Consider the following 55328-nt stretch of genomic DNA (forward strand, 5'->3'; position numbering starts at 1 on the left):
GAACCGACCCGGGTGGCCCGCGTACTCCCCGACGCGCTCGATGTCCACGTCGACGACGGCGGGGACCGACTCGACGGTCCGACGGAGCGCCGTCGACTCACCGACCACGGTCAGCGAGGCGGTCGCGTCCGCGTTGAACACGACCGGCGGGACGACGAGGACGCCGGCCCGCGACATCGCTCCTAGCAGGCCCTCGTCGACCGGTCGGTGAGCCTGCCGGACGAAGACGTAGTGGCGCTCGTCGCCCGCCGCCGTCAACTCGTGCTCCTCGACGAGCGGCGTCGCCTGCAGCGCTTCCTCGTACGCCGCGACGTCACCGTCGACGGAGTAGAGGAAGACGTCGCCCTCCTCGCTCCGGTTCCACTGCCAGAGCAGGTCCCGCGAGGGGGTGTCGTCCTCGCCGAGCGCAGCGTGCACGGGGTGGATAGCGTCCTCCGAGAACCGCAGTCGACAACGAAGATACCGCATCACTGGAGGCTGTCGCGGCGAGCACTTAAAGAGCCTAGTCGATGCGGCAGAACGCTCCCGGTACAGAGAGTGAGACGTTCGGGTACGGATGCGACTCGACCACGCCGACACGCCCCGCACGGCCGACCCGGCCGACGGTGCCTCGACCCCCGCCGACGCCCTCGACGACCTCGCGGTCGCCACCGACGACCACCTGAACGCCGACGCGTTCGTCGTCCGCCCCGACGACCTCTTGGCCGCCCTCCGGACGCTCCGCGACGACCTGGGCTACGACCACCTCTCGTGTGTCACCGCCCAGGATTACGACGACCGCTTCGAGAGCATCTACCACCTCAAACGGTACGCGGACCCGACCGACGAGGTGAGTCTCGTCGTCCCCGTCCCCCGCGACGACCCGGTGTCGGTCTCCGCCGAACCGGTGTTCCGCACCGCCGACTGGCACGAACGCGAGGCGTACGACCTGTTCGGCATCGAGTACGAGGGCCATCCCGACCCCCGTCGCATCCTCCTCCCCGAGACGTGGGTCGGGCACCCGATGCGGAAGGACTACGACCAGGAGCAGTCCCAGGTCGTCACTTTCCGCGAACACGCCAACCCCCTGGCCGACGACGAGCGCCGGACCGACACGATGCTGCTCAACATCGGCCCCCACCACCCCTCGACCCACGGCGTCCTCCACCTGAAGGTCGTCCTCGACGGGGAGTGCGTCGCGGACGTCGACCCCGACATCGGCTACATCCACCGCTGCGAGGAACAGATGTGCCAGCAGGGCACCTACCGCCACCAGATAATGCCGTACCCCGACCGCTGGGACTGGGGTGGGGCCGGCCTCTGCAACGAGTGGGCGTACGCCCGCGTCGCCGAGGACCTCGCGGACATCGAGGTGCCCGAGTACGCACAGGTCGTCCGCACGCTGAGCGCGGAGTTGAGTCGGATGCTCTCGCACTTCCTCGCGGTCGGCGCGTTCGCGCTCGACGTCATCGGCGAGTTCACCGCGACGTTCATGTACGCCATCCAGGAGCGCGAGCGCCTCCAGAACCTCCTGGAAGACCTCACCGGCCAACGGCTGATGTTCAACTACTTCCGTCTCGGCGGGGTCGCCTGGGACCTCCCCGAACCGCGCGAGGAGTTCTTCGAACAGGTCCGCTCGTTCACCGACGGACTCCCCGAACGCCTCTCGGAGTACCACGACCTGCTGACGGCCAACGAGGTGATGCAGATTCGCACCCTCGACACCGGCCGCCTCGACCCCGACGTCGCGAAGTCCTACGGCTGTACCGGCCCGGTCGCCCGCGGGTCGGGTGTCGACTACGACCTCCGGCGCGACGACCCCTACGGCTACTACCCCGAACTCGACTGGGACGTCGTCGTCGAGGACGGCTGTGACAACTACTCGCGACTGCTCGTCCGGATGCGCGAGTTGGAGGAGTCGGCGAAGATAATCGAGCAGTGTGTCGACCTACTCGAGGACTGGCCCGAGGCCGACCGCGAGATTCAGGCGAACGTCCCCCGGACGCTCAAACCCGACAGCGATACCGAGACCTACCGTGCGGTCGAGGCCGCCAAGGGTGAACTCGGTATCTACATCCGCGCCGACGGGACGGACAAGCCGGCCCGCTTCAAGATTCGCGGGCCGTCGTTCTCGAACCTCCAGGCGATTCCGGAGATGGCCGAGGGGGAGTACGTGCCCGACCTCGTCGCCACACTGGGAAGTCTCGACACCATCATGGGCGAGGTCGACCGCTGAAGTCGGGGGTCGGTTCCGGCCGTTCGCCGCTCGTTCAACGGGTCGGCGTCTCGCTCGCGCGGTCGGTCAGGAACTGTTCGAGCGCACCGAGCACCCGGTCGTCGTTCGGCAGTTCGTCCTCGCCGAGGTCACCCCACGAGAACCCCGCCGTCGCGACGATACCGCTCCCGTCGTCGTTCCGTACCACGTGTCCGATCTGGAAGTGGGGCGGTGGACTCGGGACGCCGTAGCCTCCCTGCCCGAGCGCCTCGTCCGCGGCGTCGCTCGTCTGGACGCGCAGCAGGAACTCGTGGGCGGGGCGACCGAGGACGCCGACGGCCGTCCCGTCGAGAAGCCACTCGACCGCCCGTTCGGGATCGATGTCGGGGTCGACGGGGAGTAGCGCGATGTCGGCGTCGGCCGCGTCTCCTGCGTGCTCGACCGCCGAGGGGAGGTCGAGTCGCACCCGCGGGTCGAGGTACAGCGTCGTCTGCTCGAGCAGTGGGTAGCGCTCGGGCGTCGTCGTTCCGTCGTCGCCACTCGGGAGCGAACAGCCGGCCAACAGCGGGAGCGCGAGCGCACTCCCGCGGAGGAGCGCTCTACGCGTGCGAGGACCAGTCACGAGTCGAACGTGTCCGGACGGACGTATGAGTCTTCGGGACCGTTCAGCGGTCGCGGTCGACCGACTCGCCGGGCGTCGTGAACGCGCCCGCCGAGAGGACGAGGCCGGGCGAGAGCGAGGAGTTGATACCCGTCTTCGCGCCGTCGCCCGCGACGACGCCGTACTTCCGACGACCCGTCGAAACGCGCTCGCCCTTGACGGTCTGTTTCACTGCCTCGCCGTCGTGGCGGAGGTTCGCCACCTGCGTCCCCGCGCCGAGGTTAACGTTCGGCCCCAGCAGGCTGTCCCCGACGTACGAGAGGTGGGGGACGTTCGTGTCGTGCATCAGGACGCTGTTCTTCAGTTCGACGCCGTGACCGACGTGGCAGTTCTCGCCGACGAGCGTCGCTCCGCGGATGTAGGCGTTCGGTCCGACGTCCGCGCCGGAGCGAATCAGCGCCGGCCCCTCGACGGTGACGCCGGGTTCGACGACCGCGCCCTCCTCGACGACGACGGGACCGCGCAGGTCGGCGTCGCCGCGGACCTCGCCGTCGATGCGCCCCTCCAACTCGCTCAGTTTCCACTCGTTGGCTTCGAGCAGTTCCCACGGCCGGCCGACGCCGAGCCAGCGACTCACCTCGACGGCGCTCACGTCGTGTTCGTCGACGACTCGTGCGAGGACGTCCGTGATCTCGTGTTCGCCGCGCTCGGACATCGGGACGTCCAACCACTCGCGTGCCTCGGCGGGGAAGTGGTACGCCCCGGCGTTGACGAGGTCGCTGTCGGGGTGTTCTGGCTTCTCGACGATGTCGACGACGTTCCCCGTCCCGTCGAGCGTGAGCACGCCGTAGTTCGACGGTTCGTCGGCGCGGTAGGCGGCGACGCCCGGCCCACCCTCGAACAGGTCGGCGATGGCCGCGCGGTCGTAGAGGTCGTCGCCGTTGAGGACGACGAACTCACCGTCGAGGTGCTCTCGCGCCTGGAGGACGGCGTGAGCGGTGCCCAACTGCTCCTCCTGGCTCGCGTACGACACCGGGACGCCGGCGAGCTCCTCGCCGAAGTACTCTCGGACCGCTTCGCCCTCGTAGCCGACGACGAACACCAGTTCGTCGGCTCCCGCCTCGACCGCGTCCGTAGCGGTGTGGGCGACCAGCGGCCGGTCGGCCACCGGGAGCATCGGCTTCGGTGTCGAGTGCGTCAACGGTCGCATCCGGGTGCCCTCGCCGGCGGCGAGGATGACGGCTTGCATACTGGCTCAGTCCACGGCGACTCGGATATGTGTACCGCCACCCTCCACGAGGCTGCAGCCGTTCGATTTCTGACACGACGTGCTCGCGAGCGTCGGGCGTCGCTCGATAGAACTGCTGGGAGACGTCGAGCCGCACCCGGACTCAGAATCGTGTTGGAGGAAGGGGCGGGTATCGAACCACGCGAAGCCCTAGAGACGCGTGCCGGCCCTCGTGGCAGCCGGCGTTCGATTCTACCACGAGCACCCTTCCTCGTCGCTCCGCTACATCGGGTGTGTTGAAATATCCACTGCCCGTCCGCAACTCCTGCAACGGCCCGCGGCGCTCGGGAGTCGAGGTCGAAGAGCGCCGAGGCTGCCGTCGGCGAGCGTTGTGGTCGGAGTCCGCTAAAATCGCGTCGAAGGGGCCGGTACTCAGTAGCTCCGGACCTTCGGTTCGTACTCCTTGTCCTCGCCTTCGAGGATGACGTCGGTGTAGTACAGCTCCGGGCGACCGTCGTTCCAGGCGACCATCGTGTGCTTGAGCCACTCCTCGTCGCGGCGTTCCTGGAACTCCGCGCGCCAGTGGGCACCACGGAACTCCTCGCGGGCGAGCGCGCCGAGCGTCAGCGCCTCCGCGATGTCGATGAGGTTGCGCGTCTCGATGGTGTGGATGAGGTCGGTGTTGAACGTGTGGGAGGGGTCGCTGACGGCGACGTCCTGGTAGCGCTCGCGGCACTCGCGGATGTCACGAAGTGCCTGTTTCAGCCCCTCCTCCTCGCGGAAGACGTTGACGTTCGCCGTCATCGTCTCCTGGAGGTCTGCGCGAATCTCGGCGTGGTTCGTCCCGTCGCGCTCCATCAGGTGCTCGACGCGCGCCCGCTCCTGTTCGACGGCACGGTTCACGACCTCGCCGGCGGGGGCGTCGACGAGCGCTCCACCGTCGGCGGCGACGTCGTCGCCGGGCGACCCGACCTCGCCGGGCGTGACCGGCGTGTCGACGACGCCGTCCTCGGTCTTCGCCGAGGGACCGGTCTTGATCTGGGACTCACCCTTCTCACGGTGGGCGGCGTGGCGACCGGCACGAGCGCCGAAGACGATGAGTTCGGGCAGCGCGTTCCCGCCGAGGCGGTTCGCGCCGTGGACGCTCACGCAGGCGCACTCGCCGGCGGCGTACAGCCCGGAGATGCAGGTCTCGCCGTTCTCGTCGGTCTCGACGCCACCCATCGCGTAGTGCTGGCCGGGCTTGACCGGCATCGGCTCCTCGAGCGGGTTGACGCCTTCGAAGTCCTCCGAGAGGTGGATGATGTTCTCCAGTCGGTCGGTGATGCGCTCCTCGCCGAGGTGGCGCATGTCGAGCAGGACGTAGTCGTCTTCGAACCCGCGGCCCGCGTTGATCTCGGTCAACTCGGCGCGGGCGACGACGTCACGGCTAGCGAGTTCGCCGACGTTGTTCGCGTAGCCGTGTTCGAACATGAACCGCTCGCCGTCCTTGTTGTAGAGGATACCACCCTCTCCGCGGACCCCCTCGGTGATAAGGACGCCCGTCGAGGGCAGCGTCGTCGGGTGGAACTGGATGAACTCCATGTCCTCCAGCGGGACGCCCGCGCGGTAGGCCATCGCCGGCCCGTCGCCGGTGTTGGCGACGGCGTTGGTGGTGTGGTCGAACACCTGCCCCGGTCCGCCCGTCGCGAGGATGACGCCGTTGTTCGCGACGAAGCCGTTGATGTCGCCGGTCTTGATGTCGTAGGCGACAGCCCCGCGACAGCGCCGTTCCTCGGGGTCCTCGTGGTCCGTCACAGCGAGGCGCATCACGTAGTGCTCGTCGTAGACGCGGATACCGCGCTTGACGACCTGCTCGTACATCGTGTGGAGCAGGTGGTGGCCCGTCTCCGCACCCGCGTACGTCGTCCGGGGGAACGAGAGGCCACCGAACGGTCGCTGAGAGACCCGCCCGTCGTCGTCGCGGGAGAAGGCCATGCCCCAGTGTTCGAGCTGCATCGTCTCCTGGGGGGAGTCCTGGCAGAGCGTCTCGATGGCCGGGGCGTCGCCGAGGTAGTCCGACCCCTTCATCGTGTCGTACGCGTGGTCCTCCCACGAGTCGCCGTCGCGGAGGGCCGCGTTGATGCCACCCTCGGCCGCGCCCGTGTGGCTGCGGACCGGGTGGAGCTTCGAGACGAGCGCGACGTCCGCGCCCTCCTCCTGTGCTGCAATCGCCGCTCGGAGGCCGGCACCGCCCGCGCCGACCACGATGACGTCGTGTTCGTGAATCGCCATGTTGTGTAGTGTGTTGAGATTGGTGTCGCCGCGAGGGCGACCGGTCGTTCGCTCGTCGTTCGCTAGTGAATCGCTAGGGTTACCAGAACTTGAGGTTGTTCTTCACCGCCTCGCGCTTCAACTCCTGGATGTGGTCGGTCAGCGGGATGTCCTTCGGGCAGACCTCCGTGCACGAGAACTGGGTCTGACAGCGCCAGACGCCGTTCTCCTGTTCGAGAATCTCGAGACGCTCCTGTTTCATCGCCTCGCCCTCGCGGTCGTCCATCGCGAACCGGTAGGCCTTGTTGATGGCCGCCGGGCCGAGGTACTCGTTGTCGCCCGCAGCGATGTTACACGAGGACATGCACGCGCCACACCAGATACAGCGCGTGGACATCTTGATCTTCTCGCGGTTCTCGCGGGTCTGACGCTGCTCTTCGAGACCGTCCGGGACGTCGTCGTCGTTGAAGTACGGCTGGACGGCGTCCATCTGGTCGTAGAAGTGCTGCATGTCCACGACGAGGTCCTTGACGACCTCCTGGTGGGGCAGCGGCTCGATGCGGACGGGGTTCTGCAGGTCCGCTAGCTGGGTCTTGCAACCGAGTCGCTGCGACCCGTTGACGAACAGCGCGTCGGAGCCACAGATGGCCTGGCGACACGAGTGACGGAACGTCAGCGAGGAGTCGTAGTGGTCGCGCGCCCACATCAGCGCGTCGAGCACCGTCATCCCCTTCCGGAACGGGACGACGAACTCGTCGAAGCGGGGGTCTTTCTTCCCCTCGACCTCGGGGTCGTAGCGGAACACCTTCAGCGTCCGCGTGTCCTCGTCGTCGAGCGACGACTCGACCCGCTCGCGCTGGCGCTCCTCGTCGGCGGCGCGCTCGCGCTTCTGGTCCATGCGACGCTGTTGCTGGGCGGGGACGGACTCGCCCTGTTGCTGTTCTTCCTGCTCGCTCTCTTGTTCTTGGATCTGTGTGCTCATGTTCAGAGGATGGGACTGCCGGTCATCGCGAACGCGACGCGGATTCCCTGGAGGACGAGTGCGACGCTCGCCGCGACGAGACTCCACTTGACGACGGTTCGCTGCGTGCCAGCGAGCCCCTGGTTGACCAGTGCGTTGTAGACGCCGTTGACGCCGTGGAACGTGGCGGTGACGAGGAACGCGATCATCGTCACGAAGTAGCCGAGCTGTTGCATCCGCATCTGGGTTCCCATGAACGTCACGTCGGCCGCGTGGTTCACGAAGTGCAACAGCATGAAGTGGAACGCCAGCACGCCGATGAGGAACACCGCGGTCAGGCGCTGGAGGAGCCACCCCGTGCCGTGACGGCTGAACGAGGAGTAGTGTTCTGCCATCAGAGCTGCCCCACGAGGAACGTCGGGATCGACGCGACGACGATGGCACCCGTCAGCACCAACGACGCGTAGAAGCTCTTGTCCTGTGCGGTCAGCCCGACGCCGAGGTCCACGAACAGCAAGCGGATGCCGTTGAGGATGTGGAAGACGGCGACGGCCAGCAGGCCGACTTCGAGGAACCGGACGACGAGCAGGTCCTCGAGCCCCTGCAGCGTGTTCGTGTAGATACTTGGGTCGCCGCCAGCGGCCGGAATCGCGGTGCTGAGAACGGCGATGTGTGTGAACAGGTAGCCGATGAGGACCCACCCGGTGAACTTGTGGAACACCCACGCCCACATGCCGGCGGAGAAGTCCCGCCACCGGCCGAAGTCCTCGACGAGCCCCCTGTCGTACGACTGGCTCATATGAATGGAGCCTCGCGGGCGGCGAGTATAGTAGTTACTAACTCACGGTGTGGGGTGGCCGTTTTCCGCCGTTTCGTGTCGTCAGAAGGGCACGTGTGCGAGCGATTCTCGTCCGTCGGTAGCCTACGAGCGGTCCTGGCCGACCCGTCCCTGCTCGTGTTCGAGCGCGAGTAGAGTCCGGTCGCCGAGTTTCACGAGGTGACACAGCGGGTTGCCGGGGTAGACCAGCGGGTTCTCCAGCACGCCCACCAGCAGACCGGTGAACGGCGCTTCGACCGCGACGCTGTCGGCCCGGAACGGGTCGGCGATGGTACAGATGGCGTCTCCCTCGTAGACGAGCGACCCTCTGTCGTAGTGCATGTCGACGAGGCCGCCGACGTCCGCTCGGAGCCAGGTCTTCTCGCCCGAGTCGTCGATGACGGTCCGCCACCCCGGCCAGCGGACGCTCTCCTCCTCGCGCATGCCGAACTCCGCGAGGACGCTCCTGACGCCGTCGAGCGCCCGGTCGATGAGGCCGCGCTGGAAGCGGTGGGCCTCGCCCATCTCGATGGTGATGGCGGGCGTGTCGGCCTTCGTCGCCTCGCGACGGAGGGTGCCGTCCGGTCCCTCGCTAGAGAGGATGACGTTCGAGGCGAACGCGTTGGCGAGACGTTCGACGTTGGCCTCCTCCATGTCCGCCCGGACGTGGAGCATGTTCGTCCGCCCCCGCGTCGAGGTGTGGAAGTCCAACCCGAGGTCACACGGTTCGATGAAGTTCCGAAAGATGCGGTAGGCCATCCGTTTCGCGCCCGTCGAGTGTTCCCGGCCGGGAAACGAGCGGTTCAGGTCGCGGTCGTAGATAGGGAGGTAGCGCTGCTGGGCGATGAACGCCGGGACGTTGAGGACGGGGAGACAGACGAGCGTCCCGCGGAGTTCGGAGTGGTCCCAGGAGTGGGCCACCTCTCTGACCACCTCGACGCCGTTGAGTTCGTCGCCGTGGGCGGCCGCGCTGAGGAACATCGTCGGCCCGGGACGTTCGCCGTTGATGATGGTGACGGGGATACGGACCGGGTCGCCGAGGTACGTCTCGCTGACGCTGTAGCGGAGGTCCTGGACCTCCCCGGGGGCCACCGTTCCACCGTTGTAGGTGAACGGCTGTGGCTCTGTCATACCACGTCACTGCTCCGGCGGCGTATAAACTCCCCCGTCACGCCGCTGAAACGTCCTCTCGCGCGTTCTCGACCGGCACGCATTTTACGCCCGCGATGATTCACCCGGTATGACCGACAACGACGAGCGAGTTTCCGTCGGTGTTCTCTCGCTACACAACAGTAAGGAGACCAAGGCCATCCTCAACGCCGTCGAGGACCTCGGACACGACCCCGAGTGGCTCCGTCAGGAGAACACCGCGGTGAACATCGAGAACGGTGAGGTCGTCATCGAACCCGAAGTCGACATCATCGCGAATCGTCTGCTGCTCTCGAACACCGAGGAACCCGCCGAGGGTCTCGGCCTCGCCACGACGTTCAACCGCCTGCGCCCGATGCTCAACCAGCCGGGGGCGGTGCTCACTGCGATTCACAAGTTCGCCACCGCCGTCACGCTCGCCGACTGGAACATCCAGGTGCCAGACGCCCTGCTCGCACTGTCGAACGACCGCCTCAACGCCGGCCGCGAGCGCTTCGGCGACGAGGGCGTCTACAAGACCGCCATCGGCACCCACGGCGGTGGGACGTGGAAGGTCGACCTCACCGAACCCGTCAACCCGAAGGTCGGCAACCGCCAGGCGTTCCTCCAGGACTTCATCGAGCGCGACGCCGAGGTCCACCGCGACCTGCGCGTCTACACCGTCGGCGAGCGGGTCATCGGCGCGATGCACCGCTTCGCACCCGAGGGTGACTGGCGGACCAACGTCGCCCTCGGCGGCGACGTCCAGGACATGACCGACGAACTGCCCGAGGAGGCCAAGGAGACGGCGCTGTACGCCGCCGAGGTCATCGGTCTCGACTACGCCGGCGTCGACCTCATCGAAGGCGAGGACGGCTGGTACGTCCTCGAAGTGAACCCGACGGCCGGTTTCAAGGGCCTCTACAGCGCGACGGGCCGTTCCCCCGCGCCCTACATCGCCCAGATGGCCATCGAGCGCGCGGGCGGTGAGGTCGACGAGGAGCGCGTCCACGACCTCGCGGCGACGCTCGACGACTCCACACCGTCGTGCAAGCCGCGGACGCCGGCGATGATGCGCGAGGACACCCCCCTCATCGGCTACATCGAGGAGGTCGTCGTCTCGGGGACCAGCGGGTCGGTCACCGCGCTCGCGAAGTCCGACACGGGTGCGACCCGGACGAGCATCGACACCTCGCTGGCCGCCGAAATCGGCGCCGGTCCCATCAAGAGCATGACCCGCGTAAAGTCCGGGAGCGTCAAAGGTGGGAAGGCTCGCCCCGTCGTCGACCTCGTCATCGGTATCGGCGGGCGACAGCACACCGTCACCGCCAGCGTCGAGGACCGCTCGCACATGGACTACCCGCTCCTCCTCGGTCGGGACATCCTCCAGCACTACCAGGTCGACGTCCGCAAGCGCGCCGACAGCGACGCCGGCCCGTCGAAAGACGACGACGAGATGCTCGAAGAAGAGGAGTAGCGAGGGCGTCCAGCCGGGAGCCCTCGAAAGTACGAGCGAGGAGTGAAACGACTCGCGAGAAGCGCGGTTCGGAGCGAGCGCCGCCGAGCAGTTCCGGACGCTGATGCGATTTCTACGGGCAGTTCACGACAGTGGGGCGCGGTCGTCGTCCTCGTACCAGCGCCAGAGCAGCACCGTCGCGTACGAGCGGTACGGTGCCCACGCGGCCCCGATATCGCGCATCTCGGCGCGCGACTCCGCGCCGTAGAGGTCCTCGATGGCCCGCCGGACGGCGAGGTCACCGAGCGGGAGGACGTCCTCGCGGCCGAGCGCGAACAGGAGGTACATCCGAGCGGTCCACTCGCCGACGCCCCGAATCTCGGTCAACAGGTCGACGACGGCGTCGTCGTCGTGGTCCGACAGTCCGTCACGGGAGTAGTCACGGTCGTCGAACGCGTCGGCGATGTGGTGGAGGTACTCGACCTTCCCCGCCGACAGGCCGGCGTCTCGGAGCGCCTCGTCGTCGGCCCCACGAATCGAGTCGGGCGTCACCTCGTCGTCGAGGACGGCCCAGAGCCGTTCGCGGACGGCGTTCGCGGACTCGGTCGACACCGACTGGTTGACGACGCTGACGACGATGCGCTCGAACTCGTCGTCGTACACCGCCGCTTCGAGGTCCACTGGGCCGTACTCGTCCCACAACTGCGCCATCACGGGGTCGTCGGTGAGCACCGCGCGGGGGGTGGTCTCGGTCCCGGTCGTCGCTCCCGACTCGGACTGGTCGCTCATCACTCCTCGTTGGCGGTCGACCCACGTGGATGCTGGGATACCGGCGGTTCCTCGTCGCGCTCACCGAGCGGTCTCGCGGGGTTGCCAGCGACGGTCGTCGCGGGTGGCACGTCGCGGACGACGACCGACCCGGCCCCGACGGTCGCCCCCTCGCCGACGGTTATCGCGCCGATGAGCGTCGCGTTCGCCCCCACCGTCACGCCGTCTTCGAGCGTCGGATGCCGTTTTACGGGTTCCGGTGAGTTCCCGCCCAGTGTGACGCCGTGGTACAGCTTGACGTCGTCGCCGACCTCGGCGGTCTCCCCGACGACGACGCCCATCCCGTGGTCGATGAACACCCGCCGTCCCAGCGTCGCGCCGGGATGTATCTCGACACCGGTCGCGACGCGGGCGAGGTGCGAGACGACGCGGGCGGCGAGCGGGTGGCCGCCGTCGAGCAGTCGACTGGCGGCGCGGTGTGCCCAGACGGCGTGGAGACCCGGGTAGGTGAGCGCGACTTCGAGGGCGCTCTTCGCGGCGGGGTCGGTCGAGAGTGCGGTGCGGACGTCTTCGCGGAGTCGGTCGAACATAGCTGGTGGAAACTGGTCGTGTGGTCGGCGGTCGAGACGGGGCGAGCGAGGAGCGAGGGCGTCAACAGCGACAGCACCGGCTCACGGGTCGGCGGTGAGCGAACGGGCGACTGGGGTCGGTGCCGGCGCACATACGACTAGAGACAGTTGGCGACGACAAAAGCGTGGCGAGGCGGGGACCGGTGGCAAGACCGGTCGGTGGACCCGCGGTCCGGGTCACGAGTCGCGGTTGGACCGCGGTGTGGGCGGCCGGTCAGTAGAGGTACGCGTGGAGGTCCGACGCGTTGATGACGTCGACCTTCCCGGCCTGTTCGAGGTCGTGGACGTGGTCGACGAGGCGCTGGAACTCCTCGGGGTCCTCCTGGTGGAAGAACGGGACGGCCAGCGAGCGGAACTCGGCGGCCTGGTCGACGAGTTCGATGGCCCCGTCGACGTCCCCGTCGCTGCCGAGGCTGTTGACGGCCATCGGGTTGGTGAGGTTGTAGTTCCCCAGCCCACCGCCGCCGAACACGAGGTCGAAGTTGTCGGCCATGACGTCCATCGAGGCACCGTCGTACGCGCCGAACGTGTAGATGGCGTAGTCCTTCCCCTCGGGCGCGCCGAGGTCGTCGAAGAACTCGTTCATCTCGGCGATGTCGGCTCGAAGCGTCTTCTCGGATATCTCGGCGATGTTGTCGTGGTAGCGCGTGTGGTGACAGAGGTCCCAGCCCGCGTCGCGCATCTCCAGCAGGTGCGAGGGGGTGAGCCGGTCGGCGTTGCCCACGGCCTGCTTGACGACGGCCTCGATACCGGGGTAGCCGTAGTCGTCGAGGATGGGGTAGAAGTCCGAGTAGTGCTGGCGGTGGGTGTCGTCGAAGCGGAAGATGACCTTCCCCTTCTCGGGTTTGTCGTGGACCCGGAGGTCGCCGAGGTGGAACTTGAAGTCGTGGTCACCGCCGTACGCCGCGAAGCGGAGTTCGGTGACGTTCGAGAGGTCGGGCGAGCCCTCGATGGCCGTCGTCGAGGGGTCGTAGCGCTGCCAGCCCGCCTTCTTGTTCGCGGTGTAGGACATCTCCATCCGCACGCGGTTGTGGCGGTCGGGTGCCTTCGCGAACACCGTGAACGTCGGCTGGGCGTCCTTCGGCTCGTCGAACCAGGCCGAGAACGAGAGCGACTTGTCGGAGAGGTCGAGCGGGTCCGCGTAGCCGAACCGGCGGGTGAGCGACACCGAGCCCGTGTTCTCGTAGTACAGCGACTGGTCGCCGTGGAACCGTGCTTCCTCGTCCGCGCGGACGGTGCCCTCGCCGGACCACTCGGAGAGGTCGCTCATGTCGTCGACGACCTCGCCGCTGTCAATGTACGATCCGAGGTACTCGGGGGACACCTGCGGGGCCGCGGGCGTGGGCGTCTGCGTCTCGGTCTGCGTGGTGGTTGAACCGGGGGTACCGACGGGGGTGGTCGTGGAGGAGTTCGTCGGCGTGGAGGTCGGCGTGCTCGCGCTGTCGTTGGTGCTCGTACACCCTGCCGCGAACGCGAGTGCGCCGGTCGCCAGGAAGGCTCTGCGGGTCGTGCCCGAACGGTCTTTCGCCATGACTTCTCCAAATGCATGACAATCCTTGGTAAATGACTCTCTATACTCCGCACCGACATCGTCCCACGACCGGTAGGGACTCTATACCGGCCGTCTCACGGGCTGTACCGGATTCGGGGGGTACGGGGCCGGAGACCCCACCAGGTGCCCCGTAACGACTGCCTATCACGTACTGAAACGTGGCAGACGAGCAGTCGGGACCGTTCGTGGGTGGGTGTCGACAGGGGTGAGGCCGCCGCTCCAGGCGCGCCGACGAGTCCGGGGTAACGCGCGCGGTAACCACCACCGGCAGACACGGAGCCGTCGCTCGTCGTCGTGGACAGACAGTGACGCGGAGACGCGACCAGCGACGAGAAGACGCGACGACGTGGTCCGGGCGCGCCGGTGTGACGCGCCGGTGCCCCGTCGATCCGGGTGCCGGTCGTGAGGGTTAGAAACCCTTGCCGAGCAGTTCGCGGGCGATGATGTTCTTCTGAATCTCCGTCGTGCCCTCGTAGATCTGGGTGATCTTCGCGTCGCGGTAGAGTCGCTCGGCGTCGAAGTCGTTGACGAAGCCCGACCCGCCGTGGATCTGGACGCACTCGTTGGCGGCGTCGACGGCGACGCGGGAGGCGTACTCCTTGGCCATCGAGGCGAGCGTCGTAAGCTGGTCGTCGGAGTTGTCGACCGACCACGCGCTCTTGTAGGTGAGCTGACGGGCGGCCTCGGTGCGGGTGTGGATGTCCGCGAGCTTGTGCTGGATGGCCTGGAAGTCGCCGATGGGCTTGCCGAACTGCTCGCGCTCCTTGGCGTAGTCCAGCGCGCGGTCACACGCGCCTTTCGCGATGCCGACGCCCTGGGCGGCGACCATCGTCCGGGTGACGTCGAAGAACTGCATGAGCTGGAGGAAGCCCATCCCACGGGTACCGACGAGGTTCTCCTCGGGGACGCGCAGGTCGTCGAAGATGAGTTCGGCCGTGTCGCTGGCGCGGATGCCGAGTTTGCCCGTGATCTTCTCGCTCTTGAAGCCGTCGCGGTCGGACTCGACGACGATCTGGGAGAAGCCGTTGTAGCGCCCCTCGGCGTCGGGGTCGGTCTTGCACATGACGACGAAGAAGTCGCCGACCGAGCCGTTCGTGATCCACATCTTGTTGCCGTTGAGGACCCACTCGTCGCCGTCCTTCTCGGCGGTCGTGGAGACCGAGGAGACGTCGGAGCCGGTGTCGGGTTCGGAGATGGCCGCACCCATGATGGCCTCGCCCATCGCGACGGGTTCGAGGTACCGCTCTTTCTGCTCCTCGGTCCCGAACTCCATGATGGCGTCCGACCCGAACGTCGTCGCCGTGATGGAGAGGGCGATGCCGGGGTCGACGGCGAACATCTCCTCGACGATGAGGGCGGTCTCGAGGGCGTTGTAGCCCGCGCCGCCGTACTCCATCGGGATGTTCGCGCCGGTCAGGCCCATCTCGGCGGCCGTCTCCAGCACTTCGTGGGGGAACTTCTCCTCCACGTCGTACTCCTGGGCGACGGGCGCGATCTCGTTCTCCGCGAAGCGGCGGACCTCCTCTTTGATCTGTTTCTGCTCGTCGCTGAGTTGATAGTCCATGACAGTTCACCTCACGTACCTCGACGTATAATCGTTTCCCGACGGTTTTCAACGGGCTAGAAGTTTCTCCGGGGCGGATGGGAAACGTTGAACAGTCCCCCGGAAGAGTCACGACTGTCTATGGACTCCGACGACATCGAAACCATCGCCGTCCTCGGCGCTGGCAACATGGGCCACGGTATCGCCGAGGTGGCGGCCATGGCCGGCTACGACGTCAACCTGCGCGACATCAACGAGGAGTTCGTCCAGAACGGCTACGACCAGATCGAGTGGTCGCTGGGCAAACTCGCCGAGAACGACCAGTTGACCGAGGAGGAGGCCGACGCCGCCCTCGACCGAATCACGCCGGTCGTCGAGATGAGCGAGGCCGTCTCCGACGTGGACGTCGTCGTCGAGGTCGTCCCCGAGAAGATGGACATCAAGAAGGACGTGTTCGACGAGGTCGAGGCCCACGCGCCCGACCGCGCCATCATCGCCTCGAACACCTCCTCGCTGTCCATCACGGACCTCTCCGAGGCCACCGAGCGCCCCGAGCAGTTCTGCGGGATGCACTTCTTCAACCCGCCCGTCCGCATGCAGCTCGTCGAGGTCATCTCGGGGGCACACAGTGCCGACGAGACGCTCGACGCCATCGAGGGTCTCGCCGAGTCGTTCGGCAAGACCCCCGTCCGTGTGCGCAAGGACACGCCCGGGTTCATCGTGAACCGCATCCTCGTCCCACTGATGAACGAGGCGTGCTGGGTCGTCTCCGAGGAGGACGCGACGATGGCCGAGGTCGACTCGACCGTCAAGTACGACATCGGACTCCCGATGGGCGCGTTCGAACTGGGCGACCAGGTCGGCAACGACGTCACCTACCACGTCCTCGAGTACATGCACGAGGTGCTCGGTGACGCCTACGCTCCCGCCCCGCTGCTCGAAGAGACCGTCGAGGAGGAGCGCTTCGGGAAGAAGACCGGCCAGGGCTTCTACGACTACGAGAACGGCGACGGCGCACAGGTCCCGACCGACGAGACCCGCGAAGACGTCAAACACCGTCTGCTCGCTATCATGGCCAACGAGGTCGGCAACCTCGTCGGACAGGACGTCGCCCCGCCCCGCGACATCGACCAGGCCGTGATGCTCGGCGCTGGCTACCCCGACGGCCCCGCGAAGATGGCCGACGACGCTGGCCTCGACACGCTGGTCGAGACGCTGGAGGACCTCCACGAGGAGAAGGGCGCGGAGCGCTACGCGGTCTCCGACGGCCTCCGCGAGGCCGCCGAGGAGGGTGGCTTCTACGGTGGCGACGACGAGGAGTCCGTCGAGTTCTCCACCGTCTCGCTCGAGTACCCCGGCGACATGGTCGGCCAGATCGTCCTCGACCGCGAGGCCCGGATGAACACCATCAGCACCGACATGCTCGACGAGATCGGCGAGGCCGTCGACGTGCTGGAAGAGGACGACGACGTGCGCGCCATCCTCATCACGGGGAAGGGTGACCGCGCGTTCTCCGCCGGTGCGGACGTGAGCGCGTTCGCCTCCTCCGCGCAGCCGCTGACGGGTATCGAACTCTCTCGGAAGGGCCAGCAGACGTTCGGCAAGCTCGAGGAGTCGCCGATGCCCGTCGTCGCCGGTATCGACGGCTTCGCGCTCGGTGGCGGGCTCGAACTCGCTGCCTGCGCGGACCTTCGAATCGCCTCGGACCGCTCGGAGCTCGGGCTGCCGGAGCACAACCTCGGCCTGATTCCGGGCTGGGGTGGCACCCAGCGGCTCCAGCGTATCGTCGGCTTCGGCCGCGCGAAGGAGATCGTGTTCACCGCCGAGCGCTACGACGCCGAGACGATGTACGACTACGGCTTCGTCAACGAGGTCGTCCCGTTCGGCGAGTTCGAGGAGAAGGCGCACGAACTGGCCGCGAACCTCGCCGGCGGTCCGCCGGTCTCCCAGAAGCTCACGAAGCGCGCGATGCTGCGCGGGTGGGAGGACTCGGACGCCGGTCTCGAACTGGAAGCGCAGTCGTTCGGCCACCTGCTCGGTACCGACGACCTCATGACGGGCATCACCGCGTTCATGGGCGACCACGACCCCGAGTTCGAAGGGAAGTGAACCGAACGGGGCTGTGACTGACTGACAGCCGCGTCCCGAACAACAGCCTTTATCAAGAGGTGGGACGCAGTTCAGAGTGTAGCTCGGTTGGTGTAGTCCGGCCAATCATTTCGGCCTTTCGAGCCGATGACACGGGTTCAAATCCCGTACCGAGCATGTTTCTGAGGACCGTAGTGAGGGCGAAGAGCGCACAGTGTCGAGATGTGAATCAGAGAGCGAACGCCAGTGAGCGACCGTTTGGCTCCGTTCGGACCCGGAGCCGCGCTGCGTTTCGACTTCGAGATGGACCATGAGCGACGCGGACTTCGGGTGCACCAGCGAGTCACTGCCTCCTCTGACCGCGGACGACCCCTCGAAACCGGGGCGTTCGCGGGCGCTGTTGTTGAAATTAAATGTTTGTCTGACGAACATTCATTATTACGTGGTAACTCTTCCCGACAGAGGCCCCAGAAGATGAGCACCATCCCATCCCCGAACGACGCCGCCGAGTTGGCCAGTTCCGCGACGTACGACCACCGAGCGATCCACGAGACGGACGCCGACCGGTCGCTCAGCGTCACCGTCGTCACCGCCGTCGGCGAAGCGCTCGACGCCGACCCGACCGCCGTCGCACCGTTGTACCACAGCATCGACCCGGACGCGCTCGACACGCTGTTCGCCCCGGCCGACGACGCTTCGATGGCACGACTCATGTTCGAACACGAGGGCTGTTCGGTCGACGTCCGCGGCGACGGCGAGGTACTCGTCTCCGTGCTCTCCGACTGAACCCGATTCTAGCTCTGTGGTGGCTGAGAAGCGTGATATCAGCAGTCTCGCAACCGTTAATATCAACCACGTCCTGAGGATATCTCGATCGACGATGAGTATTCGACGAACTCCCTTCGACGAGATGGACCGAATGTTCGACCAGATGCGCCGCTCGATGCGCGCGCCGTGGTTCGCCCAGGAGGGCGAGTGGGATCTGCCCGCGGTGGACGACGCCACCCACCGGATGGACAACAACCTGACCGTCGACCGTGACGACGAGGGCTTCGTCGTGCTGGCCGACCTCCCCGGCTTCGAGAAGGAGGAACTCGACCTCCGGTTCGACGAGGGGATGCTCTCCATCCGCGGCCGTCACGAGGTCAGCGACGAGTCCGACACCGGCACGTCGATGCGCTCGCGCTCGGTGTTCGAGCAGGTTCGCATCCCCGGCGACGTCGTCGAAGACGACATCTCCGCGACGTACCGCAACGGCGTCCTCGAGGTCCGCGTCCCGGTCGAGACGGACACGCCCGAGGAAGACGACTCCCACCGCATCGACATCGACTGAGACACCCCCTCCGGTGTCGTCGCTTCGGCCCGCTTCGCCCTCCCTGCACTCTTCACCGTTCTATCGACAGTTCTGGCGTCCGTCCCACCGCCCGTCCACGCCGTCGAGCAGTGGGTCTCGTCGCCGCCCGACGGCCGCTGGCGTCGTCCGTCGGCCGCACGTCGACGTGTCTGACGACCGTCGTCGGTGCTAGCGTACAACAACATTGATATGCGACACTTACAATCTACGCTCAACGATGGCTCCAAAGCGACCTTCTGGGGGCGAACCGGCGTGGCTCGACCACGAACGCGAGTACACCGACGACGTCGTCGGCGACGACACGCTCGGGAAGATGTTCGAGGCGAGCGCCGACCGCAACCAGGCCCGCCTCGCACAACGGTACAAGGGAGGCGTCTACGACCGCTCGCTGGTCGCGGAGGGCGTCGTCGACGCCGCCCCGCGCGGCGACTACGCCGCGCTCAGCTACAGCGAGATGCGCGACGTCGTCCACAACCTCGCGGCGGGGTTCCGTGACCTGGGCCTGACCGCGGGCGACCGCGTCGGCATCTTCGGGGACACCCGCATGGAGTGGGCGCAGGCGGACTTCGGCATCCTGCAGGCTGGCGGCGTCGTCACGACCGTCTACGCCGAGTCCTCGCCGAACCAGGTCCAGTACCTCCTCGACGACCCCGGCGCGACCGGCGTCGTCGTCGAGAACGCCGACCTGCTCGACCGGGTGCTCGAAGTCGAGGACGACCTCGACCTCGAGTTCGTCGTCGTGATGGACGAGACGTCGCTGTACGACGCTCGCGACGACGTCCTCACGCTCGGCGAACTCCACGAACGCGGGGCCGAGGTGTTCGACGCCGACGACCACGCCGCCTGGCTCGACGACCGCTCGCCCGAGGACCTCGCGAGCCTCATCTACACCTCCGGGACGACCGGAAAGCCGAAAGGCGTCGAACTCACCCACCGCAACCTCCGCGCGAACGTCAACCAGTGTCGCAAGCGGATGGGACCGCGGCCGGACAAGCCCGCGGACATGCCCGCGCTGACCGCCGGTAGCGAGACCCTGTCGTTCCTGCCGCTGGCACACGTCTTCGAGCGTACGGCCGGGCATTTCCTCGCGTTCGCCTCCGGGGCGACGGTCGGCTACGCCGAGTCGCCCGACACCGTCGCCGACGACATCCAGACGCTCTCGCCGACGACGGTCACCTCCGTCCCCCGCATCTACGAACGCATCTACGACTCGATGCGCGAGCAGGCCGGCGACGGGACGAAGCGACGGATCTTCGAGTGGTCGGTCGACGTCGCCCGAGAGTACGCTCGGACGGACTCCCCCGGCCCCGTCCTCCGGGCGAAACGGAAGACCGCCGACAGACTCGTCTTCTCGAACGTCCGCGAGAAGATGGGCGGCAACATCGAGTTCTTCGTCTCCGGCGGCGGCAGCCTCTCGAAGGACCTCGCCGAACTGTTCAACGGGATGGGCCTCGACATCATGGAGGGGTACGGCCTGACCGAGACCGCCCCCGTCGTCAGCGTCAACCCGCTGGAGGACCCGCGTCCGGGGACGCTCGGCATCCCGCTGGTCGACGTCGAGACGCGCGTCGACGACAGCGAACTCAGCGACGACCAGAAGCGTCGCGCTCGCGGCGACATCGGTGAACTGCAGGTGAAGGGGCCGAACGTCACCCGCGGCTACTGGGAGCGCCCGGACGCCACCGAGCGGGCGTTCACCGACGACGGGTTCCTCAAGACCGGTGACATCGTCGAGGTGACCGACGACGGCTACCTCGTCTTCCACGAACGGCTCAAGCAGATTCTCGTCCTCTCGACGGGCAAGAACGTCGCTCCCGGCCCCATCGAGGACGCCTTCGCCACCAGCGACCGGGTCGACCAGGTGATGGTCATCGGCGACAGCCGGAAGTTCGTCAGTGCGCTCGTCGTCCCCAGTTTCGAGGCCATCGAGAAGTGGGCCGACCGCTACGACGTCGACCTGCCCGACGACGAGGCTGCCATCTGCGAACACCAGCGCGTCCGGGCGTTCGTCCAGACCGTCGTCGACGAGGTCAACGAGGACCTGGAGAAAGAAGAGCAGATCAAGAAGTTCCGTCTCGTCCCCGAGGAGTGGACCGCGGAGAACGACATGATGACGCCGTCGCTGAAGAAGAAACGGCGCAACATCCTCGAACGCTACCAGGGCGAGGTCGACCAGATCTACGCCGACGCCGAGAAGGAGAAGGCACAGGCCCAGAGCGACGACTGAGCGCCGTCGCCCCAACCCTCGCTTCCACTCTCTGCCTCTCCTCTCGTCCCCACCCCCTCCCGCGCGTTCTCGGCGGTGCTGTCGTGACCCACCCACACCGTCGCTCTTCTCTCCGCTCCTCTCGTCTCCGCACTCGACCTCGTCAGAGCAGGACGTACCGCGAGAGCAGTTGTACGAGCACCCACACCACGACGCCGGCCGTGAACACGACGAACGCCACGACGAACCCCCGCGAGGCGGTCCCTCCCGCCCCGACTCTCAGGTAGCCGTAGTACGCCAGCGACCCGAGACTCGCCAGCAGCGCGAGCAGTCCGTAGCCGACGAGCGCCGCGTCGAGGACCACGAGAAACTCGACGAACAGGACGACGCCGAGGACGAGATAACACCACTCCAGCACGCGGCCGCGGTCCATCGCGAGCGATAGGTCGTCCGTGGTCAAACCCGTACCGGCCTACAGCCGTTCGTCTCGTAACTCGGAGTGGCGCTGTCCGACGTCGACGACCGGTCGCGGGTAGTCGAGTCCGAGTTCGACGCCGCACTCGGTCAGTCGCTCGTCGCTCAGCGTCCAGGGTTCGTGGACGTCGCCGCCGGGAATCCCGTCGAGTTCCGGCAGCCAGCGACGGACGTACTCGCCGTCGGCGTCGTAGTCGTCGGCCTGCTTGAGCACGTTGAAGTACATGTTCCGGGAGTCGTTGCCGACGCCGGCCTGGTACGCCCAGTTGCCCCAGTTCGAGCAGACGTCGTAGTCGACCAGTCGCGCCTCGAAGTACGCCGCCCCGCGTCGCCAGTCGACTTCCAGCCAGTCGACGAGGAAGGAGGCGACGTTCTGTCGACCGCGGTTGCTCAGGTACCCCGTCTCGTTCAACTCGCGCATGTTGGCGTCGACGAACGGCACGCCCGTCTCGCCCGCCGCCCAGCGCTCGAAGCGGTCGTCACCGCCGGGCCACTCGCGCTCGACGGCGCGGATGCCCGTCGCCGAGAAGAACCCCGCGCCGTGTTTGACGAACTGGAACTGGAAGAAGTCGCGCCACATCAGTTCGAACAGCAGCCAGTACGTCGACTCGTTCGAGACACGCCGGTCCTCGTAGCGCCGGACCTCGTCGTGGAGAAATCGCGGGGAGAGCGCCCCGACCGCCAGCCACGGCGAGAACTTCGAGGAGTAGTCCGCGCCGAGCAGACCGTTGCGCGTCTCCTTGTACTCCCGGAGGTGGTCGCCCTCCCAGACGTAGTCGTGGACACGCTCTCTGCCCGCGCTCTCCCCGCCCTCGAACGGAAGGACCGAGCGGTCGTCGGGGTCGGCGTCACCCTCGTCCCAGGGGCCGAACTCGTCGACGGTCGGGAGGTCGCCCGAATCGAGGGTCGCGGCGGCGTCGGCCAGCGAGAGCGTCTCGGGCGTGGGGGCCTGATTGCGGACCTGCCGGGACTCGGTGACCTTCCGCCAGGTGGTGAACGTGTCCGCGACCTCCTCGACGTCGCTGGCGAGGTCCTCGACGTGATACAGTGTGTGAGTCCAGAATCGCTCGGTCTCGACGCCCGCACCCCGGAGCGCCTCACGGGTCGCGTTCTCGACTCCGAACTCTTCGGTGGCTGGCATCGTCTGGAGGTGGACGGTGTCCGCACCGACCGTCTCGACGAGTTCCGGGACCACCTCCTCCGGAGCGCCGCGCCTGACCAGCAGGTCCGCGCCCTTCGACCGCAGGGTCTGGCGGTAGTCCGAGAGGCTCTCGTGGAGGAACCGGGCACGGTACGGGCCGACGCGCTGGGGACCGTACCGGCCCTCGCCGACGGTCCGCGGGTCGTGGACGTACACCGGAACGACGTCGTCGTTCGCGGCGCTCGCGAGCGTGGGGTTGTCGTGGACCCGGAGGTCGCGTCGGACCCAGACGAGCGTGGTCATGCACGGTGTAGGGTCGGTGGCGAAAAGACGGCTCAGGTCGCGGAGAGCGGTGCCGGTGGCGTGTCGAACTGGTCGGTCGCTCGCCCTCAGAACAGGTCGTCGGTCTCGTCGTGGGGGTCCTCCATGAACGGGAGGCGGCCGTGCTGGGTGGTGGTCTGGACGACGGCCGAGAGACCGAGCAGGACGAAGAAGGCGACGGCCCACACGGTCGGCGAGAACGTGCGGACGACCGGCGCGGACAGGTCCGCGGCGACGGTCGCACACGCGCCGAGCGCCGCGAGCGAGACGTAGTACGCCCCCCAGTTGAGGTCGCGGTTGGGGACGCCCATGTACGCCTCGATGTCCCGGATGCGCTCTTCGAGGCGCACGAGTTTGTTCTCGGCGTCGTACGCGACGATGCCCAACTGGTCGAGTTTCGGCAGGTGCGTCTGGTGGAGCGAGACGTACGCGCTCTGGCGTTTCTGGCGCGGCGGCGGTGTCTCCCCCGTCTCGCGTGCCGCCACCTGCTCGGCGAGTTCGCCGACGCTCAGCGACCCCTCCGCGCCCCGAAGACTGTCCAGCGCGAACCGGCGCCGGTCGTTCCGCAGGACGTCGTATATCTCCCCCTCCTCCAGTGGTTCGTGTGTCTGTATTGCCATTCTCCCACGAGACCTGACAGGTCGTCGGCGAAAACTATTGCTGGGCGTTCAAAAGCCTATGGGATATCGTCGGCGTGCCCCGCGATGAGATATTGACTCTTGGTAGAAAGTATTTCACGATAGTGTGAAGAAAACAGGAGCTCCCGGCCGAGAGCGGCTTACGCGAGCCACTCGTCTGGTTTCGTGTCGTAGTCGACGTCCGTCGCCGCGAGGTGTTCGACCGCCTCCCACGGCAACTCCTCGCTGGAGATGCTGTCGCCGTCGTAGCGCACGAGCACGCCGACCTCCTCGGGAACCGGTTCGCGGTCCCGACGGCGCGCGACCTCGACGTCGTGGTCGTCGAGCTGTTTCACGATGGTCTTGAGGTTCACCGGCCGGCCCCACAGTTCGAAGACGCGTTCGAGCACCTGTCGGGCCTGTCGCTGGTCGAGCATCACGCCGTTGTACTGGTGGGACAACAGCAGTTCGTTACGGTTGTTGTAGTTCGCGTCCTCGACCACGACGGTCGGTTTCCCGAAGTTCGTGAACTGCAACATCAGCTTCTTCTTCACGTCCTCGACGGCCGTGCTCGTCGCGCGGTAGTCCCGCGTCGTGTGGGTGAACTCGTAGGTGAAGTAGTGGTTCTGCTCGACGAACTCCTGGCTGAGGAACTCGTCCAAGAACGTCACGTCGTTGTGGCTCTCGCGAATCTCGCGCATCCGATTCCAGCCCGCACAGCGGTCGACGTTCGCCAGCGCCTCCTCAACGCTGGCGTAGCGGGCGTCGTCGAACATGTACCGCGCGATGCGTTCGAGGTCCGACTGGGTGAGTCGCTTGAGGAACCCGCGGTGCTGGGGTTTGACTAGCGAGTAGTGACGTTCACACAGGCCCTCGTAGCTGAGCACCTTCCAGGGGTAGCGGTCGACGTCCACGTCACCCGCACGCGCCGATTCGAGCGCTTCGGCGTCGACTCGGGGGTCGTCGGGGTCCAACTCGTCGAGCGTCGCCGCGCCGAGCCGGTCGAGCATCGCGTCGGGTTCGAGCGCCGCACGCACCTCGTCCAGGTCGACGCGATCGTGGAAGTTCCGCCACGTCACGCCCTCGACGCGCAGCAGGGTCTCGGCGACCTCCCGACGGTTGGTGGCGTTCTCGATGTACTCCCACAGCTCCTTGCCGAGTTTGTAGGGGTTGAACCCCGGCGAGTTGAGGACCTGCGCCTGGTGGTCGGCGTAGTGGATGAACTCGTCGGCCTCGGCGAACCCCTCCTCACCCATCATCATCGACTCCCAGTAGGCGGCCCACCCCTCGTTCATCACCTTCGTCATCTTCTGGGGGGCGAAGTAGTACGCCTCCCGTCGCAGCAGTTCGAGCGTCTCGCGCTGCCAGTCCTCGTACTCGACGGCTCGGCCCGACTCCTCGTCGTAGGCCATCCCGTGTCGCCGGAGGAACGACAGCACGTCCGGGTCCGGTTCGGCCGGGAACGACCCGCTCTCCTCCTCGGGGCGCTGGGACTCCAGCCACTCCTCGTCGAACACCTGCCGACGCACCTCCTCGCTCAGCCCGAGACTGTCGAGTCGGTCGGCGATGTCCTCCAGTTCGCGGTGGGGCTGGTCGCCGTCGATGGTCGAGAACGGGCGGTGTTGGTCGATGCAGTCCTCCAGGCACAGCACGTGGTCGATCCACTCCTCGACGGCCTCGCGGTCGACCTCCGGGTCGTCCATGTACGACTCGATGGTGTCGGCGTGGTTCGCGAGCATCGCGGCGGCGTTCGGGTCGTCGGCGAACAGGCCGAACCACTGGTTGTTCTTGAAGAAGTCGGCGTGGGCCTCGACGTGGGTGATGACCGCCTTCTGGTCGGCGAGCGCGTTCGACTCCTGGAGGAACGCGTGTGAGGGGTTGTCGTTGTTGACGATTTCGAACGCCTTCCCGCCGAGGAACTGGTTCTGTTTCTGCTGGCGGTCGTAGCTCATCCCCCAGCGCCAGTGAGGGTACCGTTCCTGAAAGCCCCCGTAGGCGATGAGTTCGTTCATCTCGTCGTAGTCGATGATCCAGTACGTCACCGGGAACGGGTCGAGACCCAGCTTTCGCGCGAGGGCGTTGGCCTCGCGAACCGGCTCTTCGAGTCCCTCGGCGATGCGCTGTTTCCGTCGTCGTTCGGTGTCCGTATCACTCATCGTTGGCCTCCGTGCTGAGGATGGTGTAGATGGCGTCGACCACGTCCTCCGGTCCGGTGACGTAGGCGACGGCCGTGTCGTTGGTGCCGTCGAAGTGGCGTTCGACCTCCTCGGCGTGGGTCGCGTTGATGGCGTTCCCGCTCGGTTGGGTCTCCACGTACGCGTGGAGGTTCGCGGGAATCTGCTCCATCAGCGGGATGACCCGCTCTTCGGTGTCGTTCGAGGAGTTCTCGGAGTCTCCCGCCGCGAACACGTAGCGGTTCCACTCGCTCCAGGGGTACTCCTCGAGCAGTTCGGCGGCGAGTTCGTACGCACTGGAGATGCGCGTCCCACCGCCCGAGCGGATGCCGAAGAACTCGTCGCGTTCGACCTGCCAGGCGTCGGCGTCGTGGGCGATGTAGACGAACTCCGCGTTGTCGTACTTACCCGTCAGATACCAGTCGAGCGGCGTGAACACCCGCTCGACGAGTTCTCGCTTCTTCTCGCGCATGCTACCCGAGACGTCGCGGATGTTGACCACGACGACGTTCTTCTCCTTCTCCTCGACGATTTCGGGGTATCGGTAGCGCTCGTCCTCCCGGCGGAACGGCACCTGCTTGAGTCCCTTCCGACGGATGCGCTGGACGGTCGACTCGCGCTCGACCTTCTCGGTCATCTCCTCGACGCTCGACCAGCGCTCACGCTCCTCGTCGGGCAGGTTCGAGTCGGCGTCCACTATCCAGGCGTGCGAGACCGGGATGTTCTGCTCTCTGGCCCACGCGTACACCTCGTCGGGTCCCCAGCCCTCGACGCGCAGCGCCTCCTCGATGTAGTTCTCGTCGAACTCCATCGCGAGCTTTCGCTTCAGCCCCTGCTTGAACAGGCGCTCGAAGTCGAGCGTGCTCGCTGGCCCCGTCCGGGTGATGTCCGTGTAGTCGCCCTCGGTCTCCTCGACGACCTTCTTCCCTTTCGGTTCGAGGTCCAGACCGAGTTCCTCGTCGAGTTCCTGGGCGAACTCCTCGGGGTCCATCTCGTAGTACTCGTGTTCCCCGCCTTCCTCGCCGGGGTCGCCGTCCTCGTCGCCGTCGCCGGGTTGTGGCTGGGGCTGGCCGACGGGGTCGCCGGGTTGGGGAGTGCCGCCGTCGCCCTGACCGACCCCGCCCTTGTCGAGTTGGTCGTACTCGAAGGCCGGCAGGTCGACGATCTTGATGGGTATCTTCACCTCGTCGGGGAGGCTCTGACCCAGGTCGCCGTACTGGATGAACTCCGAGAGGTCCTGGCGGCGCTGTTCGCCGACCTCGCGGTAGCGTTCGAGGTCGTCTCTCAGTCCCATCGGTAGCTCACCTGGCTCATCACGTGTCTGCTTGTCAGCTCGGCCGACGCCTCGCTGTAGTCGAACAGCGCTTGCATGTTCTCGATAGTCCGTCGTTTGACGCTCGCAGTCTCCGTCCCGCTCGGTGGGTCGTCCCACTGGCGGGGGTCGAAGTCCTCGAACGTGCGGCGCACGTCGTCCCAGTCGTGGCTCCCGAGGATGGTCGAAATGATGGGGATGTCCTTCAACTCGACGTCGCTGACGCGGAACTCCTCGTCACGGTTTCGCCACGCGTGGCGGTTGAGCGCCGTGATGACCTTCTCGGTCCGGAAGTCCGTGACCGCCGGACCGGCCTCGACGCCGTCGTAGTACGTCTCGTCGAACCGGCCGAGGTGCTCTATCTCGAACACCTTCATCTTCAGCGGGTCGGGTTCGACGGACTCGCCGCGTTCGTTCTCTATCTGTTCGTTCTCGACCCACGCGTAGACGTGCTCGACGTACTCCTCGACGGTCGACTCGTCGACCCGTTTCTCGCGCATGATGCCCGCGAGCACGTCCTCCTCCTGCCGGGCGAAGATGCGGTTTTTCACCTGCACGACCCGGTTCTCGAACTCCGTGCGTTCGGAGTCGGAGAAGACGGGCGCGTCGATGAACCCGCGGGCCATCGAGTTCAACACGTCGCGGGGCATGATGACGTGCTCGACGGGCAGGTCGGGGTGGTGGCGGTCTCCCTCCTCGTTGAGCAACTCGGCGACGACGTCTCGCGTGTAGGTGACGGGGATGCCGTGGTCGCCGTCCCGAGCGTCCGGCCCGAAGTCGAAGTCCTCCTTCTCGCGGCGCTCGTCGCCGTCCTGGATGAACCCAGCGTCGAACAACAGCGCCTTGTCGACGAGGTCCAACCCGGTCGGCAGGTCCTCGGTGTCGAGGCGGCTCACTACGTCGTACAGCGCCGCGGCCTCGACGGCGTGGGGTGCGAGCTCTTTCGTGTGAACCCGCCGTTCGCTGTCGCGGACGTCGATGTGGACGGGTTCGCGGATGTTCGCCTCCAGTTCGTCGTAGCTCTCGGCGGTCCACACCGTCGTCTCGTTCGTGAGTTCTCGCCGGAGCAGTTCGGCCTCCAGCGAGAGGTTCGTCAGGTAGTGGAACTCGTGTTTGTCCAGTCGGCGCTTCAGCGCCTTCAGCGGGTCCTGTCCGGACCGCTCGGCGTGTTGGTTGAGCTGCGCTTCGAGGTCCGGGTTCGAGATGATTATCATCTGGGTGTCGATGTCCATCCCGATTCCCTTGTCCAGTTTCACGTGGGCCTCGTCGGGCACGTTCAGGAGCTTCTGGAGCAGGTCGGCGTGCTGGGCGGCGTCCTCTACGAGTGTCAACAGCCCGTTGCCCTGCGAGAGCACGCCGTCGTAGCTGAACGCCTGGGGGTTCTTCCGCCCTCTGGAGTTGAGCACCTGCAGCATGCCGTGCATCCACGACCCGACGAGGCGCTCCTTGGGCGAGCCGTCGTCCTCGGAGTGGAGGACGCCGATACCCTGTCCGACGTCCATCACGACGTTCTTCACCCGGAGGTGCTGGGGGTCCGTAACCGCCGAGAACAGGTCCTCGCGACCCTTCCGGCGGTACTGCTCTTCGAGGTAGTCGTACGCCTCCCGGCAGAACGGGTCGAGGTCGGTCTCGACGGTGACCGGGATGTGGTCGTCGACGCTGTCGTTCAGTTCCCGGAGGAGTTCCTGGCGCACCTCGCGGGGGAACACGCTGAGCGGGTGGGACTGGACGGGGCTCTCGTACCACGCGTCCTCGTCGGTCCGCGGGGTGTCCTCGTAGGTCAACCCACCGCCGGTGTCCGCCCCCGAGACGTTCCACTCGACGGTGTAGCGCCGCCCGTCGTCGGTCTTCGAGTACTCTCGAAGCCCGTTGATGAGACAGCGTTTCAGTTCGGACTTCCCGGTCGCCGTCGGGCCTTCGAGCCAGACGATCTTCTCCTCTTTCCCGCGGCGGGCCGCAATCGAGCGCAGGTCGTCGACGAACTCGTTGAGCACCTCGGTGTTGCCGAGGATGGCGTGCTCGCCGTCGTTGTGCGGGTCGTCGAAGAACCGGTAGCGTTCGTTCTCCTCGCCCTCCTCGACCACGGTGCGCGTGCCCGACGCCTCGATGGCTTCGAGCAGGTACTTCGAGGCGTGGGCGGCGAGTTGCGGGCGCTCGAACACGCGGTCGACGTACTCCGAGAGGCTCATCGGCTCCTCGTAGGTGTCGGTCAGCGCGCGGTCGGCGTCGGCGATGTAGTCGTGGGTCATGGTCGGTCGGTCTCGGTCATGGTGGTCTGCTCACGGTGTCAGTCCTCCATCTCCGTCTTTGCCACCTCCGCACCGGCGAACTCGAGCACCTCGCGGGCACCCTCGGGAGAGTAGCCCTGCTCGACGAGCGCCTGAATCCAGGCGTTGCGCTCGTCGTCTTCCATCTCGCCCGACGACACCAGCGCCGAGAAGTTGATGTTGTGTTTCTTGTCCTCCCAGAGCTTTCGCTCCAGTGCGCGGCGCAGGCGGTCGTTGTCCTGTGGGTTGAACGACGTGCCCTCGCGGGCACGGCGACTGACCCAGTTCGAGACCTCTTGGCGGAAGTCGTTCTTGCGGTCTTCCGGGATGTTGAGCCGTTCTTCGACCGAGCGGAGGAACTGCTCGTCGGGTTCGGCCTCGCGGCCCGTGATCTCGTCTTCGATGGTGTCGTCGTCGATGTACGCCATGACGTGGTCCATGTACTTCTCGCCCTGGCGCTGGATCTCGTCGACGTCGTACGCAAGCGCGTGCCGGACGTCCTCGATGGCGCGCTCCTTGTACTCCTCGCGGACCATCTCCAGGTAGCGGTAGTAGCGGTCGAACCGGTCCTCGGGGATGGAGCCGTGGTTCTCCAGGTTGCCTTCGAGGTGGTTGAACGTCGTCAGCGGCGAGAGGAACCCGCGACCGCGGTGCATCGAGTCCATGATGGCCTCGGCGATCTCGTCGCCGATGAACCGGGGGCTGACGCCCTCCATCCCTTCGCCGATCTCGGCGAGTTCGCTGGCCTCGTCGCGCAGTTTCTTCACGTCGACGTCGTCGGCGTCGTCGATCTCGCCGTTGTACGCCTTCGCCTTCTGGACGATGTCGACGGTGCCACCCGACGGCTCCTCGATACGCGTGAGGACGCCGAACAGCCCCGCCATCTCCAGGGTGTGGGGCTCGACGTTGATCTCCGGGACGTCGGCGTTGTTGAGCATCTTCTGGTAGATGCGCGACTCCTCCTCGTACTGGAGGACGTAGGGGAAGTCGATGCGCTTGGTCCGGTCGTTGAACGCCTCCATCTTCTCGTCGCCCTTCTTGTCTTTGTACTCGGGCATGTTGGTGCGTCCGACGATGACCTGGTCGATGTCGATTCGAGGGTTGTTCTTCGGCTTGATGGTCTGTTCCTGCGTCGCGTGCAGGAAGTCGTAGAGGAACTCCCGCTGGAGTTTCAGCAGTTCCTCGCCGGAGAAGATACCGCGGTTGGCGTTACAGAACGCGCCCGAGTAGTCGAACGCCCGCGGGTCGCTCTCGCCGTAGATAGCGATCTTCGAGTAGTTGACGTCGCCGGTCAACTCGGTCTCGTCCTGGTTCTTCTTGTCCTTCGGTTCGAACGTCTCGACGCACTGCCGTTTGTTCTCGTCCGCGACGAGTCGGACGATCTCGATGTGGTTCTCCAGCACCTGCTGGAGGTCGTCGTCGTAGTGGTCGAGCAGGCGGTCCATGTAGAACTCGCTGGCCGGGTCGAGCGCCTGTTCGTTGCGGATGGTGTAGGGCGCGTTGAGGTGGTCGTTCAGGTCGTCGATGACCCGGTCGCGCTGGGCCAGGGGCAACAGGATGAGCGGGTCCTGGTTCATCGGACTGCGCACCACGTCGTCGGCCGGGTCCTGGTCTCTGATGACGTCACAGAGGTTCGTCCAGCGGAAGGTGTACATCCGGCCGTCGTCGCGGGCGGTGTAGTCCTCGAAGTACGTCCTGACCTGTCGGTCGAAGTCGGACTTCCCCGACCCCACGGGACCGAGCAGCAGTTTGATGCGCTTCTCGGGACCCAACCCACGTGCGCCCGACTTCACCTTGTTGACGAACTCGTGGATGGACTCGTGGATGTTGCGACCGTAGAAGGTGTTCTCGCCGTCGTTGAGGGGGTCCTCACTGGCGAGTCTGTACTCGACGACGCCGAGGTCCTCGTCGTACTCGGTGCCGTAGTAATCGAACATATCCGCGACGCGCTGGTGTGCGTTCCGCGCGATGTGCGGGTCTTCGTAGACCTCTTCGAGGTACCAGTCGAACGAGTGTGTCTGACGGAGGTCCGACGGTATCGAATCACGGTACTCCTCGCTGAGGTCTGCGAGCGTTTCCATGTCGCCTTTCATGGTATCACGGAGACTGATGTCTCGTTTCCCCGGTGGGGACCGGGCAGCCACGCTGTCCGGTAGCGTCGACGACCCACCACCACGACCGACATCGGCCGCGAGACCACCTCCCGCCCTGCATCTCCCACGAACCGGTGGCGGCCGTGGGGGCGAGCAGAGAAAGAGGCGAACGGGTGGGACCACCGATACTGTGAATAGTGTGTTATCGCTTGTCATTGATAAGCATTGCCACAGTGCCACGAAATCCGATACGTATCGGCTGAGTTATCACCCGGAGAATCGCTACGCGTGACCACTTCCGGCCAACAGTGTCCGGAACCGACGGGTCGGTCGTTTAAGTCAACCTCCCGAAAACCGGACCACACGACTCTTGCCCGCGCCGGCGGTACCCTCCGGTATGACCCGGGAGTCGAGTCCGAACGGGGGCGACGGGGAGGGCGACGCGCTCGACCCCGGAGCGCTCGCGGACGGCTGGCGCGTCTGGAGCGACGCCGACAACCGACTGGTGCTCGCGTACCGCCCCGACGTGTTCGACGGGAGCGAGTACCCGCCACCGTGTATGCCGACCATCTACGTCACCCACGGCCGGCGGAGCAGACGCCCCGGCACTCCCCGGAACCCCGCGCCGGGCGACCCGTGGGTCGTCACGCTGTTCCTCGAACCCGACGTGAAACGCGACCCCGAGTTCTTCGACGGGCGAAGCGAAGCGATCGCGGGCGCGTACGACCTCGCCGCACGCTTCGCCCGGGGCGACGTCGACCACCGAGGGCTGTACCAGGTCCCCCGCGACGCCTACCTCGACGCGCTCGACGAGTTGACCGGAAGCGAGACGTGACGTCGTCTCGGAAGCGAGACATGACGTCGTCTCGGAAGCGAGACATGACGTCGTCTCGGAAGCGAGACATGACGTCGTCTCGGAAGCGAGACGTGACGCTATCTCGAAGCCGGGGCTCCCCACCGCTCTCGCTGCGGGACGCTTAACACCGACGACGGTCGACCATCTAGCATGGCTAAAGTCACGCTCATCGGGCCGCGTCTCGCCGAGACGGGCACCGAGTTCGTCTTCGAGGGTGAGTCCTCGCTGTGTGAGGGCTGTCCGTACCGCGGGCAGTGTCTCAACCTGACCGAGGGAGTCCGCTATCGCGTGACGGGCATCCGCGACTCGGGCCTGCTCGACTGTGCGGTCCACGACCAGGGCGTCACCGCCGTCGAGGTCGAACCCGCGACGGTCCGCGCGAACGTCGCCTCGACGGGCGCGTACGCCGGGTCGAGGTCGAAACTGGAGGGGCCGTGTCCGTACACCGAGTGCCCGAGCCACGAGTTCTGTGAACCGCTGGGCGTCGAGTTCGACGACTCGCGGAAGATAAGCGAGGTCGTCGGCGACCCACCGCACGACTACTGTGCGCTCGACCGCGACCTGACGCTCGTCGAGTTCGAACCGAGCGACACCTGAGGCCCTCCCGGCCGTGACCCTCTCCGACCCGGCCAACTTCGACGGCCCACTCGTCGACGTTCCGCTCCGACGATACCCGCGTCAACTCGCCGCTCTTCTCCGTGCGGTCGTTCCCGACTGCGAGTAGCACCTCGTCGCGGTGCCACACTCCTCGTGGATTCGCGTGGCCGACGCTCGCGAGGTGTCGGCGGCGGTCGAAGCGACACGCGGCGCGGTCGGACCGGTCGACTAACCCGTGTACGACCGGGTCGCGCTGTCGGACTGGACCGGGTCGCCGCCCAACTGGCCGGTGAGTTCGCCGGCGTAGCCGAACTCCTCCTCGTAGCCGTACGGCGACATCAACACGGGGTAGAACGGTTCGTCGGCGACGAGTTTCTCGCCGTCGATGGCGGCGAACGGTTCGCCCGCCGAGACGCGCTGGAAGTTGGCGGCGAAGACGGCGTACTCCTCGGCGGTGCGTTTCGGGACGAGTTTCCGGAGTCTGAACACTGGAACCTCCTGGGCGTCCGCGCGTTCGCTCGGGAGCGCGCCGACGGCCGCGAGGAACTCGTAGACGAGCGTGACGGCGTTCTCGGCGGCCTTCGAAGTGCCCTGGAGGCCACACTCGACCTCCACGACGTCGGCGTACTCGACGAGTCGACCCTCGGTGAACCCCGTCGCCTCGACGACGGCGTCGACCGAGAGGTACGGACAGACCGCGTCGGCGAGCGACCCCGCCTCGTCGACGACGGCGAACGGTTCGTCGTACGACTGCGTCGAGTGGATAGAGAACGTCGTCAGGCCGCGCAGTTCGTTCAGCAGGTCGTGGGCCAGTCGCTCCTCGTGCGTGTCGGCCTCGGGACTTCCGGGGAACACTCGGTTGAGGTCCGTCTGTGTGTAGCGGACGCCGCGAGCGAGTGCGCGTTCGTTGGCGACGATCAGTTTGACCGGTCGCTCGACCGCGGGGTCGTCGGCGAGGAGTCGTTCGACCGCGTGAACGCCCGAGGGCTCGTCGCCGTGGACCGCCGCGAGAATCGCGACTTCGGGCTCTCCGTCGCCCAACTGCTCGATTCGCATTCGTCCGGACTACAGGATGGGGAGTAATCAGTTGCGCGGTCTCTCTCGTCAGCCGACCGATGCGTTCAGTGGTCCAAGGAGTCGGCGTAACGGACGTCCACCTCGCGGGCGGTCGGGGTCGCCCCGTCGAGACGAATCTGCCAGCCGTGGAGCACCTCGGGGTCGTTCAGCGCGTTGGTGAGCACCGTCCGCACGTCCAGCAGGTCGACGCCGTAGAAGTCGTTTGGGACGCCGTGGAAGTACTGGAGTGCGGTGTCGAACAGCGAGCGCATCCCGTCGTCGTCGCGGAAGTCGTAGTGCTTGTACGCGCCGGCGGCGACCTGGACCATCCCGTGGAGGAACTTCGACTCCGTCGTCCCGCGCCCGTAGTTGTACCACTCGTCCTCGAAGCAGTCGTGTGACTCGTGGTACTCGCCGGCGTTGTAGAGGCGGACGCCGTGGACCGTCGCCCGTCGACAGGTCGCGTGCTCCCACACGTCTCGGTCGGGGTGCCACCCGGTCGGCGTTCCGGCGTCGGGAGGTCCGACCGTCGGGTCGCGCGTGTGGTCGTCCATCGACCGCGGGTTCGAGCGGTGGGCGGTTCAATCTGCCGTCCGACGAGTCCCGGTCCGAGGCAGTGTGTCCCGCCGGACTGTCGACACGGGCGCAACTGCTCCTTATCTCGTCACCCGACCTACTCGGACGGTGCGATGGCACAGACGACCGCTCCCCCAACTCCCTGGCACCTCGACGCCCGCGAGGGCGACGCCTACTGGTCGCTCGGGTCGCTCACCGTCATGAAGGCGACCGCAGAGAACACCGACGGGGCGTTCTCGGTGATCGAAGAACTCGTCCCCGCCGGGGCCTCGCCGCCACGGCACGTCCACCGGGAGGACGACGAACTGTTCTACGTCCTCGACGGCGTCGTCACCTTCGAGGTCGACGACGAGCAGTTCACCGCACGAGCCGGGTCGACGGTGTTCGCCCCGCACGGCCGCCCCCACAGCTACCGCGTCGAAGAGGAGACGCGCTGGCTCATGGTCGTCCAGCGCCCCGGCCTCGAACGCCTCTGGGCGGAGGTAGGTCGTCCCGCCGACGCCTGGACCACACCCGACGACGACCTGCTCGACGAACAGATGGGCGCGATGATGCAGCGACTCGACGAGTTCGGTATCGACATCGTCGGCGAACCGATGACCGCCGGCGGCGACGCCCCCATCGGCTGACCGGCGGGGACCACCCCTCGCGCTCGACGCTCCGACCCGTTCGCCCTCAGAGGTCCCGGGCGATGTCGTTGAGCGACCCGACCTTCTCCGAACGGCCCTGTAACTCGTCGGGGTCGAGATGCTCGGAGAGACGAGTCTTCCGGACGTGCTCGCGGAGCGTGTCGAGCGAGCGGTCCTCGACGGTCAGCGGCCGGAGGTAGCCGGCGAGCGCCCGGAGGTCGTCGTCGGTCGCGTTTCGCCCACCGTCCGCGCCCTTTATCTCCCAGGTCGTCTCACGAGCGTCGTTTCCCTCCGGGAGGTGCGCGCCGCCGACGATGACGAGCGCCTTCGCGACGGTCCAGGGGACGACGTCGGCCTTCCCGTAGCCGCGGTCCCGAAGCAGGTTCTCCGCGCCGTCGGTCAGTCGGAACCGGCGACGGCGGTAGCCGACACCGAGGTCCAGTTTTAGTTCGTCGCCATCTTCGACGAGGTGCGGTGGCGTGGCCATACCGCCGCGTTGGGAGCGGACGGGCATGTGCCCGGCGGTGTCGCGTCGAAGACGCGTGACCCGACCTGCTCGCCGAAACCAGCGCGTTTAACACCCACTCCGCCGTCGGTTGGGGTGCGTGCGAGGGTAGCCAAGTCTGGAAACGGCGGCGGATTCAAGCTCCGCTCCTGTAGAGGTCCGTGGGTTCAAATCCTACCCCTCGCATGGCCGCGCCCACCGGCGCGTCGCATGCGGAAGACCGCAGGGCGGTCTTCCCTCGCAACTCCTACAGACGTCGACTCCCGAGTAGCCACGTCTGGAAACGGCGGCGGATTCGAGCCTCGTTCCTGTAGCGGTCCCGCGAGACGTGCGGGAGCTTAGCTCCCGTAGGAATCCGGCGGCTCCGCCGCCGGTGACGAACGCGAGCGGGACCGGGGGAGTCACAGCGGGCGAGCGAAGCGAGTCCGACCGTCTCCCCGTGGTCCGTGGGTTCGAATCCTCCCCCCGGAAGCGTCACCGCACCACAACGCTCGTAGCGGTGCGACCGTTCTTCCCGACCATGTCCGACGACGCGCCGCCGACGGAGGCGGCCGGCACGCCCGAACTCCGGCGACTCACGACGTACCCCGTCAAGTCCCTCGACCCGCAGGACCACGACTCGCTCGCCGTCGCACACGGCACACTGGCGGGCGACCGCGAGTACGCGATGGTCGCGAAACCCGCCGACGAACCGCACGACCCGACCACCGCGTCGGTCGGCGGACGTGGTGCCTACGTCAACGGGAAGCGAACCGCCGCCGTCCACCGTCTCCGGTCGTCGGTCGACCGGACGGCCGGAACCGTGACGCTCCGCGAGCAGGACGGAGAGGAGTCCCGGACGTTCTCGCTCGACGACCCAGGCGCGCTGAACGCGTATCTCACCGACTACTTCGACGAACCGGTGAGCATCCGCCACGAACCGCGCGGTGGGTACCCCGACGACCGGGAGTACGACGGGCCGACGGTCGTCTCGACGGCGACGCTCCGCGAGGTGGCGTCGTGGTTCGACGTCTCCACCGACAGTGCGCGCCGCCGGTTCCGCGCGAACCTGGAACTCGGCGGCGTCCCCGCGTTCTGGGAGGACCGCCTCTACGCCGACCACGGCGAAGCCGTCGCGGTCCGTATCGGTGACGTCGAACTGCTGGGCCTCAACCCCTGCCGACGCTGCGTCGTCCCCTCGCGCGACCCCGACACGGGGCGGGAGACGCCGGGGTTTCGCGAGACGTTCCTGCGCGAGCGCCAGCGGACTCGTCCCGAGTGGCTCGACAGCGACCGTTTCGAGGGCGACTTCCGACTGATGGTCAACACCCGTATCCCCGAATCGGAGTGGGGGAAGACGCTCACGGTGGGCGACACGGTCCGCGTCCTCGGGACCCGTCAGCTCTGATTCCCCGGCGGCACGAGCGGGCGCGCGAGTCGGTCCAGCCGACCGCGTGCGCGACCCGCTCGCCGTCGGGTCTCGGAAGCGTCGTACTCGGCGCTGACCAGCGTCCCGTGGGCGAGCGCGACGTGCACCACCGCGTCGACGTGACGGGCCTCGGGTGGCAGCGCCTCGTGACCGACGGTCACCATCCGACCGTCGTCGGTCACGAGCACCGCACGGTCGGCCTCGAACCGGTCGACGACGGCGGTCGTCCGTGGCTGACCGACCGGCGAGACGAGCGCACAACAGACGAGGACACAGAGCGCGGGACGGAGTCCGAACACGACCCGCCCTGGTCGCGCCTTCGTTCAAGAACGTTCGCGCTCACCGCGCGTCTCGGTCGTCGTGTTCGTCGGAGGGGGCGTCGACGCTCCGGTCGCTCGGGTGGGTGTCCTCCTCGCCGTCGGGGTCCGGGGTCGTCTCCTCGCTCGCGTCACCGAGGCGGCGCGAGAGACGGTCGAACCGCGACTGGGTGCGCTCGGCGCGTCGGTCGGTCTCCTCGGCGTCGTACCGGACCGCGACGGGGGCCCCGTCCCGGAGCGTGACGCGGAGGACGGCGTCCGGCCGGCGCGCGTCCTCGGGGAGCGCCTCGCGCGCGACGGTCACGTCGCCGACCGTCTCCCCGTCGGCCTCCAGCAACACGACCCCGAGGTCGTCCTCGAACCGGTCGAGCACGCCGAGGTACTCGCCGTCGGCCACCGCGTCGCCCTCCCGTCCGCCCGCCGCGTCGTGGTCGTCACTCATACCGTTCGGCGAGGACCTCCACCCCGTTGGCCGTTTCGACGACGACGGTGTCGCCGTCGTTGTTCCACAGCGGTCCGTCCGACCCCCAGTAGCGGTCGGTCGCGGTGTCGCTCCCGCTGCCGGTGTGGAGCGTCACGCGCTCGCCGGGAGCCAGCGTCACCTCGCCGAACGTGTACTCGTGGCCCGCCTCGTCGCGGACGGTCCACCCCGAGAGGTCGAGCGGGTCGTCGCCAGCGTTCTCGAAGACGACGTACTCGTCGTTCAGGTTCTCGCCGTCCGGCCCGGCGGCGTCGGCGTGGACCTCGACGAGTCGGAGGTCGCCGCCCGTCGTCGCGACGGTGCCGCCGTCGGTCGCGACGGGAGTGGCGGCGTCGCCGATGGGGGTGTCTCCGGTGGCCGCGCCGGCAGCGGTCCCGTCGTTCGCGACGCTCCCGACGGCGACCCGTGGTTCGACGGCGGCGGTCGCTCCCGGTGAGAGCGCCTCGCCCTCGCGGAGACTCGTGGCCTCGGTCGGTGCGGCCTGCTGGGTGGCGACGACGACGCGCTGGCCGTCGGTTCGAACGACGACGTCGCCGTGCGTGCCCGTCCAGAACGTCGGAATCGACCGTTCGCCGAGTCGGGTCAACACCTCCTCGTGGGGGTGGCCGTACTCCGAGTCGTAGGCGCTGGAGACGACCGCGACCGCGGGCGAGACGGCGTCGAGGAACGCCGCGGTCGAGGAGGAGGAACTGCCGTGGTGGCCGACCTTCAGGACGGTCGCGTCGAGGTCGGCGGCGTGGTCGAGCAGCCACGTCTCCGCGCCGGCCTCGGCGTCGCCGGTCAGCAGCACCGATGTCTCGCCGTAGTCGACGTCGAGGACGACGCTGTTCTCGTTGCGGTCCCGGCCGTCGAGGTACTCCTCGGGAGGGGCGAGGACGGTCGCTTCGACGCTCTCGAACGGAATCTCGTCGCCCGCCCGGACCTCGAACAACGACACGTCGTAGCGTTCGACCGCGTCGAGGTACTCCTCGTAGGTCCGCGTACTGGCGGCGATGCCGGGGTCGTACACCGCGCCGACGCCCTCGCCCTCGGTCTCCAGGTACTCGACGACCGCCTCGTGACCCCCGATGTGGTCGGCGTCGGCGTGGGTCGTCACGAGGTGGTCGATGCGGTCGACGTCGTGACGGCGCAGGTAGTCGACGACGTGTTCGCCGTCGTCCTCGTAGTCGCCGGTGTCGACGAGCATCGTCTCGCCCGAGGGGGCGACGAGCAACGTCGCGTCGCCCTGGCCGACGTTCAGGAAGTGGACCGAGAGCGTCTCGCTCGCCGGTGCGTCGAGGGTGTCGGTAGCGGTCGTCACGTTCGCGTCGCCACCGTCCGCACCCGTCCCGTCACCGGCAGGTGGAAGTCCCGTCCCCGAACACCCGGCGAGGACGACGAGCAGGCAGCACAGCACGACGCGAACGACCGGCTTCACGCCCCTCACTCCGCGACGTGCGGGCAAGAGGCTGTGGGCCGTCTCCGCCGGCCGACGGCCGGTCGTTCGCGGTCACGCCGCGTCGACGGCCTCGACCTCACCCAGCACCGCCCAGCCGTCTGGCGTCTCGCGGGCGACGAGCAGCGGGTCGTCCTCGCCGTCGGTCACCATCCGGTAGGTCGTGCCCTCGGTGGTGCCCTCCGCCTGGAACGACTCCTGGAAGAACTCCGCCGACCGCATCGAGAGGACGAGCGACTCGCCGTCGACGAGCGTGAGTCGGATGTCCTTCGGGGCGATGTTGTGGATTCGCTTCGCGAGCGTGTTCATACCACCTGCCTCCACGCCGTCGCCCTTAATCGGTGCCACTTTGCGTGCGCCTCCCCGCTCGTCCGTATGCACGCTGACACCTCCATCCGACTCGCCGTCGCCGAGCGCGCCGCCCGCGCGGGGGCGGCCGTCGCCGCCGACGGCTTCCGTGACGGCCTCGACGTCGAGACGAAAGACGGGAAGACCGACGTCGTCACCGAGGCCGACCGCCAGACCCAGCGCCGCGTCGTCGAGGTCGTCCGCGAGACGTTCCCCGACGACGCCATCGTCGGGGAGGAGAGCGTGGCGCACGGCGTCGCGGGAGCAGACGACGAGCCGAAAGCGGTGCCCGAGGACGGCCCGGCGTGGGTCGTCGACCCCATCGACGGGACGAACAACTTCGTCCGCGAGTTGCGCACCTGGGCGACGAGCGTCGCCGCCGTCGTCGACGGGGAAGCCGTCGCCGCCGTCAACGTCCTCCCCGCGCTCGGCGACACCTACGTGGCGGGGCCGAATGGGGTCACGCGAAACGGCCACCCCGTCACCGTCAACGACGAGACCGACCCCGAGCAGTGTGCCGTCGTCCCGACCATCTGGTGGGACTTCGACGCCCGCGACGAGTACGCCGCCGCCTGCGAGGCCATCGTCTCCCGGTTCGGCGACATGCGACGGTTCGGCTGTGCACAGGCCGCTCTCTCGCAGGTCGCCGACGGGAGCGTCGACGGTGTCCTCACCAACGTCGACCCCAACCCGTGGGACAGCGTCGCGGGTGCGTTCGTGGTCGAGCAGGCCGGCGGGACCGTCACCGGACTCGACGGCGAACCGTGGCGACACGACTCGCCGGGACTGGTCGCCTCCTCGGGCGCGTGTCACGACGCCGTCCTCGCGGCCGCCCGCGACGTCGACGACCGAACCTGGTGACCGGCCACCGTCACCACGATACCGCCGGTCGGGTCGTCGAATGCGTCGCGCGTCGGTCGAGTGGGTCCGGCGCACGCGACCGGAACCCTGAACACGCCCCGGCGTACCGTTCCGGGTATGAGTATCGAAGACCGCACCGCCACGCTCAGCCCCGCGCGAGCGTGGCTGGTCGCGTTCCTCGCGGCGCTTGCCGCCCTCGTCGGCGGGTCGCTGGTCCTCCGTGACCTCGTCTACGACCGCTTCCTCTGGCAGTACTTCTGGGGGCCCGTCTACGCCGACGCCCACAACGCCGTCTGTGCGGTGAAACAAGGCGGCGCGACCGAACTCCTCTACAGCACGAACGCCTGTAGCGCCGTCGCCAGCAACGCCGTCGTCGCCCGCCCCGGCTACACCGTCGTCTCCGAGATCGGCTACGCGGTGACGCTCGTGTTCATGCTCGCGGGCGTCCTGTTCATGCTCCGTGCGCTCGACCTGGGCAACGACCGGGAGTTCTTCTTCGCGCTCGTCCCGTTCATGTTCTTCGGGGGTGCGTTGCGGGTCGTCGAGGACGCCAACGACGCCGCCGCCACCACCGAGGGCGTCCAACAGGCCATCAGCTACCCGTTGAACTCGCTCATCATCAGCCCCGTCATCTACTTCGTCGTCTTCGGAATCACACTGGGGACGCTGCTCGTCGCTGTCTTTCTCGACCGCCGCGGGGTCGTCGACAGCTACGCCCCCGTCGTGTTCGTCGCGGGAACCGTCTACCTCGTCGCCACCGTCGGGTACATCTACCTCCTCGTCACGGACCGCCTCGCCGGCCAACCCGGCACCGAAGCCGGGTTCTACCCACAGATGACGCTCGTCGTCCTCGTCCTCTCGGCGCTCATCGCGGGCGTCGTCTACGGCGCGCTCGACCGCTACAAACCCCAGATGGTCGCCGGCGTCGGCCTCATCGGCCTGGTCGTTTTGTTCGGTCACGCCCTCGACGGCGTCGCGAACGTGCTGGCCGCCGACTGGTGGCAGGTGCTCGGCCTCCCGTTCCAGTACTACCCGAAACACCCCGTCAACGCCTTCATCATCAGCTTCACCGAGAGCACCCTCCCCGCGGACGTCAACGCCGCCATCGGCGACGCCTGGCCGTTCCTGCTCGTGAAGATCGTCGCCGCCGTCGCCGTCGTCTGGCTGTTCGACGAGGAGATATTCGAGGAGAGTCCGCGTTACGCTATCCTCCTGCTCGTCGCCATCCTCGCGGTCGGTCTCGGCCCCGGCACGCGTGACATGCTCCGGGCGACGTTCGCCATCTGAGACACCCCACCGTTTTAGAAAGGGTCCTCCCTCGTGCCTGTGGCACTCGGTCGAACCTCCACCAAAACCCTCTCCCAGCAAGCGACGCTTCTGGGAGCCTGCGAGACGCGCTCGCTCGTTTCACTCACTCGCGCGGACGCTCGAACTGGACTCGGAGGCACTCGTCGTAACCGGGGCTGGCGTCTCGTACAACCCGTCGCCTTCGTTCAGCACCGTCCCGTCGTACGTCCTCGTCGCCGCGAACTGCCGACCGTCGAGTGCCACGACGACCCGCGTCGGTGGGTCGTCGGTCCCGACGGCAGCGCGGAACTCCCGTAGTGCGAGAGCGGACTCACAGATAGTGTCGTTTTCCGGGTGCGTGACGCCGGAAGTGACGGTGACGACGAGGGTACCGTCGTTGTGGCGGGTGGTACTGGCGTTCATCGTGAGACACCTGTCGTCGCTGCTGGCTTCGACCTGTCCGGTGACGAGGACACGCCCGTCGTCGCGCTCGACGGCGACCAGTTCGGCCCACTCACTGCCGTTGTAGTCGAACTCGTCGCCGCCGAACGCGAGCAGGTCGGCGTCGCTCGTGAGACTGCTCGTGTGGCGAAAGCCGCTGTCGTGCGTGACGACGACGCGGTCCGGTCTGGCGTCGGTCACGACCGTCGCCCGGTAGTCGTAGTAGCCGAGCGACCCGTTACAGCCGCCCTTGTCGGCGGGCACCTCGGAGTCGGACGTGACCTGAACTGCGAGCGTGCCGTCCGCTCGGCGGGTCGCGTCGGCGTCCATGGTCAGGCACGGTCTGTCACCGATACCGGGAATCAGGCCCGTGACGACGACCGAGTCGTTCCGGTACTCGACGGCAGCAGCCTCCTCGTAGGCAGTGATGTCGGGCCCCTCGAAGTACTCGCCGTCGTACTCCAGGTCCACCTCTCGGTCGGTCGGAGTACGGTTCTGTTCGTCGTCACCGAGCGGCGTCGTCCCCAGGCAGCCTGTGACGACGAGCACGCTACAGAGCGCCAGCACGAGCAGTCCGGACGGGCGGGTGGAGGGCATCGTTCGATTCGACGGACCAGTTCACCAAATTCCTTCGGGTGGGTCGCTAGCTCGCAGGACGTCGACCCGTGACTACGGGAACGGGTGGTGTTCCCGCCCGAGTCGCGGTTCGAAGCCGAGTGACTCGGGGACGGACTCCGCACGCTCGCCGAAGTACGGGTCGTCGATGAACAGCGGTTGGGCGGCGGGGACGAGCACCCGGACCGCCTCGAAGCCGAGGACGTCGAGGTCGCGGGTCGTCAGGCGGGCGGCGTAGGCGTCGAGGCCGACCTTGTCGAGCGCCGTCAGGAGTGTCTCCAGTTCGGTGTCGGCGTCGGGGACGTCGCTGGCGACGCTCGTGATGGGGATGGTCGTCTCGGGGTCGGTGAACGCTCGGGCGGCGTCGGGGAGGGAGGCGAAGTGGCCGATGCGACCGCCGGCGTCCGTCGCTCGCGACCTCCCCATCCGGTCGAGTTCCGACCAGTTCTGGAGCGCCTCGGCGCACGCGCTCTCGGCGGCGGCGACGGGGTCGAGGGCCGCGGCGGTGCCGAGCGCGAACTGGGGCCACTCCCCACCGCCGGACGAGGCCCGGCGTACTCCCGAATCCGCGGATTCGGGACCCTCGCGGTGGACCGCGCACGCCACGACAGGTACGTCGACGTTCTGAGTCAGGAGCGTCGTCGTCACCGACAGACCCTCCGAGTGGGCGCGCTTGCGCATCGTCTCGAAGCTGGTGTCGGTCGCCGTCTCCTCTACCGCCAGCCCGAGCGGGTCGAACGTCGAGTACCACGACAGCATCGCCGCGTCGCGTTCTATGACCTCGGTGAGGCCCGCCACGAGCGCTTCGACGCCGGAGTTACCGAGTCCGAGACCCGTCGTGATGGTCGGGCCGCCACCCGACAGCGGGAACTGGACCCGCGGGGCCGGGAGGTGGACCGACGCGCCGGTGTGGAGGTCCTCACCGGGGACCCACGACAGCGGTCCGTCGGGGGCCGCGTCGTCGGGCAACACGAACGCCGACAGCGGGACCGCGTCGGGGACGTCTCCCGCGCGCCCGCGGACGAACTCGCTCTCGCGGAAGACGCCGGCGGCGTAGCGCTCGAACCCCTCGCCGACGGCCTTCATGTACGCCGCGTTCCAGTCGGGCGAGACCCCGGCGGCCTGGCGTGCCGCCTGGACGTCACTGAACCCCTCGGTCGCACAGCAGTTCGAGAGGTAGTACGGTAGCGGGAACGACTCGACCTCGCCGACCTCGTGGACGATGCCGACGCGGTCGTCGACGGCCATCTCCGCGCGACCGAGCGAGGCTTCGAGCGGGCGGTCGACGTGGTCTCGCCGGAGCTCCCGGTCGGGCGCGCCCGAACACGCACAGTGAGGTAGCGGGAGGACCCGCCGGTCGGCGTACGGAACCTCGACGAGGCCGCCGAACACGTTCGACGTGCCGTTCAGCACTCGGACGGCCTCGCGACCCGCGAGCGCGCCGGCGAACCGGGCCGTCGACGCGTCGACGCTGTCGGTCGTCGCGTCGGCCTCGTCGTCGAGGTTGGCGGCGACTCGACCCCGGAGACAGTCGTAGCAGGCGGTCTCCGGTGAGAACCCGGCGACGCTCGCGTCCACCTCGGCGACCGCGTGACCGCCGACCCCGCCGAGTTCGACGGCGAGCCACGGCGTTCCCGAGCGGTTGGCGGCCGCGAACGCGTCGTCGCCGACCGACCCGACGACGACGCCAAGCGTCGCCTCTGCGACAGACTCGCGTCGCTCCACCCGTTCCTCGACGTCCTCCAGTGCGGCGGCGACGGCCTCGGCGGCCGGCCCCTCCCCTACGAGCGCGACAGTCATGGCTGGGCGAACGGACGACCGGCACAAAAACGATAGTGGTTACGCGCGGGTGCGGTGCGGTCCGAGCGGACGACGCCGTGCCGCGAGCGAGACGAAGCCGAGCGAGCGGCCTTTTTCGTGCAGGGCTTTGGAGGAGTGGTGCGCTTCGCGCACCCGACGAAGAAAACGGTGCTACGACGCCATCAGCGACTGCGCCACGTTGGCGAGTTCGCCGCTGTCGGCACCGCGCAGGCGGTCGTCGCCGAGGACGAGACGGAGGCGCGGACGGCCGACGTCGATGGGCACCTTCTCGGTGTCGATGAGGCCCAGCTCCTCGAGACGGGTCTTCGTCCGGGAGAACGTCGCCTTCGAGGCGATACCGACGTCCTCGCCCCACTTCGAGATGTCGTAGAGCAGTTCCTCGTTCTTCGCGGCGACGAGCAGCGAGATGGTGACCTCGTCGAGGCCGTCGCCGTCGCCACGTGCGGTCTCCATCGACCCGAGGACGGCGTCGAAGTCGTCGGCGACGTTCGCGCCGATGTCGTCCGACAGCGACTCGCGGACCCGCGAGATGGCGGGCGTGCGGAGGTTGAACTGCTCGGCGGCCTCCCAGGCGGCGGCGAACTGCTCGGTCGCGCTGTCGACGAACTCGCTATCTTCGGTGGCGAGGCCCGCGACGTGGTCGCCCGCGTCGACGATGGCCATGGTGCGGTCGGCGGTGACGAGCAGCGTGTTCGACGGTTCGTCGAGCACGCGCAGTTCGAGTCGGCCGGCGGTCATCAGGTCCGCGGCGGTGCTCGCGACGATGAAGTCGTCGAGCACGTCCTTGAACATCCGCTCGTCGCCGAACAGTCGGACGGACGCGTCGCCGGCCTCGTCGAGTTCCTCGACGAGCGCCTCGAACGTCTCCGCGTCGGGGTTGACGAGGTAGGCAGTGCCGTCCACGTCGGCCAGGGCGGTGGCAAGCAACGACTCCACGCTCGACTCCAGTACGTTCGAACTCATTGGTAAATCTATAGGGGAAACTGCTATTTAATTTCACCGTTCGTCCAAATCGCAAAACGTGTCTGTCGTTTATTCAGAGGATTCGACCGGCGGATTACGATTTTCGACAATCTGACGCGATTCGTACATGATTTCGAGACCGTTCGGGACGAATCGTGGCCGATGTCACCGTTCGACAGGGCGGCCTCTCGCGGTCGCCCTTACGCTCGGTCGAGATCCGGGAGTTCGGTGGCGAGGTCGCCCGACCACCGGAGGTCCTCGTCGTACACCACCGGTCGCTCGCGGGCGGCGAGCAGGTCGCGCGTCTCGTCGGGTGACAGCACCGTCTCCGCGCTCGACCCGCGCACCCGGCGGCAGTTCTCGAACGGGGCGACGAACGCGTCGCCGGCCCGCCCCTCCGCCGGCACCGTGTAGCGGACCTCGAACCCGCCGTCGTAAGGGGCGACGTGGAGCAACGACGGGTCGGCGTCGGGGGTGAGCGCGTACGTCCCGTCGCCGACGACGGCGTAGTCGGTGCTCATCAACACCTGTCGGCGGGCGAGTTGGATGGCGCGTTCGATGCCGAACCCGTGGACGAGCAGGCGGGCGAACGCGGTGCCGACGGCAGCGGCCTGCCGGTCGAGCACCGTTCGGATGGTGACCGCGCCGGCGACGCTGCCACCCGCGACGAGTTTCTGGCCCTGGTGGTACGAGCCACAGGCGTTGAGGAAGAACGTCCGTGCTCCCGACCCCGAGATGCTCTCGCAGTCGAGGCCGCCGTCGGCACACCGCAGTCCCGACACCTCACAGTGACCGATGTAGTGGACGAAGTCGTGGTCGCGTTCGAACACCGACGCGAGTTCGTCGGTCGTCAGCGACCGGTAGACGTCGACGGTCGCGGGGAACGACGTCGCGTTCTCGCGGTAGGTTCGGGCGACGGCCTCGTGTTCCTCGGCCATCGCGTCGTCGTTGAGGACGACGGCGACGTCCAACCGTTCGCTCGGTGTCGCCGCCGCCCGGTGTTCGTACGCCGCCCGCGAGGGGGTGAACGCCGACACCGGGACGCCCTCGGCGAGCCACGCGTGGAGGTCCCCCGCGTGGAGTTCCGGGTCGAGGACGTCGACCGACGCCACGTCACCCTCGGGGCGGCCCGCACGGTAGAAGTCGTCTAGCGAGTGTTTCAACAACCCCTGGGCGTCGATGTCCGAGGACTCCGGGAGGTAGACGAGGCTCATCGCGTCGAGCAGGTAGGGGAGACAGCGGGCCTCCTCCTCCCCCTGGTCGGCGTACGTCGCGAGGTGCCAGTCGGGTCGTTCGGTGGCGAGCCACTCCCGGTCGCAGTCGAGCAGACGGGCGACACGCTCGCCCGGCGACGCGTCCGTCAGCGCGTACGGACAGCCACCGACGGCCGACACGAGGTCCGCCCGACAGTCCACCCCCTCGGCGTCGGCCTCGCGGACGAGCACGTCGAGGAAGAAGACGTCCCTGAGCAGGTCCGCCACCTCGTGTTGGAACGTCGGCAGCGGCGAGAACGTGTGCTCCTCACCGGGGAGCGACAGTCGCGGGACTGCACCCTCGCCGAGTTCGACGCGAGCGCCGAGGTAGTACGCCAACGGTGCGGCGACGAACAGCGTCGCCCGGTCGGGAGGCAGTTCGAAGGTGACCTCGGTCTCGGGTCTGGTGGCGACGAGCGAGTCGGGAATCGCCCACTCGCCGTACGCGACCAGCGGCGGTCTCGGGCGACGGTCGGGGTGAGAACGTTCCGGACCGGTCTCTGTCATCCGGGCACCGGAATATGTCAACGCAGTTGCGAGACCGTGAACGCCGGCCGGGACGGTGACAGTGGGCGGTGTGGCCCGACGTGTCGGCGAAACGTCACCGGCGCGTTCTCCCATTCAGCATGGCATTCGACGGGAGTCGTAAAGACTTATCGCCACTGGATGAAGTTCTGGAACGTCTCCGGTCGTGCGGCGGCGACTGCGTGGAGAGGTAGATTATTGGCGTGGGCCACCGCACCACCGGGCATGGACTTCGAACACGTCCGAGCGACCGACTCGGCCGTTGCCGACGCGCTGCTCGACGAGCGCGAACGTCAGCGCAACTCCCTGGCGATGATCGCCAGCGAGAACCACGTCAGCCGGGCCGTCCTCGAAGCGCAGGGGTCGGCACTGACCAACAAGTACGCCGAGGGCTACCCCGGCGAGCGCTACTACGCCGGCTGTGAGTACGCCGACGAGGTCGAGACGCTCGCCATCGAGCGCGCGAAAGAGCTGTGGGGAGCGGAGCACGTCAACGTCCAGCCACACTCCGGCACACAGGCGAACATGGGCGTCTACCTCGCGATGCTCGACCCCGGCGACAAGATCCTCTCGCTCGACCTGACCCACGGCGGCCACCTCTCTCACGGCCACCCCGCGAACTTCACGGGTAAGACCTACGAGGTCGAACAGTACGAGGTCGACCCCGAGACCGGCTACATCGACTACGACGACCTCCACGAGACCGCCGAGACGTTCGACCCGGACATCGTCGTCTCGGGGTACTCCGCGTACCCCCGCGCCGTCGACTGGGAGCGCGTCCAGGAGGCCGCCGACGCCGCCGACGCCTACCACCTCGCCGACATCGCGCACATCACCGGGTTGGTCGCCGCGGGCGTCCACCCCTCGCCCGTCGGAATCGCCGACTTCGTCACCGGGAGTACGCACAAGACCATCCGCGCCGGCCGCGGCGGCATCATCATGACGAGCGAGGAGCACGCCGACGCCATCGACGCCTCGGTGTTCCCCGGGGCGCAGGGCGGTCCACTCATGCACAACGTCGCGGGCAAGGCCGTCGGGTTCAAGGAGGCGCTCGAACCGGAGTTCCAGGAGTACGCCCAGCAGGTCGTCGACAACGCGAAGGCGCTCAGCGCACGGTTCCAGGACCACGGCTTCGAGGTCGTCTCCGGCGGCACCGACACCCACCTCGTGCTCGTCGACCTGCGCGAGTCCCACCCCGACACGACCGGCGGGGAGGCCGAGGACGCACTGGAGGAGGTCGGCATCGTCCTGAACAAGAACACGGTCCCCGGCGAGACTCGCTCGCCGTTCAACCCGTCGGGCATCCGCGCGGGCACCCCAGCCCTGACGACCCGTGGCTTCGACGAGGAGGCCTGCGAGCAGGTCGCGGACGTCATCTACCGCGTCGTCGACGACCACGACGACGAGTCCGTGAAAGCGGAGGCCAGCGACGAGGTAGACGCGCTCTGTGCTGAGTTCCCGCTGTACGAGTAGTCGGGGACGACCACCGAGTCCCCCGTCTCGCCCCTCAGCGTCGCCGTCGGAACTGCATGTCCTGCTGGACGCCGACCCATATCTCGACGACCACGACGAGCACCGTCCCTCCGACGAGGAGGACGGGCCAGAGCCACGGGTCGACGAGCGCCAGCACGTCGACCACGCCGAACTCGTCGCGGCCGACCACCGTCGTCAAATCCTCCTGCTCGAAGACGAGGAGGTACACGCCGACCAGCATCACCAGCCCCGTCAACACCTTCAGCCCGGTCCGAATCGGGCGACCGAGCACCCGACGCGTGTGGTAGCGCAGCGACCGCACGAACGGCAGTCCGCCCATCGCCCCCGGTCCCGGTCCCCTCGGAATCCCTCGTCCCATGGTACCGTCTCGCGTTCGGAGGCGATAGTCGTATCTGCCCACTGGAGTTTCCTCGGTGGCGGGCGTAGCCCTCGCCATGACCACGACGCGACGACGACTGCTCGCCGGTCTCGGCGGTGCCGCGACGTTCCTCGCCGGCTGTGCCGAGTCGCCGGGGGGTCCGGAGACGACCGACGGGGCGGACACGACCGACGGGACGGCCACCACCGACGGAACCGACACCACCGACGGGACGGCCACCACCGACGGAACCGACACCACCGACGGGACGACCCCGACGACCGGTGCGGAGGGGACGCTCCGAGCGACGAGCGACCCCGTCGACGGGCCGACCGTCACGGCCGAGTCCTCGGGTACGACGGCGGGGAACGGGACGACCGGCTCCTCGACGACCGCAGCGAGCGGTGACCTCGACCTCCGGGAGGCGAACGTCACCGCCGTCGCGGTCGAACCGGCCGACGGAGGGAGCTACGAGTTCTCGGTCACCCTCTACCACGACGACGACGGCGAGGACGGCTACGCGAACTGGTGGCAGGTCGAGACGCTCGACGGCGAACAGTTGGGCCGTCGCGAGCTGCTCCACGCCCACGGCACCCAGGAGTTCACGCGTTCGGCGACCGTCGAGGTGCCCGCGGGTGGCTGTGTCGTCGTCCGGGGCCACGACCAGACCCACGGCTACGGCGGGCAGGCGATGGTCGTGACCGTCGAGACGGGGGCGACGCGGGCGGTGCGACAGGGGCCGGAGCGACAGTCCCTTCGGGGCGATCCGTGCCCCTGACACCACCACGTTCGTGCACACAACCGACGTTCAAGAAGTGAAAGTGCGCACGGACCCGAGCGTTGAAGGTCCCGGCCGACGGCCTCTCTGGTATGACCGAGATCATCGACGGGAACGCCGTCGCCGCCGACGTTCGTGACGGTCTCGCCGACGCCATCGAGACGCTCACGGACGCGGGTCACAAACCCGGTCTCGCGACCGTCCTGATGAGCGAGGACCCGGCCAGTGAGACCTATGTCTCGATGAAACAGCGCGACTGCGCCGAGGTGGGCATCGAGAGCCACCACGTCGAGATCGACCCCGACGCGCCGGCCGAAGAGCTGTACGACACCGTCGACGACCTGAACGCCGACGACGCGGTGAACGGTATCCTCGTCCAGATGCCCGTGCCGGACCACGTCGACACGCGCCGTGTGCTGCGCTCGGTCGACCCCCGAAAGGACGTCGACGGGTTCCACCCCGAGAACGTCGGCCGGATGGTCGCGGGCCACCCGCGGTTCAAACCCTGCACCCCACACGGCATCCAGAAGCTCCTGGAGGCGTACGACGTGGAGACCGAGGGCGCGGAGGCCGTCGTCGTCGGCCGCTCGAACATCGTCGGCAAGCCGATGACGAACCTGCTCATCCAGAAGGCACCGCTCGGGAACGCGACGACTACCGTCTGTCACTCCCGAACGAAGGACCTCGCCGCCCACACCCGCGCCGCCGACATCGTCATCGCGGCGGCCGGCGCGCCCGAACTTGTCACCGGCGACATGCTCGGCGACGGGGCGACGGTCGTCGACGTCGGCGTCAACCGCGTCGATGCGGACACCGAGAAGGGGTACGAACTCGTCGGCGACGTCGAGTACGAGAGCGCCGAGGAGGTCGCCGGAGCCATCACGCCCGTCCCCGGCGGCGTCGGGCCGATGACCCGTGCGATGTTGCTGTGGAACACGGTGAAGGCGGCCAGCGAGCAGAGCGGCGTCGACGTCGACCTGCCGTGAGCGGCGACGAGGCGGGTCGAAAACGGGACGCGGAGGCGGAGGTGCGCGACGACCGGACTCTCTCGCCGGACGTACTCACCGCACGATACGAGGGCGTCAAGCGGCGCTCGAACCGTATCGAACTCCCGTCCACCCAGTGGGAGGGCCTCGTCACCGACGAGGGTCGGTGGGGCGTCGGTGCGCTCGTGCGTCGCGACGGCGCGGCGCTGCTCGTCCGGGAGGACTCGAAGGACAGCGAGTGGGTGCTCCCCGGCGGGAAACTCGAAGTCGGCGAGTCCCACGCCGAGGGAGCGCTCCGCGAGGTCCGCGAGGAGACGGGTATCGATGTCGAGATAGACGGCCTGCTCGCCGTCTCCGAGCAGACGTTCGTCGACGCCGCGGACGGTCGCGAGTTCGACTACTTCTTCGCGACGTTCGGCGCGTCGCCCGTCGCGGCGGGTCACCCCGTCCCCGACGACGACCCCGGCCTGCCGGAGGAGACCATCGCCGAGGTCCGGTGGCACGACACGGCCCCAGAAGACGTACTCGATCGCGACCAGTTGGTCGACCTGATGGGCTGGTAGCGACCTCCTCCCGCGCGGCGTGGCTACTGGTTCGACGTGGTCGGGAGCTTCGGGATGAGCCACGAGAGGAAGGCGTCAGACGAGCGCGTCTGCAGCCAGACGGTGCCCTCGCCGGTGAACTCCGCGACCAGTCCCTCGCCGCTGGCGAGCGTGGACTTCAGCCCGCCGACCCGGCGGACGGTGAAGTCGACGCTCTCCTCGAAGGCGACGATGTGGCCCGTGTCGACGACGAACGGGTCGCCCGAGCGGACCTCGACGGGGCGGATGGCCCCGTAGCTCGACATGAACAGCGGGCCGACGCCGGTACAGCGCAGCAAGAACAGCCCCTCACTCCCGAAGAACGTCCGTGCACCGCCGAACTCGGTGTCGACGTCGATGTCGGGTGTCGCGGCTATGTACGACCCCGACTGGACGTAGACGGTGCCGTCGACGGCGTGATGTTCGACGTCGCCCGCCAGCGGCGGTGCGAACGACACCTCGCCGGCGCGCTCGGCGGTGAACGTGTTCTGGAAGAAGCTCTCCCCGCCCATCACGCTCCGCCGGATGGAACTCAGGAACCCGCCCGTCGCGTTCGTCTCCATCTCGATGCCGGCGGTGTGGCTCACCATCGCGCCCGACTCGGCGCGGATGCGTTCGCCGGCGTCGAGCGAGACGGTCAACAGCGAGTCCGAGGGCCGGTGGTCGATGTGGTACTCCATAGCCGGAGATGCAAACGTGACTGCATAACGGCTGCTGGCGTTCGGCGTGACAGTCCGCCGCTGGAGCGTGTTCCCGACGGTCAGTCGATCTCGTCGAGGCGTCCCGTCGCCGTCGCGAGCCTGGTCTCGTCGCCGTCGCGGAGGTACTCGCCGACGTCCTGGGCCGCGCGCGCCAGTCGCTCGCTGTCGGCGGGCGACACCGCGCCGTCGAGCGCTTCGACGCGTCGAACGTGTTCGTCGAGCGTCTGGAGGACGCGACTCGCCGCCGGGTCGGGGTGGTCGTCGAGCCAGGTTCGGAGGTCGCTGCGGTAGTCGGCGACGGCCGATGCGTAGGCGAGTGCTCGCGGTTCGCGCAGCGAGTCGGGGACCTCGGCGGGGCCGGGTCGGTCGTCGAGGTCCGCGCCGCGCAACAGCGAGAGCAGGTACAGTTCCTCGGCGTCACCGACGCGCATCGTTCGGTCGAGCGTGGCGGCGACGGCGGCGAGTTCGGCGGCGGCGAGGAACGTCTCGGAGAGCGGTTGGAGGTCGCCGCCGTCGATGAACCCCGACCGACGGACGAACTCGCGACACTGCTCGGCGGCCTCGGTCGCCGCGACCAGCACGCCCTCGTCGACGCGGTTGCGGGCGGCCGTCAGGTCGAGCGTCATCGGGTCGGCGGTGTGTTCGGTCCGCTCGTCGACGCCCGTCGACCTGAGACTCCCGCAGTCCGGACAGGCGACCTCGCCGGTGTCGTAGTACGACCAGCGGTGCCCACAGTCCGTACACTCGCGCCGGCCACGGATCTTCATGCGCGTTCCTGGGGACCGCGTCGGCAAAAACGGTCGGTGATGCGCCCGACACGGACGGGGTGGTCTGCCAGTGAGGCAGTCGACCAGTGGGGCGGTGCGACAGGTCGACCTGTCCGACCGGGTGGGTTTATCGTCGTGGGGTCACTGGTCTGTGCTGTAATGGCTCACGTAGGCCTCACCGAGGCAGCCGAGGATAGAGGAAGTCGCCGCGAGGCGGCTGGTCGAGAAATTCTCCGACTCGGATAGTCCGCTGCCACCGTACACGCTCAGTAGCAGTCCAGTCTCCGATTCCACAGACACCACCCACGCCAGCGACGCCACTCCCGCGAGCGCGGCGGCCGACGCCCGCGGCGGGGATGACGACCGCGAGGGCCCTCCCGACACGGTCGACGTCCGCGTCGACGGTCTCGACGTGACGCTCGCGCTCGGCGACGACCGGCACGTCCTCTCACACGAGGCCGCCCGTCGGTTGCGCGGCGCGCTCGACGACGCGCTCTACCGGGTCCACGAGTTCACCCACACCACCGGCGAGCATCGCCCCGACGGGAGCTACGTCGTCGCGCGACGGCGCGCGTCCTCGGCCGGCCACCGCAAGGTGTTCGCAGACGCCGACGCCGTCCGGCGGTGTTACGACGAACTCCCCGAGGCGTTCACCGCCGAGGACGTGACGTGTGCGTCGGGCGGCCGACGCCACATGCTCGTCTGGCACTTCGCCGAGCACCCGGGGTACGACTGCGAGATAGTGTCGAGACAGCCCCTGACCGCGCGGAAAGGCGAGGAGGGGTGACCGGGTAGCGACGCGCTCGACTGCCCGCCGTATCGCCGCCCGCCGTATCACCCTTCGGCGAACGAACTGCCGCCACCGCCGGCGCTTTTGTCGGTGGCGGCCGTCGCGAGACCATGCAGCCACGGCCCAGCACGTTCTCCATCGTCGCTCGTGACCCCGAGACCGACGCCGTCGGCGTCGCCGTCCAGTCGAAGTTCGTCGGCGTGGGCGCGGTCGTCCCGTTCGTCGCCGCCGACGCGGGGGCCATCGCCACCCAGAGCTACGCCAACGTCGCGTACGGTCCCGACGGTCTGGACCTCCTGCGCGAAGGGCGGAGCGCCAGCGAGGTCGTCGAGGAGCTGACCGACAGCGACGAGGAGGCGGCGTCCCGGCAGGTCGGCGTCGTCGGCACCGACGGCTCCGTCGCGGCGTTCACCGGTGCCGAGTGTTTCGACCACGCGGACGACCGCCACGGCGAGCACTACACCGTCCAGGGGAACATCCTGGAGAACGCCGAGACGCTCGACGCGATGGCCGAGACGTTCGAGGAGAGCGAGGGCGGCTTGCCAGAGCGCCTCATCGCCGCGCTCCACGCCGGCAACGACGCGGGCGGGGACAAACGCGGTGAACAGTCCGCGGCGCTGTACGTCGCCAAACCCGAGGGTGGCTACGACGGTGGCAACGACCGCTGGGTCGACGTGCGCGTCGACGACCACGAACACCCCATCGACGAACTCGAACGGGTGTTCAAGATATACGACGTGACGCTGCTCGCCCGCGAGGAACCCGAGGAGACGCGCGAGCTGTCCGGCGAACGAGCGACGCAGGTCCAGGCCGCCCTCGCCGCGTTGGGCTTCCTCGACGCCGAGACGGAGACGACCGACGGGACGTTCGACGACACCGCCCGCGACGCCCTGGAGGACTTCCGCGGGATGAACAACTTCGAGAACCACTCGCTGGTCGTGCTCGAGGACGCACTCTCCCGAGGGTGGGACGAGGCAGACGGGGAGGCGGTCCCGACCGACGCCCGTACCGCCGAGGACCGTCTCGTCGACGCCATCTGGCACGGTCTCTCTCGGCTGGACCGGGTCTGAGCGCGCGACCGTGGTTCCCCCGACTCCCACGACTGCGCGCCACGCCGGGCCACGGACCTTTGGTGACGCGGACCCAACCCGAGGACATGCGCGACGAGGAGGAGATCAGAGAGCAGTACGAGTTCCTGAAAGAGGAGTTAGAGAGCGAGGACATGCGCCACGAGGGGGTCAGACAGATGTTCACCTACTACAAACGGGCCATCGGCTGGGTGCTGGAGGAAGAGCACATCTGACCCGATGCCGGTAGGTTTATACTTCTGTAGCGGTTTGTAACAGTCGACGCTTCGCTTGGAGGGCCGAAGCGTCAGCGGGGACCAATTTCAGGGCGGCGGGCTCGGCCCACTTTTCGGGCTTGGCCCGCTTTCCTTTCCTACTTACCACACAGCCAGCCAGAGCCGTGCGTCCGGCCGTCGTCACGGAACGCCGGTCGCTCCGCTTCGAACCACGAATCACGTTCGAGCGCAGCGTGCGCGTCGGCACTGCGGTCGCTGTTTGTACTGGCGGTCGCTTCTCGTGCACCGCTCGGTGTGTCGATGGTCGTTCGAGGCGAGTCGCCGAGCCTACTCGACGCTGAACTCGCCGCCGGCTTCGCCGCCGTCCTGGCCGTCGTCCCACTCCAGTTCGAACTCGACGCTCAGTTCGTCCGGTCCCG

53 protein-coding genes and 2 tRNA genes (1 of these 55 running past the window's edge) are annotated in these 55328 nt (G+C 67.7%); 21 read left to right on the forward strand and 34 right to left on the reverse strand.

Going from position 1 to position 55328, the window contains the following annotated elements; all coding sequences use genetic code 11:
• Positions 1-468: hypothetical protein (locus M1L36_RS17780; protein WP_250875080.1), on the reverse strand; the 468-nt coding region annotated here is incomplete at its 3' end.
• Between the two features lie 88 nt (positions 469-556).
• Here M1L36_RS17780 and M1L36_RS17785 point away from each other — a divergent pair.
• Positions 557-2215: an NADH-quinone oxidoreductase subunit D gene (locus M1L36_RS17785; protein ID WP_250875081.1), complete on the forward strand. Its 1659-nt coding sequence runs from the start codon at positions 557-559 to the stop codon at positions 2213-2215.
• Between the two features lie 34 nt (positions 2216-2249).
• Here the strand turns inward: M1L36_RS17785 and M1L36_RS17790 are convergent, their stop codons facing one another.
• The 7 genes from M1L36_RS17790 to M1L36_RS17820 all read right to left on the reverse strand — a co-directional run bounded on the left by M1L36_RS17790 (position 2250) and on the right by M1L36_RS17820 (position 9185).
• Positions 2250-2816, reverse strand: coding sequence for a hypothetical protein (locus M1L36_RS17790; RefSeq protein WP_250875082.1), 567 nt, complete (start codon positions 2814-2816; stop codon positions 2250-2252).
• A 43-nt stretch (positions 2817-2859) separates the two neighbouring features.
• Complete coding sequence (gene glmU, locus M1L36_RS17795; protein WP_250875083.1) at positions 2860-4044, reverse strand: bifunctional sugar-1-phosphate nucleotidylyltransferase/acetyltransferase; 1185 nt, start codon at positions 4042-4044, stop codon at positions 2860-2862.
• A 411-nt stretch (positions 4045-4455) separates the two neighbouring features.
• Positions 4456-6291: an FAD-binding protein gene (locus tag M1L36_RS17800; RefSeq protein WP_250875588.1), complete on the reverse strand. Its 1836-nt coding sequence runs from the start codon at positions 6289-6291 to the stop codon at positions 4456-4458.
• A gap of 85 nt (positions 6292-6376) precedes the next feature.
• Entirely contained in the window at positions 6377-7258 is an 882-nt protein-coding gene (locus M1L36_RS17805) for a succinate dehydrogenase/fumarate reductase iron-sulfur subunit (RefSeq protein ID WP_250875084.1), read from the reverse strand.
• 2 nt (positions 7259-7260) lie between these two features.
• The gene (locus tag M1L36_RS17810; RefSeq protein ID WP_250875085.1) at positions 7261-7632 is read right to left on the reverse strand and encodes a succinate dehydrogenase hydrophobic membrane anchor subunit; all 372 of its coding nucleotides are present in this window, start codon (positions 7630-7632) and stop codon (positions 7261-7263) included.
• Positions 7632-8036 carry a succinate dehydrogenase, cytochrome b556 subunit gene (sdhC, locus tag M1L36_RS17815; protein WP_250875086.1) on the reverse strand — a complete coding sequence of 135 codons (405 nt, stop codon included), beginning with the start codon at positions 8034-8036 and terminating at the stop codon, positions 7632-7634. The genes M1L36_RS17810 and sdhC overlap by 1 nt, the downstream gene beginning before the upstream one ends.
• Positions 8037-8159: 123 nt before the next feature.
• Positions 8160-9185 (reverse strand): succinylglutamate desuccinylase/aspartoacylase family protein, encoded by a 1026-nt coding sequence (locus M1L36_RS17820; protein WP_250875087.1) that lies wholly within the window; start codon positions 9183-9185, stop codon positions 8160-8162.
• Between the two features lie 109 nt (positions 9186-9294).
• On the opposite strand from M1L36_RS17820, the gene M1L36_RS17825 reads away from it, so the two are divergent.
• On the forward strand, positions 9295-10659 hold the full coding sequence (locus tag M1L36_RS17825) for a RimK family alpha-L-glutamate ligase (RefSeq protein ID WP_250875088.1): 1365 nt from the start codon (positions 9295-9297) through the stop codon (positions 10657-10659).
• 123 nt (positions 10660-10782) lie between these two features.
• On the opposite strand, the gene M1L36_RS17830 is transcribed toward M1L36_RS17825, so the two are convergent.
• From M1L36_RS17830 to M1L36_RS17845, 4 genes are all read right to left on the reverse strand, one after another.
• On the reverse strand, positions 10783-11427 hold the full coding sequence (locus tag M1L36_RS17830; protein WP_250875089.1) for a DNA-3-methyladenine glycosylase family protein: 645 nt from the start codon (positions 11425-11427) through the stop codon (positions 10783-10785).
• A complete protein-coding gene (gene cysE / locus M1L36_RS17835) occupies positions 11427-11996 on the reverse strand; it encodes a serine O-acetyltransferase (RefSeq protein WP_250875090.1) in 570 nt (189 codons plus the stop codon). Before cysE ends, M1L36_RS17830 begins: the two co-directional genes overlap by 1 nt.
• A gap of 253 nt (positions 11997-12249) precedes the next feature.
• Positions 12250-13566: a polysaccharide deacetylase family protein gene (locus tag M1L36_RS17840; protein WP_250875091.1), complete on the reverse strand. Its 1317-nt coding sequence runs from the start codon at positions 13564-13566 to the stop codon at positions 12250-12252.
• Positions 13567-13996: 430 nt separating this feature from the next.
• Entirely contained in the window at positions 13997-15151 is a 1155-nt protein-coding gene (locus M1L36_RS17845) for an acyl-CoA dehydrogenase family protein (RefSeq protein WP_250875092.1), read from the reverse strand.
• A gap of 120 nt (positions 15152-15271) precedes the next feature.
• Between M1L36_RS17845 and M1L36_RS17850 the strand changes: the two genes are divergently transcribed.
• The 5 genes from M1L36_RS17850 to M1L36_RS17870 all read left to right on the forward strand — a co-directional run bounded on the left by M1L36_RS17850 (position 15272) and on the right by M1L36_RS17870 (position 20799).
• Complete coding sequence (locus tag M1L36_RS17850; protein ID WP_250875093.1) at positions 15272-17239, forward strand: 3-hydroxyacyl-CoA dehydrogenase/enoyl-CoA hydratase family protein; 1968 nt, start codon at positions 15272-15274, stop codon at positions 17237-17239.
• A gap of 81 nt (positions 17240-17320) precedes the next feature.
• Positions 17321-17395: transfer RNA gene (locus M1L36_RS17855), tRNA-Glu, on the forward strand.
• 297 nt (positions 17396-17692) lie between these two features.
• A complete protein-coding gene (locus M1L36_RS17860; RefSeq protein WP_250875094.1) occupies positions 17693-18004 on the forward strand; it encodes a HalOD1 output domain-containing protein in 312 nt (103 codons plus the stop codon).
• Positions 18005-18098: 94 nt separating this feature from the next.
• Positions 18099-18551, forward strand: a complete 453-nt coding sequence (locus M1L36_RS17865; RefSeq protein ID WP_250875095.1) for an Hsp20/alpha crystallin family protein — start codon at positions 18099-18101, stop codon at positions 18549-18551.
• Positions 18552-18789: 238 nt separating this feature from the next.
• Positions 18790-20799: an AMP-dependent synthetase/ligase gene (locus M1L36_RS17870; RefSeq protein WP_250875096.1), complete on the forward strand. Its 2010-nt coding sequence runs from the start codon at positions 18790-18792 to the stop codon at positions 20797-20799.
• A gap of 142 nt (positions 20800-20941) precedes the next feature.
• On the opposite strand, the gene M1L36_RS17875 is transcribed toward M1L36_RS17870, so the two are convergent.
• From M1L36_RS17875 to M1L36_RS17905, 7 genes are all read right to left on the reverse strand, one after another.
• Positions 20942-21211 (reverse strand): hypothetical protein, encoded by a 270-nt coding sequence (locus M1L36_RS17875; RefSeq protein WP_250875097.1) that lies wholly within the window; start codon positions 21209-21211, stop codon positions 20942-20944.
• Positions 21212-21250: 39 nt separating this feature from the next.
• The gene (locus M1L36_RS17880; protein ID WP_250875098.1) at positions 21251-22696 is read right to left on the reverse strand and encodes a DASH family cryptochrome; all 1446 of its coding nucleotides are present in this window, start codon (positions 22694-22696) and stop codon (positions 21251-21253) included.
• An 86-nt stretch (positions 22697-22782) separates the two neighbouring features.
• Entirely contained in the window at positions 22783-23334 is a 552-nt protein-coding gene (locus tag M1L36_RS17885) for a DUF7344 domain-containing protein (RefSeq protein WP_250875099.1), read from the reverse strand.
• Between the two features lie 158 nt (positions 23335-23492).
• Positions 23493-25487: a SpoVR family protein gene (locus M1L36_RS17890; protein WP_250875100.1), complete on the reverse strand. Its 1995-nt coding sequence runs from the start codon at positions 25485-25487 to the stop codon at positions 23493-23495.
• Complete coding sequence (locus tag M1L36_RS17895; RefSeq protein ID WP_250875101.1) at positions 25480-26799, reverse strand: YeaH/YhbH family protein; 1320 nt, start codon at positions 26797-26799, stop codon at positions 25480-25482. Before M1L36_RS17895 ends, M1L36_RS17890 begins: the two co-directional genes overlap by 8 nt.
• Positions 26790-29066 carry a PrkA family serine protein kinase gene (locus M1L36_RS17900; protein ID WP_250875102.1) on the reverse strand — a complete coding sequence of 759 codons (2277 nt, stop codon included), beginning with the start codon at positions 29064-29066 and terminating at the stop codon, positions 26790-26792. Before M1L36_RS17900 ends, M1L36_RS17895 begins: the two co-directional genes overlap by 10 nt.
• Before the next feature lie 38 nt (positions 29067-29104).
• Positions 29105-31177, reverse strand: coding sequence for a PrkA family serine protein kinase (locus M1L36_RS17905; protein WP_250875103.1), 2073 nt, complete (start codon positions 31175-31177; stop codon positions 29105-29107).
• A 397-nt stretch (positions 31178-31574) separates the two neighbouring features.
• Between M1L36_RS17905 and M1L36_RS17910 the strand changes: the two genes are divergently transcribed.
• Both M1L36_RS17910 and M1L36_RS17915 read left to right on the forward strand, forming a co-directional pair.
• Entirely contained in the window at positions 31575-32012 is a 438-nt protein-coding gene (locus M1L36_RS17910) for a DUF5820 family protein (protein WP_250875104.1), read from the forward strand.
• A gap of 171 nt (positions 32013-32183) precedes the next feature.
• The gene (locus M1L36_RS17915; protein WP_250875105.1) at positions 32184-32630 is read left to right on the forward strand and encodes a UPF0179 family protein; all 447 of its coding nucleotides are present in this window, start codon (positions 32184-32186) and stop codon (positions 32628-32630) included.
• Between the two features lie 228 nt (positions 32631-32858).
• Here the strand turns inward: M1L36_RS17915 and M1L36_RS17920 are convergent, their stop codons facing one another.
• Positions 32859-33686, reverse strand: a complete 828-nt coding sequence (locus M1L36_RS17920; protein ID WP_250875106.1) for a M14 family metallopeptidase — start codon at positions 33684-33686, stop codon at positions 32859-32861.
• A gap of 65 nt (positions 33687-33751) precedes the next feature.
• On the reverse strand, positions 33752-34240 hold the full coding sequence (locus M1L36_RS17925; protein WP_250875107.1) for a DUF309 domain-containing protein: 489 nt from the start codon (positions 34238-34240) through the stop codon (positions 33752-33754).
• A gap of 135 nt (positions 34241-34375) precedes the next feature.
• Between M1L36_RS17925 and M1L36_RS17930 the strand changes: the two genes are divergently transcribed.
• The gene (locus M1L36_RS17930) at positions 34376-34891 is read left to right on the forward strand and encodes a cupin domain-containing protein (protein ID WP_250875108.1); all 516 of its coding nucleotides are present in this window, start codon (positions 34376-34378) and stop codon (positions 34889-34891) included.
• 46 nt (positions 34892-34937) lie between these two features.
• Here the strand turns inward: M1L36_RS17930 and M1L36_RS17935 are convergent, their stop codons facing one another.
• Positions 34938-35378, reverse strand: a complete 441-nt coding sequence (locus M1L36_RS17935; RefSeq protein ID WP_250875109.1) for a hypothetical protein — start codon at positions 35376-35378, stop codon at positions 34938-34940.
• A 120-nt stretch (positions 35379-35498) separates the two neighbouring features.
• On the opposite strand from M1L36_RS17935, the gene M1L36_RS17940 reads away from it, so the two are divergent.
• Both M1L36_RS17940 and M1L36_RS17945 read left to right on the forward strand, forming a co-directional pair.
• Positions 35499-35582 (forward strand) — tRNA-Leu (locus tag M1L36_RS17940).
• Between the two features lie 334 nt (positions 35583-35916).
• Positions 35917-36783, forward strand: a complete 867-nt coding sequence (locus M1L36_RS17945; protein ID WP_250875110.1) for an MOSC domain-containing protein — start codon at positions 35917-35919, stop codon at positions 36781-36783.
• Here the strand turns inward: M1L36_RS17945 and M1L36_RS17950 are convergent.
• From M1L36_RS17950 to M1L36_RS17965, 4 genes are all read right to left on the reverse strand, one after another.
• Complete coding sequence (locus tag M1L36_RS17950; RefSeq protein WP_250875111.1) at positions 36774-37103, reverse strand: DUF3006 domain-containing protein; 330 nt, start codon at positions 37101-37103, stop codon at positions 36774-36776. The genes M1L36_RS17945 and M1L36_RS17950 overlap by 10 nt on opposite strands.
• Before the next feature lie 40 nt (positions 37104-37143).
• The gene (locus M1L36_RS17955) at positions 37144-37563 is read right to left on the reverse strand and encodes a DUF3006 domain-containing protein (RefSeq protein ID WP_250875112.1); all 420 of its coding nucleotides are present in this window, start codon (positions 37561-37563) and stop codon (positions 37144-37146) included.
• Entirely contained in the window at positions 37556-39019 is a 1464-nt protein-coding gene (locus M1L36_RS17960; RefSeq protein ID WP_250875113.1) for a lamin tail domain-containing protein, read from the reverse strand. The genes M1L36_RS17955 and M1L36_RS17960 overlap by 8 nt, the downstream gene beginning before the upstream one ends.
• Before the next feature lie 72 nt (positions 39020-39091).
• Complete coding sequence (locus M1L36_RS17965) at positions 39092-39346, reverse strand: DUF8072 family protein (protein WP_250875114.1); 255 nt, start codon at positions 39344-39346, stop codon at positions 39092-39094.
• Positions 39347-39412: 66 nt separating this feature from the next.
• On the opposite strand from M1L36_RS17965, the gene M1L36_RS17970 reads away from it, so the two are divergent.
• Complete coding sequence (locus M1L36_RS17970; protein ID WP_250875115.1) at positions 39413-40246, forward strand: inositol monophosphatase family protein; 834 nt, start codon at positions 39413-39415, stop codon at positions 40244-40246.
• A gap of 117 nt (positions 40247-40363) precedes the next feature.
• The gene (locus tag M1L36_RS17975; RefSeq protein ID WP_250875116.1) at positions 40364-41533 is read left to right on the forward strand and encodes a DUF63 family protein; all 1170 of its coding nucleotides are present in this window, start codon (positions 40364-40366) and stop codon (positions 41531-41533) included.
• Positions 41534-41653: 120 nt separating this feature from the next.
• Here M1L36_RS17975 and M1L36_RS17980 read toward each other — a convergent pair whose 3' ends face one another.
• From M1L36_RS17980 to M1L36_RS17995, 4 genes are all read right to left on the reverse strand, one after another.
• Positions 41654-42571 (reverse strand): hypothetical protein, encoded by a 918-nt coding sequence (locus tag M1L36_RS17980; protein ID WP_250875117.1) that lies wholly within the window; start codon positions 42569-42571, stop codon positions 41654-41656.
• A gap of 72 nt (positions 42572-42643) precedes the next feature.
• Entirely contained in the window at positions 42644-44389 is a 1746-nt protein-coding gene (locus M1L36_RS17985) for a YcaO-like family protein (protein WP_250875118.1), read from the reverse strand.
• Positions 44390-44560: 171 nt separating this feature from the next.
• Positions 44561-45373: a transcriptional regulator TbsP gene (gene tbsP / locus M1L36_RS17990; protein WP_250875119.1), complete on the reverse strand. Its 813-nt coding sequence runs from the start codon at positions 45371-45373 to the stop codon at positions 44561-44563.
• Positions 45374-45573: 200 nt separating this feature from the next.
• Complete coding sequence (locus tag M1L36_RS17995) at positions 45574-47133, reverse strand: hypothetical protein (RefSeq protein ID WP_250875120.1); 1560 nt, start codon at positions 47131-47133, stop codon at positions 45574-45576.
• Positions 47134-47376: 243 nt separating this feature from the next.
• Between M1L36_RS17995 and glyA the strand changes: the two genes are divergently transcribed.
• Positions 47377-48624: a serine hydroxymethyltransferase gene (gene glyA / locus M1L36_RS18000; RefSeq protein ID WP_250875121.1), complete on the forward strand. Its 1248-nt coding sequence runs from the start codon at positions 47377-47379 to the stop codon at positions 48622-48624.
• Between the two features lie 34 nt (positions 48625-48658).
• Here glyA and M1L36_RS18005 read toward each other — a convergent pair whose 3' ends face one another.
• Entirely contained in the window at positions 48659-49003 is a 345-nt protein-coding gene (locus tag M1L36_RS18005) for a hypothetical protein (RefSeq protein ID WP_250875122.1), read from the reverse strand.
• A 76-nt stretch (positions 49004-49079) separates the two neighbouring features.
• Here M1L36_RS18005 and M1L36_RS18010 point away from each other — a divergent pair, with 76 nt between their 5' ends.
• From M1L36_RS18010 to M1L36_RS18020, 3 genes are all read left to right on the forward strand, one after another.
• Positions 49080-49781, forward strand: a complete 702-nt coding sequence (locus M1L36_RS18010; RefSeq protein ID WP_250875123.1) for a hypothetical protein — start codon at positions 49080-49082, stop codon at positions 49779-49781.
• A gap of 92 nt (positions 49782-49873) precedes the next feature.
• Positions 49874-50767, forward strand: a complete 894-nt coding sequence (locus tag M1L36_RS18015; RefSeq protein WP_250875124.1) for a bifunctional methylenetetrahydrofolate dehydrogenase/methenyltetrahydrofolate cyclohydrolase — start codon at positions 49874-49876, stop codon at positions 50765-50767.
• Positions 50764-51330 (forward strand): NUDIX domain-containing protein, encoded by a 567-nt coding sequence (locus M1L36_RS18020; RefSeq protein ID WP_250875125.1) that lies wholly within the window; start codon positions 50764-50766, stop codon positions 51328-51330. The genes M1L36_RS18015 and M1L36_RS18020 overlap by 4 nt, the downstream gene beginning before the upstream one ends.
• A gap of 23 nt (positions 51331-51353) precedes the next feature.
• Here M1L36_RS18020 and M1L36_RS18025 read toward each other — a convergent pair whose 3' ends face one another.
• Entirely contained in the window at positions 51354-52028 is a 675-nt protein-coding gene (locus M1L36_RS18025; protein WP_250875126.1) for a TIGR00266 family protein, read from the reverse strand.
• 80 nt (positions 52029-52108) lie between these two features.
• A complete protein-coding gene (locus M1L36_RS18030) occupies positions 52109-52816 on the reverse strand; it encodes a DUF7117 family protein (protein ID WP_250875127.1) in 708 nt (235 codons plus the stop codon).
• Positions 52817-53228: 412 nt separating this feature from the next.
• Here M1L36_RS18030 and M1L36_RS18035 point away from each other — a divergent pair, with 412 nt between their 5' ends.
• The 3 genes from M1L36_RS18035 to M1L36_RS18045 all read left to right on the forward strand — a co-directional run bounded on the left by M1L36_RS18035 (position 53229) and on the right by M1L36_RS18045 (position 54909).
• Positions 53229-53603 (forward strand): DUF7528 family protein, encoded by a 375-nt coding sequence (locus M1L36_RS18035; RefSeq protein WP_250875128.1) that lies wholly within the window; start codon positions 53229-53231, stop codon positions 53601-53603.
• A gap of 113 nt (positions 53604-53716) precedes the next feature.
• The gene (locus M1L36_RS18040) at positions 53717-54676 is read left to right on the forward strand and encodes a DUF1028 domain-containing protein (RefSeq protein ID WP_250875129.1); all 960 of its coding nucleotides are present in this window, start codon (positions 53717-53719) and stop codon (positions 54674-54676) included.
• Between the two features lie 86 nt (positions 54677-54762).
• On the forward strand, positions 54763-54909 hold the full coding sequence (locus M1L36_RS18045; protein ID WP_501162186.1) for a DUF8555 family protein: 147 nt from the start codon (positions 54763-54765) through the stop codon (positions 54907-54909).
• A 327-nt stretch (positions 54910-55236) separates the two neighbouring features.
• Here M1L36_RS18045 and M1L36_RS18050 read toward each other — a convergent pair whose 3' ends face one another.
• Positions 55237-55328, reverse strand: partial view of an amphi-Trp domain-containing protein gene (locus tag M1L36_RS18050; RefSeq protein ID WP_250875130.1) — the 3' portion only. It continues 187 nt past the right edge of the window; 92 of the gene's 279 nt are visible here — the last part of the coding sequence; its start codon lies beyond the right edge, outside the window — the gene reads right to left on this strand; it ends in the stop codon at positions 55237-55239.

The sequence above is a fragment of the Halomarina rubra genome, assembly GCF_023699475.1.
Classification (GTDB): domain Archaea; phylum Halobacteriota; class Halobacteria; order Halobacteriales; family Haloarculaceae; genus Halomarina; species Halomarina rubra.

What these genes read in the sequence shown, in the direction of transcription:
- M1L36_RS17880 (WP_250875098.1), bottom strand. Translation starts at nt 22,696, where the DNA reads ATGACCACGCTCGTCTGGGTCCGACGCGACCTCCGGGTCCACGACAAC.
- M1L36_RS17875 (WP_250875097.1), bottom strand. Translation starts at nt 21,211, where the DNA reads ATGGACCGCGGCCGCGTGCTGGAGTGGTGTTATCTCGTCCTCGGCGTC.
- M1L36_RS17850 (WP_250875093.1), top strand. Translation starts at nt 15,272, where the DNA reads ATGGACTCCGACGACATCGAAACCATCGCCGTCCTCGGCGCTGGCAAC.
- M1L36_RS17935 (WP_250875109.1), bottom strand. Translation starts at nt 35,378, where the DNA reads ATGGCCACGCCACCGCACCTCGTCGAAGATGGCGACGAACTAAAACTG.
- M1L36_RS17970 (WP_250875115.1), top strand. Translation starts at nt 39,413, where the DNA reads ATGCACGCTGACACCTCCATCCGACTCGCCGTCGCCGAGCGCGCCGCC.
- M1L36_RS17805 (WP_250875084.1), bottom strand. Translation starts at nt 7,258, where the DNA reads ATGAGCACACAGATCCAAGAACAAGAGAGCGAGCAGGAAGAACAGCAA.
- sdhC (WP_250875086.1), bottom strand. Translation starts at nt 8,036, where the DNA reads ATGAGCCAGTCGTACGACAGGGGGCTCGTCGAGGACTTCGGCCGGTGG.
- M1L36_RS18040 (WP_250875129.1), top strand. Translation starts at nt 53,717, where the DNA reads ATGCAGCCACGGCCCAGCACGTTCTCCATCGTCGCTCGTGACCCCGAG.
- M1L36_RS17945 (WP_250875110.1), top strand. Translation starts at nt 35,917, where the DNA reads ATGTCCGACGACGCGCCGCCGACGGAGGCGGCCGGCACGCCCGAACTC.
- M1L36_RS17925 (WP_250875107.1), bottom strand. Translation starts at nt 34,240, where the DNA reads ATGGACGACCACACGCGCGACCCGACGGTCGGACCTCCCGACGCCGGA.
- M1L36_RS17980 (WP_250875117.1), bottom strand. Translation starts at nt 42,571, where the DNA reads ATGCCCTCCACCCGCCCGTCCGGACTGCTCGTGCTGGCGCTCTGTAGC.
- M1L36_RS17825 (WP_250875088.1), top strand. Translation starts at nt 9,295, where the DNA reads ATGACCGACAACGACGAGCGAGTTTCCGTCGGTGTTCTCTCGCTACAC.
- M1L36_RS18010 (WP_250875123.1), top strand. Translation starts at nt 49,080, where the DNA reads ATGACCACGACGCGACGACGACTGCTCGCCGGTCTCGGCGGTGCCGCG.
- M1L36_RS18030 (WP_250875127.1), bottom strand. Translation starts at nt 52,816, where the DNA reads ATGAAGATCCGTGGCCGGCGCGAGTGTACGGACTGTGGGCACCGCTGG.
- M1L36_RS17930 (WP_250875108.1), top strand. Translation starts at nt 34,376, where the DNA reads ATGGCACAGACGACCGCTCCCCCAACTCCCTGGCACCTCGACGCCCGC.
- M1L36_RS17995 (WP_250875120.1), bottom strand. Translation starts at nt 47,133, where the DNA reads ATGACAGAGACCGGTCCGGAACGTTCTCACCCCGACCGTCGCCCGAGA.
- M1L36_RS17985 (WP_250875118.1), bottom strand. Translation starts at nt 44,389, where the DNA reads ATGACTGTCGCGCTCGTAGGGGAGGGGCCGGCCGCCGAGGCCGTCGCC.
- M1L36_RS18025 (WP_250875126.1), bottom strand. Translation starts at nt 52,028, where the DNA reads ATGGAGTACCACATCGACCACCGGCCCTCGGACTCGCTGTTGACCGTC.
- M1L36_RS17920 (WP_250875106.1), bottom strand. Translation starts at nt 33,686, where the DNA reads ATGCGAATCGAGCAGTTGGGCGACGGAGAGCCCGAAGTCGCGATTCTC.
- M1L36_RS17810 (WP_250875085.1), bottom strand. Translation starts at nt 7,632, where the DNA reads ATGGCAGAACACTACTCCTCGTTCAGCCGTCACGGCACGGGGTGGCTC.
- M1L36_RS17785 (WP_250875081.1), top strand. Translation starts at nt 557, where the DNA reads ATGCGACTCGACCACGCCGACACGCCCCGCACGGCCGACCCGGCCGAC.
- M1L36_RS17865 (WP_250875095.1), top strand. Translation starts at nt 18,099, where the DNA reads ATGAGTATTCGACGAACTCCCTTCGACGAGATGGACCGAATGTTCGAC.
- M1L36_RS17900 (WP_250875102.1), bottom strand. Translation starts at nt 29,066, where the DNA reads ATGACCCACGACTACATCGCCGACGCCGACCGCGCGCTGACCGACACC.
- M1L36_RS17845 (WP_250875092.1), bottom strand. Translation starts at nt 15,151, where the DNA reads ATGGACTATCAACTCAGCGACGAGCAGAAACAGATCAAAGAGGAGGTC.
- M1L36_RS17840 (WP_250875091.1), bottom strand. Translation starts at nt 13,566, where the DNA reads ATGGCGAAAGACCGTTCGGGCACGACCCGCAGAGCCTTCCTGGCGACC.
- M1L36_RS18005 (WP_250875122.1), bottom strand. Translation starts at nt 49,003, where the DNA reads ATGGGACGAGGGATTCCGAGGGGACCGGGACCGGGGGCGATGGGCGGA.
- M1L36_RS17895 (WP_250875101.1), bottom strand. Translation starts at nt 26,799, where the DNA reads ATGGGACTGAGAGACGACCTCGAACGCTACCGCGAGGTCGGCGAACAG.
- glmU (WP_250875083.1), bottom strand. Translation starts at nt 4,044, where the DNA reads ATGCAAGCCGTCATCCTCGCCGCCGGCGAGGGCACCCGGATGCGACCG.
- M1L36_RS17955 (WP_250875112.1), bottom strand. Translation starts at nt 37,563, where the DNA reads ATGAGTGACGACCACGACGCGGCGGGCGGACGGGAGGGCGACGCGGTG.
- M1L36_RS17890 (WP_250875100.1), bottom strand. Translation starts at nt 25,487, where the DNA reads ATGAGTGATACGGACACCGAACGACGACGGAAACAGCGCATCGCCGAG.
- M1L36_RS17860 (WP_250875094.1), top strand. Translation starts at nt 17,693, where the DNA reads ATGAGCACCATCCCATCCCCGAACGACGCCGCCGAGTTGGCCAGTTCC.
- M1L36_RS17870 (WP_250875096.1), top strand. Translation starts at nt 18,790, where the DNA reads ATGGCTCCAAAGCGACCTTCTGGGGGCGAACCGGCGTGGCTCGACCAC.
- M1L36_RS18015 (WP_250875124.1), top strand. Translation starts at nt 49,874, where the DNA reads ATGACCGAGATCATCGACGGGAACGCCGTCGCCGCCGACGTTCGTGAC.
- M1L36_RS17915 (WP_250875105.1), top strand. Translation starts at nt 32,184, where the DNA reads ATGGCTAAAGTCACGCTCATCGGGCCGCGTCTCGCCGAGACGGGCACC.
- M1L36_RS17910 (WP_250875104.1), top strand. Translation starts at nt 31,575, where the DNA reads ATGACCCGGGAGTCGAGTCCGAACGGGGGCGACGGGGAGGGCGACGCG.
- M1L36_RS17975 (WP_250875116.1), top strand. Translation starts at nt 40,364, where the DNA reads ATGAGTATCGAAGACCGCACCGCCACGCTCAGCCCCGCGCGAGCGTGG.
- M1L36_RS17905 (WP_250875103.1), bottom strand. Translation starts at nt 31,177, where the DNA reads ATGAAAGGCGACATGGAAACGCTCGCAGACCTCAGCGAGGAGTACCGT.
- M1L36_RS17820 (WP_250875087.1), bottom strand. Translation starts at nt 9,185, where the DNA reads ATGACAGAGCCACAGCCGTTCACCTACAACGGTGGAACGGTGGCCCCC.
- M1L36_RS18045 (WP_501162186.1), top strand. Translation starts at nt 54,763, where the DNA reads ATGCGCGACGAGGAGGAGATCAGAGAGCAGTACGAGTTCCTGAAAGAG.
- M1L36_RS17885 (WP_250875099.1), bottom strand. Translation starts at nt 23,334, where the DNA reads ATGGCAATACAGACACACGAACCACTGGAGGAGGGGGAGATATACGAC.
- cysE (WP_250875090.1), bottom strand. Translation starts at nt 11,996, where the DNA reads ATGTTCGACCGACTCCGCGAAGACGTCCGCACCGCACTCTCGACCGAC.
- M1L36_RS17965 (WP_250875114.1), bottom strand. Translation starts at nt 39,346, where the DNA reads ATGAACACGCTCGCGAAGCGAATCCACAACATCGCCCCGAAGGACATC.
- glyA (WP_250875121.1), top strand. Translation starts at nt 47,377, where the DNA reads ATGGACTTCGAACACGTCCGAGCGACCGACTCGGCCGTTGCCGACGCG.
- tbsP (WP_250875119.1), bottom strand. Translation starts at nt 45,373, where the DNA reads ATGAGTTCGAACGTACTGGAGTCGAGCGTGGAGTCGTTGCTTGCCACC.
- M1L36_RS17830 (WP_250875089.1), bottom strand. Translation starts at nt 11,427, where the DNA reads ATGAGCGACCAGTCCGAGTCGGGAGCGACGACCGGGACCGAGACCACC.